The 57,671-nt window shown below is 74.7% G+C and carries 15 protein-coding genes and 2 pseudogenes (2 of these 17 running past the window's edge); 6 read left to right on the top strand and 11 right to left on the bottom strand.

Features of this window, described 5'->3' with window-relative positions:
* The 3 genes from A3CE_RS0100345 to A3CE_RS0100335 all read left to right on the top strand — a co-directional run.
* On the top strand, positions 1 to 782 hold the 3' portion of the coding sequence (locus A3CE_RS0100345) for a Kelch repeat-containing protein (protein WP_245589404.1). 409 nt of this gene lie to the left of the window's left edge; the window shows 782 of its 1,191 coding nt (coding positions 410-1,191); its start codon lies off the left edge, out of view; the stop codon is at positions 780 to 782.
* Between the two features lie 109 nt (positions 783 to 891).
* Entirely contained in the window at positions 892 to 1,872 is a 981-nt protein-coding gene (locus tag A3CE_RS0100340) for a malate dehydrogenase (protein WP_020638066.1), read from the top strand.
* A gap of 330 nt (positions 1,873 to 2,202) precedes the next feature.
* Positions 2,203 to 2,799, top strand: coding sequence for a ClpP family protease (locus tag A3CE_RS0100335; protein WP_043790577.1), 597 nt, complete (start codon positions 2,203 to 2,205; stop codon positions 2,797 to 2,799).
* A gap of 98 nt (positions 2,800 to 2,897) precedes the next feature.
* On the opposite strand, the gene A3CE_RS49665 is transcribed toward A3CE_RS0100335, so the two are convergent.
* The 4 genes from A3CE_RS49665 to A3CE_RS0100315 form a co-directional block, all read right to left on the bottom strand.
* A complete protein-coding gene (locus tag A3CE_RS49665; protein ID WP_020638064.1) occupies positions 2,898 to 4,952 on the bottom strand; it encodes a M3 family metallopeptidase in 2,055 nt (684 codons plus the stop codon).
* Positions 4,953 to 5,044: 92 nt separating this feature from the next.
* Positions 5,045 to 5,752: a histidine phosphatase family protein gene (locus A3CE_RS0100325; protein ID WP_026468014.1), complete on the bottom strand. Its 708-nt coding sequence runs from the start codon at positions 5,750 to 5,752 to the stop codon at positions 5,045 to 5,047.
* A 51-nt stretch (positions 5,753 to 5,803) separates the two neighbouring features.
* Complete coding sequence (locus A3CE_RS0100320; RefSeq protein WP_020638062.1) at positions 5,804 to 6,646, bottom strand: undecaprenyl-diphosphate phosphatase; 843 nt, start codon at positions 6,644 to 6,646, stop codon at positions 5,804 to 5,806.
* A gap of 1 nt (position 6,647) precedes the next feature.
* Complete coding sequence (locus A3CE_RS0100315; RefSeq protein WP_020638061.1) at positions 6,648 to 7,685, bottom strand: LLM class F420-dependent oxidoreductase; 1,038 nt, start codon at positions 7,683 to 7,685, stop codon at positions 6,648 to 6,650.
* 86 nt (positions 7,686 to 7,771) lie between these two features.
* Here A3CE_RS0100315 and A3CE_RS0100310 point away from each other — a divergent pair, with 86 nt between their 5' ends.
* From A3CE_RS0100310 to A3CE_RS0100300, 3 genes are all read left to right on the top strand, one after another.
* Positions 7,772 to 8,740 (top strand): aldo/keto reductase, encoded by a 969-nt coding sequence (locus A3CE_RS0100310; RefSeq protein ID WP_020638060.1) that lies wholly within the window; start codon positions 7,772 to 7,774, stop codon positions 8,738 to 8,740.
* A gap of 98 nt (positions 8,741 to 8,838) precedes the next feature.
* Complete coding sequence (locus tag A3CE_RS0100305; protein WP_020638059.1) at positions 8,839 to 9,852, top strand: YncE family protein; 1,014 nt, start codon at positions 8,839 to 8,841, stop codon at positions 9,850 to 9,852.
* On the top strand, positions 9,849 to 10,073 hold the full coding sequence (locus A3CE_RS0100300; RefSeq protein WP_020638058.1) for a DUF5703 family protein: 225 nt from the start codon (positions 9,849 to 9,851) through the stop codon (positions 10,071 to 10,073). Before A3CE_RS0100305 ends, A3CE_RS0100300 begins: the two co-directional genes overlap by 4 nt.
* A 104-nt stretch (positions 10,074 to 10,177) precedes the next feature.
* On the opposite strand, the gene A3CE_RS0100295 is transcribed toward A3CE_RS0100300, so the two are convergent.
* The 7 genes and pseudogenes from A3CE_RS0100295 to A3CE_RS57735 form a co-directional block, all read right to left on the bottom strand.
* Positions 10,178 to 10,915, bottom strand: a complete 738-nt coding sequence (locus A3CE_RS0100295) for an SRPBCC family protein (RefSeq protein WP_020638057.1) — start codon at positions 10,913 to 10,915, stop codon at positions 10,178 to 10,180.
* Positions 10,905 to 11,504, bottom strand: coding sequence for an ArsR/SmtB family transcription factor (locus tag A3CE_RS0100290; protein WP_020638056.1), 600 nt, complete (start codon positions 11,502 to 11,504; stop codon positions 10,905 to 10,907). Before A3CE_RS0100290 ends, A3CE_RS0100295 begins: the two co-directional genes overlap by 11 nt.
* 31 nt (positions 11,505 to 11,535) lie before the next feature.
* Positions 11,536 to 12,429 carry an alpha/beta fold hydrolase gene (locus A3CE_RS0100285; protein ID WP_020638055.1) on the bottom strand — a complete coding sequence of 298 codons (894 nt, stop codon included), beginning with the start codon at positions 12,427 to 12,429 and terminating at the stop codon, positions 11,536 to 11,538.
* Positions 12,429 to 13,751: a M20/M25/M40 family metallo-hydrolase gene (locus A3CE_RS0100280; protein ID WP_020638054.1), complete on the bottom strand. Its 1,323-nt coding sequence runs from the start codon at positions 13,749 to 13,751 to the stop codon at positions 12,429 to 12,431. The genes A3CE_RS0100285 and A3CE_RS0100280 overlap by 1 nt, the downstream gene beginning before the upstream one ends.
* Before the next feature lie 93 nt (positions 13,752 to 13,844).
* A pseudogene (locus tag A3CE_RS58260) lies at positions 13,845 to 14,018 on the bottom strand (tyrosine-type recombinase/integrase); the annotation flags it as partial.
* A gap of 87 nt (positions 14,019 to 14,105) precedes the next feature.
* The gene (locus A3CE_RS59180; protein WP_020638053.1) at positions 14,106 to 49,109 is read right to left on the bottom strand and encodes a type I polyketide synthase; all 35,004 of its coding nucleotides are present in this window, start codon (positions 49,107 to 49,109) and stop codon (positions 14,106 to 14,108) included.
* Positions 49,110 to 49,322: 213 nt separating this feature from the next.
* Positions 49,323 to 57,671, bottom strand: a pseudogene (locus tag A3CE_RS57735) (SDR family NAD(P)-dependent oxidoreductase) (its annotated part continues 18,024 nt past the right edge of the window); the annotation flags it as partial.

Raw genomic sequence — 57,671 nt, 5'->3', positions numbered from 1 at the left:
CCACCCTCCTGCCCGACGGCCGGGTCCTCGTCGCCGGCGGATCCACCGACCAGCCACCGCACTTCGCCGACGTCGAAACCACCACAGCCGAGATCTACGACCCCGCCACCGGCACCTGGGCACAGGCCGCGCCGATGATCCACGCCCGCGCCTCGTTCCCCGCGGTCCGCACCCCGGACGGCCACGTCATGGCGATCGGCGGCAGCATCGACACCGGCAGCGACGTCGCCGGGATCACCTTCTGCGAGACCTACGACCCCACCGCCGGCACCTGGACACCCGCCGACCCCATCGGCACCCCGGCGCAAGGCAGCAACAGCGGTCTCGCGCGCGTCCACGCCCAAGCCGTCACCCTCGACGACGGCTCGATCCTGCTCACCGGCGGCCACCAGGGCGGACCGCTCCTCTGGACCTTCTCCCCCTTCAGCCTCAGCGAAGCCGAACGGTTCGACCCGGCCACGAAACGCTGGGCGCCCGTCACCCCGATGGGTATCGGCCGTGACCAGCACCGCCTGATCACACTCGACTCCGGCAAGGTCATCGCCATCGGCGGCCTCGAATACGGCGGCTACGACACCGGCTACCAGCACGCCGAGGTCTACGACCCCACCACCGGCCAATGGGGCCCGAGGACCGGCCTGTCCGCGCCCCGCGTGCGGTTCGGCGCCGTCAAGCTCGCCGACGGCCGGGTCCTCATCGCCGGCGGCGCCGCCCAGCTCGGCGGGGCCAGCCCCACCGGAAACGACGTCCTCGTCACCAGCACCGACGTGTTCACCCCCTGACCGTTTCGAGGCGTCACCGCGAGAGTGACTGGACGCACCCGAACAGCGACGCCCAGGAGGGATAGGCTCCAAGTCACTAGCCAAAGTCGTCTCAAGCTGGAGTACCGCAATGACCCAAGCCCCTGTCAACGTGACCGTCACCGGCGCCGCCGGCCAGATCGGCTACGCGCTGCTCTTCCGCATCGCGTCCGGTCAGCTCCTCGGCCAGGACGTCCCGGTGAAGCTGCGGCTCCTCGAGATCCCGCAGGCGGTCAAGGCGGCCGAGGGCACCGCCATGGAACTCGAGGACGGCGCGTTCCCGCTCCTGGCGGGCACCGACATCTTCGACGACCCCAAGCAGGCCTTCGAAGGCACCAACATCGCCCTCCTCGTCGGCGCCCGCCCCCGCAGCAAGGGCATGGAGCGTGGCGACCTCCTCGAAGCCAACGGCGGCATCTTCAAGCCCCAGGGCGAAGCCATCAACGCCGGCGCCGCCGACGACATCAAGGTCCTCGTGGTCGGCAACCCGGCCAACACCAACGCCCTCATCGCCCGCTCGCACGCCCCCGACGTGCCCGCCGACCGCTTCACCGCGATGACCCGCCTCGACCACAACCGCGCCCTCGCCCAGCTCTCCAAGAAGCTCGGCGTACCGGTGACCGAGCTCAAGAAGCTCGCCATCTGGGGCAACCACTCCGCCACCCAGTACCCCTCGGTCCAGCACGCCGAAGTCTCCGGCAAGAGCGTCGACGTCGACCAGGCCTGGTTGGAGAACGACTTCATCCCGACCGTCGCCAAGCGCGGCGCGGCCATCATCGAAGCCCGCGGCCTCTCCTCGGCCGCCTCGGCCGCCTCGGCCGCCATCGACCACGTCTTCACCTGGGTCAACGGCACCCCGGCCGGCGACTGGACCTCCGCGGCGGTCGCCTCCGACGGCTCCTACGGCGTCCCCGAAGGCCTCATCTCGTCCTTCCCGGTCACCGCCGAGAACGGCCAGTACAAGATCGTCCAGGGCCTGGAGATCGACGACTTCTCCCGCGCCCGCATCGACGCCTCGGTCGCCGAGCTCGTCGAAGAGCGCGACACCGTGCAGAAGCTCGGCCTCATCTGAGCCACACCCCCGCGAAAAGGGGCCGCCATCACCTCGTGATGGCGGCCCCTTTTCGCATACCGGACGCGCCCGCGGCAAAGCCTCGGCGCTCAGACCGCCCGGCAGCCCCCAGGGCCCCGGCGAAGTCACGCCCGGTTCGTAGGTCGGCGGCTCACTGGAGGTCTTGAATGAGTCATTCAGGACCTCCGAAGACCTGAATGGGTCATTCAAGACACCGCAGCAGCTGCCGCACGGCCGGCTTTCGCACCGTCCGCATCGCCCGCAGCGAACACCGCACGCTCACAGCGAAACTCCCGCCCGCCGCCGATCACCGGCCCTACCGTCGGGCCCATGACCCTTCTCGCCGTACCCGAAATGCAGGCACCCGGCCAGTCATCCGAAGACTCGGTCTACCAACAGCTCCTGCGCGACCGCATCGTCTTCCTCGGCACGGAGGTCAACGACGAAGTGGCGAACCGGCTCATCGCCCAGCTGCTCCTGCTCGCCGCCGACGACCCGGCGAAGGACATCACCTTCTACATCAACTCCCCCGGCGGCTCGGTGACCGCCGGACTGGCGATCTACGACACCATGCAGCTGATCAAGCCGGACGTCTCCACGTGGGGCCTCGGGTTCGTCGCGTCCATGGGCCAGTTCCTGCTCTCCTCGGGCACCCCCGGAAAGCGCTACCTGCTGCCGAACACGCGGATCGTCATGCACCAGCCGTCCGCCGGGATCAGCGGCGCCGCCACCGACATCGCCATCCAGGCCGAGGTGTTCGGGAAGATGAAGCGCCGGATCGCCGAGATCACCGCGAGCCAGACCGGCCAGAGCGTCGACCGCATCACCACCGACGCCGACCGGGACCGCTGGTTCGACGCCGATGAAGCACTTTCCTACGGCTTCATCGACCACATCGTCACCGGCGAGCGAGCCGCAACGGCCTGACTCCCCGTGTCTGTGCGGTTTTTGAGAGCGGTGCCGACTACTGCGGGGCAATTTTCCCGAAAATTGCCCCGCAGTATAGGTCGTTATACAGCTGAGAGTCAGACTCCGGTGAGGCCGCGGCGGTCGAGAAGGGGTTCGATCTCGGGGTCGCGGCCGCGGAAGGCGCGGAAGGCGTCCATGGGGTCGATGCTGCCTCCCCGGCCGAGGAGGGTGCGGCGGAAGTGGTCGCCGTTCTCGCGGGTCAGGCCGCCGCTCTCCCGGAACCATTGGACGGTGTCGGCGTCGAGGACTTCGCTCCAGATGTAGGAATAGTAGCCGGCGCTGTAGCCGCCGCTGAAGATGTGGGCGAAGTACGTCGTGCGGTAGCGCGGTGGGATCGCCTCGACGGCTACGCCGGCTTTCACGAGCGCTTCCGCCTCGAACCGTTGTACCTCCCCCACCTGGTCGTCGACGCCGAGGCCGTGCCAGGCCTGGTCGAGCAGGGAGGCCGCGAGGTACTCGGTGGTGGCGAAGCCTTGCCCGTACTGCTGGGCGGCGAGGAGCTTCTCGACCTGTTCCGCGGGCAGTGCCTCACCGGTCTCGTGGTGTTTGGCGTAATGGGCCAGTACTTCGGGCCACAGCATCCACATCTCGTTGACCTGCGAGGGGTATTCGACGAAGTCGCGGGGCACGTTGGTGCCGGAGAAGGTCGGGTAGCGGACCGAGGAGACGAGCGCGTGGAGGGCGTGGCCGAACTCGTGGAACGCGGTGACGACCTCGTCGAAGGTGAGCAGGGTCGGCTCCCCCGCCGGCGGCTTGTTCACGTTGAGGACGTTGACCACGACCGTCTTGCGACCGAGCAGATCGGACTGGTCGACGAAGGTGTTCATCCAGGCGCCGCCGCGCTTGGAGTCGCGGGTGTAGAGGTCGAGCAGGTAGAGGCCGAGTGGGCTGCCGTCGGCGTCGAAGACCTCGAAGGTCCGGACCTCCGGGTGGTACTTCGGCAGGTCGTCCCGTTCGGTGAAGGTCAGGCCGTACAGCTTCGTCGCAGCGAAGAAGACGCCGTCGGCGTACACGCGATCGGCTTCGAAGTACGGGCGCAGCGCCTCGGTGTCGACGTCGAAGCGTTCGCGGCGGACCTGCGCGGCGTAGTACGCCCAGTCGGAGGGCCGCAGCGTCGCGCCCGGCTCGTCGGCTTCCAGCAGCTGCTGGAGTTCGGCGGCTTCGGCGCGAGCGTTCGCGACGGCGGCCGGCGCCAAGCGCTCCAGCAGCCCGGCGGCGGCTTCGGCGGTGTTCGCCGTCTCGTCCGCGATGACGTACGCCGCGTGGTTCGGGTAGCCGAGCAACGCGGCCCGTTCCGCGCGCAGGCGCACGATCTCGGCGACGAGAGCGTTGTTGTCGGCGGCGTTGCCGCGGTTGCCGCGGGCCATCGACGCGGTGTGGATCCGCGCGCGGACCTCGCGGTTCCGCAGTGTTTCCAGCGGCGACGCCTGGCTGGTCGGCAGGGTCAGGGTGAGCACGTACTTGCCGTCTTCGCCCCGGGCGGACGCGGTTTCGGCCGCGGTGGCGATCGCCCCGTCGCCGAAGCCGTCCAGCTCGGCGCGGTCGGCGATCACGACGGCCAGCTCGTTGGTGTCCTTGAGCAGGTTCTGCTGGAACTTCGTCTGCAGCGTGGAGAGCTGTTCGTTCAGCTCGCGCAGGCGGGCCTGCTCGGCCTCGCCGAGCGCGGCGCCGGCGCGGCTGAAGTCGGTGTGCCGCCGTTCCAGCAGCCGCAGCGACTCCTCGTCGAGCCCGAGCTCGCCGCGGCGCGCGTGGAGGGCGTCGATCCGGGCGAACAGCTTGGGGTCGAGGTGGATGGCGTCGTGGTGGGCGGCCAGCTTCGGCGCGAACTCCGCCTGGATGTCCTGGATCTCGTCGGTGCTGTTCGAACCGGACAGGTTGTAGAACACGCTCGCCACCCGGCCCAGCAGCTCGCCGGCGCGCTCGAGGGCCACGATGGTGTTCTCGAACGTCGGCTCGGCGTCCTGCGTCGCGATCCGCGCGATCTCCGCGGCGTGCTCGGCCAGTCCCGCTTCGAACGCGGGCCGGTAGTGCTCGTCGGAAATCCGGTCGAAGGGCGGCAGGGCGTAAGGCAGCTCGCTGGGTGCGGCGAACGGGTTGTCCGGCGAAATCATCGGGCAGGCTCCTGGTCGGGGGAACAACTCGGTCCCGCCACCCTACGGGTTCCCCCGGTACCGGTGTCAGCGCTTAAGGGAGGTGGCGCACCTCACCGGCCGGTGGTACCGCCGACGATCGCGTCGCTGCTTCCGGCGGTCTTCTTGCCGCGTTTCGGCTTGGGCTCCGGCGGGACGATGCCGCCGAGGTCACCGCCGTGGTCGTTGACCCGCATGACGAACGGCCGCGTCTCGGTGTAGCGCACGACCGAGATGGACGCCGGGTCGACGACGATCCGCTGGAAGGCGTCGAGGTGCTGGCCGAGCGCGTCGGCCAGGATGGACTTGATCACGTCGCCGTGGCTGCACAGCAGCCAGACTGCGTGGTCGCCGTGTTCGGCGGCGATCCGCCGGTCGTGGGCGCGGACGGCGGCCACCGAGCGCGCCTGCATCTGGGCGAGACCCTCGCCACCCGGGAACACCGCGGCCGACGCGTGCGCCTGCACGACGCGCCAGAGCGGTTCCTTCGCCAGGTGCTTGAGCTCCTTGCCCGTCCAGTCCCCGTAGTCCACTTCGGACAACCCGGGCTCGACGACCTTGCCGAGGCCGCGGGCCTCGGCCAGCGGGCCGACCGTCTGCTTGCACCGCAGCATGGGCGACACGACGAGACTCGCCAGCGGCACGCCGTCGAGCCGCGCGACGAGCTTCTCCGCCTGGGCGCGGCCGGTGTCGTCGAGGCTGACCTTCGGGGACCGCCCGGCCAGGACGCCGGTGCCGTTGGCCGTCGACTTGCCGTGCCTCAGCAGAATGACCGTACTCACGGTCCCCACCCTACGTGGGGACCGATCACGCGGTCCCCACGCGGGGCGGCGTCAGTGCCCGACCGGGCCCGCGTTCGGGTCCAGGGCGCCGGCGAAGATCAGCACGTACAGCAGCACGCCGAGGGCGAGCCGGTAGACCACGAACGGCACGAAGCTGCGCTTCTTGATGTAGGCCATCAGCCAGGCGATGACGGCGTAGCCGACGCCGAAGGCGACCAGGGTGGCCAGGATCGTCGGGCCCCACTGGGCCGTCTGGCCGTCCTTGCCGATGTCGGTGAGCTTGTACACACCCGATCCGAACACCGCCGGCAGCGCCAGCAGGAACGAGTACTCCGCCGCTTCGGCACGCGTGTAGCCGAGCAGCAGGCCCGCGCTCGTGGTGCCGCCGGAGCGGGACACGCCCGGGATCAGCGCCAGCGCCTGCGCGAAGCCGAACCCGAGCCCGTGCGGCACGGTCAGGTCGTCCAGCGTCCGCTCCTGCTTCCCGATCCGGTCGGCGAGCAGCAGGATCAGGCCGAACACGATGAGCACGCCCGCGGTGATCCGCAGGTCGCGGAACGCGCTGTCGATCTGGTCCTGCAGCAGCAGCCCGAGCACCACGATCGGCAGCGACCCGATGACGATCAGCCAGCCCAGCCGCGCGTCCGGGTCGCGGCGCCACTCCGGCTTGTACACCGAGAAGAACCAGGCCCGCAGGATCTTCCCGATCTTCGGCCCGAAGTAGATGATCACCGCCAGCTCGGTGCCGATCTGGGTGACCGCGGTGAACGCCGCGCCCGGGTCGTCCCAGCCGGCCAGCGCCGCGACGATCCGCAGGTGCGCGCTCGACGAGATCGGCAGGAACTCGGTCAGGCCCTGGACCAGGCCGAGCACCAGTGCTTCGAACCACCCCACGTCAGGCCACCCCCGCCAGCTCGAGCGCCTCGACGGCGATGCGCAGCGCCCCGGCGGGCTCCGGCGTGTACGGCGACACCGACAGGGTCGTCACGCCGGATTCGGCGTATTCCTTCATCTTCTCCGCGATCCGTTCCTTCGGACCCAGCAGCGACGTCGCGTCGAGGAACTCCGGCGGCACCGCCGCCATCGCTCCGGCCCGGTCGCCGGCCAGGTATTTCTCTTGCACTTCGGCGGCTTCGGCCGCGAATCCCATCCGGCACGCCAGCCGGTTGTAGAAGTTCTTCTCCTTGCTCCCCATCCCGCCGAGGTACAGCGCCGCGTAGCCGCGCACGGCGTCCGCGCAGGTCCGCCAGTCGTCCCCGGGCACCAGCGGCACGGACGGCACGACGTCGAAGCCCTCCAGCGTGCGGCCCGCCCGCTCGGCGCCGGCCCGGACGTGGGCCAGCTGCTCCCCCGCGTGGGCCGGCGAGAAGAACACCGGCAGCCAGCCGTCGGCGATCTCCCCGGCCAGCTCCAGGTTCTTCGGGCCGATCGCGGCCAGGTAGAGCGGGATGTGCTTGCGGGCCGGGCGGACGGTCAGCCGCAGCGCCTTGCCCGGGCCGTCCGGCAGCGGCAGCGTGAAGTGCTCGCCCTCGAACTTCAGCCGCTCCCGCCGTAGCGCCGTCCGCACGATCGCGGCGTACTCGCGGGTGCGGCCCACCGGCGAGGTGAACCGCACGCCGTGCCAGCCCTCCGACACCTGCGGGCCGGACACGCCGAGGCCGAGCCGGAACCGGCCGCCCGACAGCGTGTCGAGGGTCGCGGCCGTCATCGCGGTCATCGCCGGCGTGCGGGCCGGGATCTGCAGCACGGCGGCACCGACATCGATCCGGGACGTCTGCGCCGCGATCCACGTGAGCACGGTGACCGCGTCCGAGCCGTAGGCCTCCGCCGCCCACACGACCGCGTACCCCAGGTCCTCCGCTTGTTTCGCCAGGGCCAGGTTCGCGGGGTCGTTCCCCGCTCCCCAGTAGCCGACATTCAGTCCGAGTCGCACGGGGCCAGACCCTAACGGGGGCCTTGATCGCGACACGACTCACCTTGGTCTCCTCCGGACGGGCCAGCCCACTAGGCTCGGCGGTCGTGGAAAAGCGACTGCTCGGCCGCTCGGGGCTCCGCGTTTCGCGGATGGCGCTCGGCACCATGACCTGGGGTGGCGACACCGACGCGGAGGAAGCGGCCAGCCAGCTGGTCGCCTTCGTCGACGCCGGCGGCACCCTGGTGGACACGGCCGACATCTACGGCGACGGCGAGAGCGAGCGGGTGCTCGGCTCGCTGCTCGGTGACCTGGTGCCCCGCGACGACGTCGTCCTCGCGACGAAGGCGGTCGCCCGCCGCGACGACGGCCCCTTCGGCGGCGGCGCCTCGCGCGGCGCGCTGCTCACCGCGCTCGACGGCTCGCTCAAGCGGCTCGGCACCGACCACATCGACCTGTGGCAGCTGCACGCCTGGGACGACTGCGTGCCGCTCGCCGAGACGCTGTCCGCCCTCGAGTACGCCGTGACCAGCGGCAAGGTCCGCTATGTCGGCGTCTCCAACTACGCGGGCTGGCAGCTGGCGACGGCCGCCGCCGACGCTTCCGCGCTCGCGCCGATCGTCTCCACCCAGGTCGAGTACTCACTGCTCGAGCGGGGCGTGGACCGCGAGGTCGTGCCCGCCGCCGAGCACCACGGCATCGGGCTGCTGCCCTGGGCCCCGCTCGGCCGCGGCGTGCTGACCGGCAAGTACCGCACCGGCACCCCCGCCGACTCGCGCGGGGCGAACAGCGCCTACGCCGGCTACGTCGAGCACCACCGCACCGACCGGGCCGCCCGGATCGTGCAGGCGGTCGCGACCGCGGCCGACGGGCTGGGCACGTCGCCGCTCGCGGTCGCCCTGGCCTGGGTCCGCGACCGGCCCGGTGTCGTCGCCCCGGTCGTCGGCGCGCGGGACACCGGCCAGCTCACCGGCTCGCTGACCGCGGAAGAGATCACCCTCCCGCCCGCGATCCGGTCGGCGCTCGACGACGTCAGCGCGATCGAGGTCGGCTACCCCGAGCGCTGGCCGCGATGAGCGCGAGGTGTCTGTTCGGTGACACGCACGTGACGGCGCGGGGATCAAGGAGCATGCTGGTGAACACCGCCCGCCGAGGGACACCTGGAGGCCGCAACGTGCGTCGGTTCGCCGCCGTGTCGTGGATCGCGATCCCGCTCGCCGGTGTCCTGGCGCTCTCGGGCTGCTCGTCGGTGAAGACGGGCGGCGACGAACTGCAGATCGTCGCGAACCCGGCCGCCGCACGCCCGGCCGTCTCCCCCGCCGTGACCGTGAAACCCGCGGGTCAGGTGCTCGCCACCGGCTCGGTGTCGGCCGTCGCCGTCGACGAGAAGACCTCGACCCTCGTCGTGGCGGTTTCTCAGCCGCCGTCGTTGCGGCTGTACGACCTCAACGCGCTCGCGTCAGCCCCGGTGAATATGCCGTTATACGGCAAGGTCTCCCGGTTGACCGTGACGCCGGGGCGGGTGGAGATCGCGGAGCCGGATCAGGGTGTGGTGCAGCAGCTGACGTTGCCGGACCGGAAGCTCACCGAAACGAAGACGGGCGGGGAGCCGGCGGCGAGCCTGGCCTTCGGCGCCGATCGCCTGGTCGCGATGGGGGCGGGGAAGGACATCCAGGTGCTGCCGCCCGGCGGGGCGGCACGGACGATCGCCGGGCAGCTCTACAGCGCGGACGACGTGCTCGACACCGGGGACGGCGTGGTGGTGCTGGACCGGCTGCGGACGGCGGTGTTCTCGGTCGACGTCGCGGCCGGAAAGGTCAACGAGGGCCTGCGGGCCGGCGATGGCGCGGCGAACGCCGTGACGGACTCCTACGGGCGGGTGCTGGTGACGGACGTGCGGGCGGGTGCGCTGATCGCGTTCTCGGCTTCGCCGCTCATCATGCGCCAGCGTTATCCGGTGCCCGGTGGGGCATACGGGATCGCTTACGACGCGAAGCGGAGCCTGGCCTGGGTGACGCTGACGGAACGCAACGAAGTGGCCGGGTTCGACGTCCGCGGTGGCGAGCCCGTCGAGAAGTACCGGTTCCCCACCGTGCGCCAGCCGGACTCGGTCGGGGTGGACGAGAAGAGCGGCCGGGTGATCGTCGGCTCGGCCGCCGGAGAAGGGACCCAGGTGATCCAGCCATGACGACGGTCAGCGAGGCGGTGGTCGAAGGGGATTGGGAGTATCGCCGCCTGCACCTCCCTCCGGGCGTGTCCCGGCGTGCGGCGGCGATCCAGCTCTCCATCCACGCGGAGTTCGCGGGCTGGGAACTGCGCACCGTGCGGCTTTACGCCGACGGCACGCGCCGGATCTGGCTGCGGCGCAAGAAGACGGCCGAAAGTCTGCCCGGCGCGCTACCGACCTAGCCACGCGGACGGGCCGAGCGTGTGCCGTCCGATGCGCCGCGTGCCGTCTACACGACGCCGTCGAGCTCGGTGCGCAGGCCGATCGCCTTGACCAGCAGGTGCTGTCAACCGAACACGTGGTTCAGCCAGTCGCTCCAGGTCTTCTCTTCGGTCTCGGCGTCCGCGCCGGGCGCGAAGATGGTGTGGCACACGACCATCGCGCCGTGGAAGCCGCGCAGGAACCGGAACATCGCGTCCGCGGTCCGCACGCCGACCGTTTGGTCGTTCACCGCGTAGACGACGCCCGCCTGCCCACCGGGCTCGATCCGCACCCGGTCGCCCTCGGCGGGACGCGCGGACAGGCCGAGCGCCGCAGCGAGCCGCGTCCAGGCCTCGTCCCAGTCCGCCACCGGCGGCCCGAACGCCGTGACCGGCACCGCCGTGCGCCCCGCGAAGTGCGTCAGGTACTCGACGAGGGTGCGGAAGAACAGCTGACCACCCGCGACCATCGCCTCGAACTCGTCCTCCCAGTCGTCACCGGGCAGGAAGCCACTGGTGACACACCGGAGCACCGAACTGCCGCCGCCGCGGCCTTCGATGAGGAACTCGTAGGCGATCTTCCGCCCGTCCGGCTCCGGCTCACCGCCGTAGCCGAGCTTCTCGAGCGGTTCCCAGTCCCGGATCCGGTGCTCCGGCCGGTACCCGCCGAAGGCGCCGCGGACCACGCCGCCGGTGCCGCCGTCGACCTCGTTGCGGCCCATGAACCACGAGTCGATGCCGGGCCCGGTGGCGATGGCCGCCCACACCTGTTCCGGCGTCGCGTCGACCTCGGCGGTGTCGGTCAGCTCGAACTCATACCCCACGGTCGGACTCCTCCGGGACACTCGGGTGGACGGCGACGATCACCCGGTGCGGGCGGCCCTTCTCGGCGCTTTCGTCGTGGTACTTGGCGACCAGCGTGGTGACGGCGGTCGCGAGCTCCTCGGCGAACGCCGCACGGTCGGCGGCGGAGGCGAACCGGACCTCGCCGTCGAGCGCGAAGGTCGCGACGCGCTGCTTGGCCTTCGCGGCGCCGGTGATGAGCACGCCGACGTCACGCACGAGCCGCCCGGCCACGGCGAGCAGCCAGCGGGCCGAGAGCCGGTCGGGCGCCTCGGCCGGATCCGGCTGCACCGCGGCCAGCGCCGCCGGCGAGATGACGTACGACGCCGCCGTCGCTCGCATCATCCGCTCGGTGACGTTGCCCTTGCGCCGCTCTTCGACCAGCTCCACCAGGCCGTGGTGCTCCAGCGTCCGCAGGTGGTAGTTGACCTTCTGCCGCGGCAGCCCCACCCGCGCGGCGAGCATGGTCGCCGACGCCGGTTCGGCCAGTTCGGCCAGCAGCCGGGCACGCACGGGGTCCAGCGACACTTCGGCCGCCGCCGCGTCTTCGATCACCGCCACGGAGAACATGCGCCCAGCTTGGTACCGAAAAGAGAAATTGTCAAGAAGTCTCGTCTTGTCGGTAACTCGCGTTGACCAGGGCGACCACCCGCGGCAGCACCTGCCCCGCGGCTTCCAGCGGCACGACGTGCCCGACCCCGGGCAGCACCACGGCGGTCCCGCCGGCCAGCCCGCCCGCCCACTGTTCGACGTCGGACGCCCGCACGATCCGGTCCCGCTCCCCCACGATCGCCGTCACCGGCAGGCCGCTGACCTGCGCCAGCGCCGCGTCGCGCGCGTACGCGTCCAGGGCCGGGCGGAACATCGAGACGGTGTGCGGCCAGTTGCCGCGGATCATCTTCACCGTCAGCTCGACCAGTTCCGGGTCCGGGTCGTCGCCGAAGAGCCACCAGCGCAGGCCCGCGCTGACCGCCCGGCTGGTGCGCTCGCGCACGACCCCGAAGAGCTTCGAGCCGAGCACAGCTTCGAGGTCGGCGGCCAGTTTCCCCAGCGCGTTCGGCCAGGCGGCCGACACCTCGGTGGCCAGCGTCCCCGACGACGTCGCCAGCAGCACCAGGCCCGACACCCGCGCGGCGAACAGCTCCGGATGCTGCTGGGATAGCGACATGATCGCCAGGCCGCCCATGTCGTGCCCGACCAGCACCACCCGGCCTTCCGGGACTTCGCGCGAAAGCAGCTCGGCGAGGTCGTCGCCGAGCCGGGCCACCGTCGCCGTCCCGCGCCGCGCCCGCCCGGATCCGCCGTGGCCGCGCTGGTCGTAGGTCAGCACGGCCACCGGCCCGTCGGCCGCGTCCGGCACCAGCGGCGCGATCCGGCCCCAGCTGCGCTGGTCGAGCGCGTAGCCGTGGACGAACACCACCGTCACCGGCGCTGCCGGGTCGCCCCTGCGCACCACCTGCAGGGACGTACCGTCGGCGAGCGCGAAAGCGGACATCAGGACGTGCGCAGGAACCGGTCCAGCACGCGGGTGCCGAACTTCAGCGCCTCGACCGGGACCCGCTCGTCGACGCCGTGGAACAGCGCCGAGAAGTCGAGGTCCGCGGGCAGCTTGAGCGGCGCGAAGCCGAAGTTGCGGATGCCGAGCTCCTGGAACGACTTGGCGTCGGTTCCGCCGGAGAGCATGTACGGCAGCGTCTTCGCGCCCGGGTCCTCGGCCAGCACCGCGGCGGTCATCGCGTCCACGAGCGCGCCGTCGAACGTCGTCTCGACGGGCGGGAGCTCCATCCACTCCTTCTCGATGTCCGGGCCGAGCAGTTCGTCGAGCTCGCGGTCGAAGGCCTCGAGCCGGCCCGGCAGGATGCGGCAGTCGACGGCGGCCTCGGCGACCGACGGGATGACGTTCGACTTGTACCCGGCGGTGAGCATGGTCGGGTTGGCCGTGTCGCGCAGGGTCGCGCCGATCATCCGGGAGATGTTGCCCAGCTTGGCGACCGAGCCCTCCAGGTCGTCCTCGGGGAAGTCCCACCCGGTGATCTCGGTGACGCCGGCGAGGAACTCCTTCACGGAGTCGGTGAGCACCAGCGGGAAGCGGTGGTTGCCGAGCTTCGCGACGGCCTCGGCCAGCTTGGTGACCGCGTTGTCGCGGTGGATCATCGAACCGTGCCCGGCGGTGCCGCGCACGCGCAGCTTCATCCAGCGGATGCCCTTCTCCGCCGTCTCGATGAGGTAGGCGCGGACGTCGTCCTTGAGCGTGATGGAGAAGCCGCCGACCTCGCTGATCGCCTCGGTGACGCCCTCGAACAGCTCGGGGCGGTTCTCGACCAGCCACTGGGCGCCGTACTTGCCGCCGGCTTCTTCGTCGGCGAGGAAGGCGAAGACCAGGTCGCGCGGCGGGACGACGTTGTTCAGCTTGTAGTGCCGGGCCAGCGCGAGCGCCATCCCGCACATGTCCTTCATGTCGACCGCGCCGCGGCCCCAGACGTAGTCGTCCTGGATCGCGCCGGAGAAGGGGTGGACCGACCACTCGGAGGCGTCGGCGGGCACGGCGTCGAGGTGCCCGTGGATGAGCAGCGCGCCCCGTGACCGGTCGGCGCCTTCGAGCCGCACGATGACGTTGTGCCGGTTCTTCCCACCCGACTCGACGTAGGTGATCTCGTAGCCGGCGTCGGTCAGCTTCTCCGCCACGTACTCCGCCGCCACCCGCTCGCCGACCAGCGTGTCGGGATCGCCGGTGTTGGTCGTGTCGATGCGGATGAGCTCGCTGGTCAGCGTCACGGCCTCGGCCGCGGCGGCTTCGATCAGGTTCGGTTCGGTCACCGGCCATTCCTATCACCCGGATGGCCGGGTCCGCTGGCTGCGCGCCTGCTGAGACGGTCGCGGGCCCCGGTGGAGACGTCGACCCACGACGGCGCGCATCCGGAAGTTCGACCGCCGCCGGGGATGCCCCTCCGGGGTGCACGGCACGAACGGCTCCCGGTGACTGTCCATCAGCTCCTCGTACAAGACGGCGATCCCGGGCGGCAGCGCCACGAACCGAGTCCCGGCAGGGGTTTTGGTCCGCCCCTTCTTCGGCCGGGAGTTCCCGGTCGATGAGCATCGTACGGCCGTCACGGGGACAAACGGCAGGTCAGCGAACCAAGGTCGAGTTGTGGCACGGTACAGGGCGAATCGTCACCGCGAAAGCCAGCGGCACACCACCTCCGCGGTCTCCGCGGCGAAGCGCGAGCTCATCGTGAAATGGTCTCCACCCACCTCCGCCACTTCGTGCGGCAGCGGCCAGGTAGTCGCCCACTCGGCCCGGGTCAGGTCCGCCTCGCCGGGTTGTGGAGCGACCGCCTTCGCCGGGCGGAGCACCAGCGTACGCGTCGCCACCTCGGCCGGCCGCCACTCACGCAGCAGTTCCGTGTACGCCGACGCCGCCGTGATCGACGGGTCGTCGTAGCGGGCCGCAGGCGTCCGGGCAGCTCCGGAAACCAGAGCTCGTGCCAGCCGCCGGGACAGCGAATCCGGCAGGTAGCTGTCCAGCAGGACGACACCCAGCGGCGCCGTCCCACGCTGTTCCAGGCGTGCCGTGATCGTGTGGGCGAGGAGCCCTCCCGCCGAAATACCGAGCAGGGCGAACGGCTTCCCGGCCGCTTCCTCGACGACGGCGGCCGCCAGCACGTCGGCCAGCGCCGTCAGGGAGGGGGCGAGCCGCTCGCCCGGCTGGTAGCCCGGCGGCACGACCACCGACACCGGGCCGGGCAGGTGCCGGCCCAGCTCGGCGAAGTTCAGCACGTGGTCGAACGCCGTCACCGGCGGCACGCCGATCACGTGCACGCCGTCCCCGTCGCGCAGCCGGACCACCCGCGCGGTCTCGCCGCCTTCGAACCGCTCGCGCAGGGCGGCCGCGCCGAGACCGAAGTGGTGCAGTTCGTCGTTCAGGCCGCGTTCGGCCAGGGCTCGGTAGACCGAACCCAAGGTGCCCTCCGGTGCAGTCTCGGCTTCGAGCCGCGGAGCGAGGTGGCGTGCGACCGCCACCGGGGTGGCGTGGTCGTAGACGAGGGCGGCAGTGAGACTCAGCCCGGTGCCGGCCGCGAGCCGGTCGCGCAGGCCCACCGCGGTCAGCGAGTCCAGACCCAGCTCCCGGAACGGCCGGTCGGCGGGTACCGCGGTCGCGTCCGGGTGGCCCAGTTCCGCCGCCGTCTCGGCCCGGACGAGCCCGGTCAGCGCCTCGATGCGCTCCGGGAACGCAAGCTTCCCCAGCCTCGCCGACCAAGAGCCCGCCACGTCGGGCGATGTCCGGGCACCGGCCGCGGGAACTCGGTCCAGCAACGCGCTCGGCCGGGCCGCGGTGAAGATCGACGCGAACCGCGGCCAGTCGATGTCGGCCACCACCGCCGTGGTCCGCTGTTCGCGAAGCGCCGCACGCAGCGCGTGCAACGCCGCGCCGGGCTCCATCATCCGGACCGCGCGCTGCCGGAGGTGCTCGCGCGCGTCCTGCTCGGTGGTCATGCCGTCCGCCGCCCAGGCGCCCCACGCGATCGACAGCGCCGCCCGGCCCCGGGCCCGCCGGATCTCGGCGAGCGCGTCGAGGTGGCTGTTCGCCGCCGCGTACGCGCCTTGGCTGGCCGCACCCCACGTCGCGGCGACCGACGAGAACAGCACGAACGCGTCCAGCGGCCGGTCACCGAGCAGCTCGTCCAGGTGACGCGCGCCGTCGACCTTGCCCGCCAGCACCTCCGCCAGCGCATCGGGCGTGCAGCCGTCGATCGTCGTGGCTCCGCCCGAGACACCCGCGGCGTGCACGACGGCGTCCGGTGGGTACTCCGAAATCAGTTCGGCCACGGTCGGGCGATCGGCCAGGTCGCCGGCGACGAGGGTCACCCGCACCCCGGACGCCTCGATCTGCGCAGCCAGTTCGGTCGCGCCGGGTGCGTCCTCGCCGCGGCGGCTGACCAGCACCAGGTGTTCGGCGCCGGCACCGGCCAGCCACCGCGCGACGTGCCCGCCGACCCCACCGGTACCCCCGGTCACCAAGACCGTGCCCCGGGGTGTCCACTCCGGACCGATGGGCACGCGGTCGGCCGGGACGAGCCGGCGGCCGTACGCCCCGGACGTGCGGACGGCGACCTGGTCCTCGGGACCGGCCAGCACCGCGAGCAGCAGGCGGACCCCTGCGTCGTCGAGGTCGGCCGGCACGTCGACCAGGCCACCCCAGCGGTCCGGGTGCTCCAGCGCCGCCGTCCGGCCGAGGCCCCACACCTGCGCGGCGGCCGCGTCGGACGGCACGTCGGCGCCGCCGGTGCCGACCGCACCCGAGGTCATCACCCACACGCGGGGGCCGTCCTGCGCCAGCAGCGGCTGCAGCACCGGCAGGGCACTCGCGGCGTCGGTGGCGCGCACGAGGACGACGTCGGGGCTTTCGGCCTCGCCGAGGACGGCCGCGAGGTCGTCGTCGCCGATGACCCGGACCTTCGGCCGGCGCGAGGGAAGGTCCGGCAGCGGCACCCACTCGACCTGGTAGCGCCAGTCGTGGAGGCCGCTGTCGCCGGACTCGGGCAGCAGCCAGTAGTGCTCACGCGCGAAGACCGTCGGCGGCAGTGGCACGAGCGGGGCGTCCGGCACGACCGGCGCCCAGTCGACGTCCACGCCCCGGACGAACAGCTCGGCGAGAGCGGTGAGCACGGTTTCGCGCTCCGGGTGGTCGCGGCGGGTGAGCGCGAAGGCGGGCACCGCCGCCTCGCGCCGGATCGCCGCGGCGAGCGCGCCGTCCGGGCCGGCTTCGACGATCACCGTGCCCCGGCCGAGCAGCGTGCGGGCGACGTCGGCGAACCGGACGGGGCTGCGCACCTGGCGAACCCAGTGCTCTGAAGAGTCCACTTCGGACACTTCACCGGTGACGCCGGACACCAGCGGGATGGCCGGTGGCGCGTAGGTGACGGTCGCGGCGACTTCGGCGAACTCCATGAGCACCGGTTCGACGAGCCCGGAGTGGAACGCGCGGTCGACGTTCAGCGTACTCGTCCGGACTCCGAGGGCCGTCGCGGCCGCGTGTACGGCTTGTGCTTCACCCGAAAGGACAACGGCTTCCGGGCCGTTCACCGCCGCCAGCCAGACCCCGTCGCCGAGCACCGGCTGGACGTCCGCTTCGGACGCCGCGACGGCGACCATCGCCCCGCCCTCCGGCAGAGCCCGCAGGAGCCGCCCCCGCGCGGCGACGAGCTTCGCGGCGTCCGCCAAGGAGAACACGCCGGCGACGTGCGCCGCGGTCAGCTCGCCGAGTGAGTGCCCGGCCACCACCCCCGGCCGGACGCCGAACGACGCCAGCAGCCGGACGAGCGCGACTTCGAGCGCGAACAACGCCGCCTGGGTGTAATCGGTGCGGTGAATCAGCTCGGTACCCAGCACCTCGGCGAGCGGGCGGTCGAGGTGGCGGTCCAGCTCCGCGCGGACCTCGTCGAACGCCGCCGCGTAGGCCGGGAACGCCTCGTACAGCTGCTGTCCCATACCGGGCCGTTGCGCACCCTGGCCGGTGAAGACGAACGCGACCTCCGGTGCGCGGGCGGCCGCGATCCCCCGCGGGCCGGCCGAAGCGGCCATGCGTTCGGCCGCCTCCTCCGGGGTGGCGGCGAACACGACCGCGCGGTGCTCCCGGCGTGCCCGCGTCCGCAGCAGCGACGTGGCCGCGGACGCGACCGGCAGGGCGGCGCGGGCGAGCCGCTGCGCCTGCTCGTCCAGTGCCTGCGCGGTACGGGCGGTCACCACCAGGGGCACTGGTTCCGTCATCGGGGGCTCGGGTCGCTCGAGCACGGCCCCCTGCTCGAGCACGACGTGGGCGTTCGTGCCGCTGACCCCGAAGGCGGAGACCCCGGCCCGGCGTGGCCGGTCTGCGTCCGGCCAGGGACGGGCTTCGGTGAGCAGGCGCACCGCGCCGGTTTCCCACTCGACGCGGGTCGAGGGCCGGTCCGCGTGCAGGGTCTTCGGCAGCACGCCGTGCCGCATCGCCAGCACCATCTTGACGACGCCGGCGACGCCGGCCGCGGACTGCGTGTGCCCGACGTTCGACTTCAGCGAGCCCAGCCACAGCGGCGCGTCGCGCTCGGCGCCGTAGGTCGCGAGCAGCGCGTGCGCCTCGATCGGGTCGCCGAGCGTCGTCCCGGTGCCGTGCGCTTCCACGGCGTCCACTTCGGACGGTCTGAGGCCGGCGTCGGCCAGTGCCCGGCGGATGACCGCCTGCTGGGCCGGCCCGTTCGGGGCGGTGAGGCCGTTGGACGCGCCGTCGGAGTTGACCGCCGTGCCGCGCACCACGGCGAGGATCTCCCGGCCGTCGCGCAGCGCGGCCGAGCGGCGCTGCAGCACGAGCACCCCGACCCCCTCGCCCCAGCCCGTGCCGTCGGCGTCGTCGGAAAAGGACTTGCACCGGCCGTCGGCCGCGAGCCCCCGCTGCCGCGAGAACTCGACGAACGCGGCGGGAGTCGCCATCACCGTGGCGCCACCGGCCAGTGCCATCGAGCATTCTCCCGACCGCAGCGCGCGGGTCGCCAGGTGCAGCGCCACCAGCGACGACGAGCACGCCGTGTCGAGCGTGACGGACGGGCCGCGAAGCCCGAGCGTGTAGGACACCCGACCGGACAGCACGCTCGACGACGAGCCGGTCAGCGCGTAGCCGGCGAGGTCGTCGGACGCCTGCGCGGCACCGTAGCCGAGCACAGCGCCACCGAAGTAGACACCGACGTCTTCCCCACGCAGCGAAGCCGGGTCGACGCCGGAGCTTTCCAGCGCTTCCCAGGACGTCTGCAACAGGAGCCGCTGCTGCGGATCCATGGCCAGGGCTTCGCGGGGCGAGATCCCGAAGAAGCCGGGGTCGAAGAACGCGGCGTCGCGCAGGAACGCGCCGGCGCGGCTGTAGGTCTTGCCGGGCGTACCGGGCACCGGGTCGTACAGCGCCTCGACGTCCCAGCCGCGGTCGGCGGGGAACTCGCCGACCGCGTCGGTGCCCGCGGAAAGCAGCTCCCACAGCGCTTCCGGGCCGTCGACCCCGCCGGGCAGGCGCACGCCCATGCCGACGATGACGATCGGGTCGGCCGCGGCCGCGGCCACCGTGGTCGTGACCGGCCCGGTGGCGGCGCCGAAGAGCTCGTCGTGCAGGTGGCCCGCGAGCGCCGCGGGGTCCGGGTGGTCGAACACGACAGTCACCGGCAAGGCGAGCCCGGTCGTGGTGGACAGCCGGGTGCGCAGCTCCATCGCGGTGAGCGAGTCGAAGCCGGCGTCGCGGAACGCGCGGGCGGCCGGGAGCTCGTCCGGCTCACCGAGCACGGCCGCGGCCCGGGCCTGGACGAGCCGGGTCAGCTCGCCGATCCGGGCGGGCCGGTCGAGCTCCCGCAGCTTCGAGCGCAGGGCGTCGGCGGCCGGCTCGTCGGCCTGGGGCGCGTCCTGAACGGCTTCGGGGATGCCGTCCAGCAGGGGACTCGGCCGGGCCGCGGTGAACAGCGGCGCGAACCGGGTCCAGTCGACCGCCGCGACGACCGCGGTGGGCCGGCCGTCGCGCAGGGCGTCTTCCAGGGCCGAGAGCGCGAGGTCCGGTGCCATGGTGAGCACCGCGCGGCGGGCGAACCCGGCGCCGTCGGCCATGCCCCCGGCCCAGGCCCCCCAGGCGACCGACAGGGCGGCCTGCCCGCGGGCGTGCCGTGCCTCGGCGAGCGCGTCGAGGTGGCTGTTGGCCGCCGCGTACGCGGCCTGCCCCGCCGCGCCCCAGGTCGCGGCGGCCGAGGAGAAGAGCACGAAGGCGTCGAGCGGCCGGTCGCCCAGCAACTCGTCGAGGTGGCGGGCGCCGGTGACCTTGGCGGCCAGGACTTCTTCGAGGGCTTCGGCCGTGCAGCCGGCGATGGCCGTGACCGCACCCGGGACACCGGCGGCGTGGAACACCGCGTCCGGCGGGTGCTCCTCGAGCACGCGGGCCACGGTCGCGCGGTCGGCGACGTCCCCCGCGACGAAGGTCACGCGAGCGCCGGCCGCCTCGATCGCCGCGGCCAGCTCGTCCGTGCCGGGCGCGGCCGCCCCGCGGCGGCTGAGCAGCACCAGGTGCCCGGCCCCCGACTCGGCGAGCCGGCGCGCGACGCGCGCGCCGACTCCCCCGGTGCCGCCGGTGACGAGGACGGTGCCCGCCGGGCGCCAAGCCGGCCCGGACGGTTGCCCGGCCCGGACGAGCCGCCGCGCGTAGACGCCGTCGGCGCGCACGCTGACCTGGTCTTCACGCCCGTGGAGCGCGCTGAGGAGACGGCGGGCGGCGGTGTCGTCGAGGCCGTCGGGGAGATCCACGAAACCGCCCCAGCGGTCCGGGTGCTCCAGGGCCGCGGTGCGGGCGAGGCCGTGCACCTGGGCGGCACCGGTCCCCCCGCGCGTCAGTACCCAGACGCGGCCGCCGCCGGTGGCCAGGGCGGCCTGGATGCGGGGCAGTGCGGTGCGGGCGTCGGCCGCGCTCACGAGCACGCCGTCAGCGGCGGTCTCGGTGATCTCGGCTCCCTGGGCGCGCAGCGCTTCGGCGAGGCCGGGATCGCCGTCCACGTGCCACCGGCCGGTCCCGGCGGGCTCGGGTACCCGGATCCAATCGACGCGGTAACGCCACGACGCGGTGGTCGTCGAAGCGCGGCGGGTGTCGCGCCAGCGGGTCAGGCCGGGCACGATGGCGCGCAGGCGCTCCCGGTCTTCCTCGGCCAAGCCGGTGAACGCGGCGAGGTCTTCCTGCGCGACGGCGTCCCAGAAGCCGTCGTCGGCGACGGGCGGTACGGGCCGCAGCCAGAAGCGTTCTTCCTGGAACGCGGTGGTCGGCAGCGGGACGAGCGCGGGCCGGTCGCCGGGGAACGCGCCGGTCCAGTCGACGGCGACGCCGTGCACGAACAGCTCGGCCGCGGACCGGAGGAACCGCGGCCAGTCGGGCTGGTCGCGGCGCAGGGTCCCGGCGACCAGCGCGTCCGGTGCGCCGGCATCGTCCAGGGTCTCCCGCAGGGCCGGGCCGAGCACGGGGTGGGTGCCGGTCTCGAGGAACACGCGGTGCCCGTCGGCCGCCAGCGCCCGGACGGCGTCGGCGAACCGGACCGTGCCACGCAGGTTGCGGTACCAGTACCCCGGCACCGGCGGCTCGGTCACCCACGCTCCGTCCACTGTGGAATACCACGGGACCTCCGGCGTGGTCGTGGTGACGCCGTCGAGCGCGGCGGCCAGCTCGGCTTCGATCCCGGCGACCTGCGCGGTGTGCGAGGCGTAGTCGACGGGTATCCGCCGCACCCGGACTTCCCGTCCTCGATAGACCTTCTCCAACCGGTCGAGGGCATCGCCGGCACCGGCGAGCACCACGGCCGACGGCGCGTTCACGGCCGCGATCTCGACGTCGTCGGGCAGGTCGACGTCGTGCTCGCCCAGTGCCACCGACAGCATTCCGCCGGGACCGGCCAGCCGCTGCCCGATGATCCGGCTGCGCACCGCCACGATCCGGGCGGCGTCCTCGAGGGACAGTGCGCCCGCGACGCACGCGGCCGCGATCTCGCCCTGCGAGTGGCCGACCACCGCGTCGGGCCGCACCCCGAAGGACTCCCAGACCGCGGCGAGCGACACCATCACGGCGAACGAGACCGGCTGCACCACGTCCACGGCCTCGAGCGAGCCACCGCCACGGACCACTTCGGACAGTGACCACGCCACGTGCGGCGACAAAGCCGCTTCACACTCGGCCATCCGCGCGGCGAACACCGGGTTCGCCGCCCACAGTTCCTGGCCCATGCCGGCCCACTGCGCGCCCTGCCCCGGGAACACCCACGTCATCGGCGCGTCCGGGCCGGCGACACCGGTGACGACATCGGCGTGCTCTCCGAGGTCACGCAGGGCTTCGGCGGCGTTCTCCCCGAGGACGACGGCGCGATGTTCCCAGGTGGCGCGGGTGCGGATCAGCGACCAGGCGGTGCCGACGTGGTCGTCGACGACCTCCGCCAACCGCGCGGCCTGCTCGACGAGCCCGGCCGCGGACCGGGCGGTGACGACCAGCGGCGCGGTGCCCGCCGCCCGCTCGGGCCGGACTGCCGCCGGGCCTTCTTCGAGGACGAGGTGGGCGTTGGTGCCGGAGACCCCGAACGACGACACCCCGGCACGCCGCGGCCGGTCGCCCGCGGGCCACGGCCGGGCCCGATCGAGCAGGCACACCGCTCCGCCCGTCCAGTCCACCCGGGACGTCGGCTCGGCCGCGTGGAGGGTGCGCGGCAGGACGCCGTGCCGCATCGCGAGGATCATCTTCATGACCCCCGCGACGCCGGCCGCGGCCTGGGTGTGCCCGATGTTCGACTTGAGCGACCCGAGCCACAACGGCGTCTCGCGGCCGGTGCCGTAGGTCGCCAGCACCGCTTGGGCTTCGATGGGGTCACCGAGGGTGGTTCCGGTGCCGTGCGCTTCGACCGCGTCCACTTCGGACGGTTCAACACCCGCGTTGGCGAGGGCGCGGCGGATCACGGCCTGCTGCGCGGGCCCGTTCGGCGCGGTGAGGCCGTTGGAGGCCCCGTCCTGGTTGACCGCGGACCCCCGCACGACGGCGAGGACGTCACGTCCTTCGCGCAGCGCGTCGGAAAGCCGTTGCAGCACCACGACTCCGACCCCCTCGGCCCAGCCGGTGCCGTCCGCGTCGTCCGAAAAGGACTTGCAGCGGCCGTCCGCGGCGAGACCGCGCTGCCGGGAGAACTCGACGAACACGCCGGGCGTCGCCAGCACCGTCGCCCCGCCGGCGAGCGCCATCGAGCACTCCCCGGACCGCAGCGACTGCGCGGCCAGGTGGATCGTGACCAGCGAAGACGAGCACGCCGTGTCGACGGTGACGGCGGGCCCGCGCAGCCCGAGCACGTACGACACCCGCCCGGCCGCGACGCTCCCGGCCGCGCCGGTGCCGAGCATCCCTTCCAGTGCCGGGTCCTGCGCGCCGGTGCCGTAGTCGTGGTACATCAGGCCGGTGAAGACGCCGATCTCGCGGCCGCGCACGGAATCGGGGGCGATCCCGGCACGCTCCAGGGCCTCCCACGACGTCTGGAGCAGCAGCCGCTGCTGCGGGTCCATCGCCAGGGCTTCGCGGCGGGAGATCCCGAAGAAGCCCGGGTCGAACATCCCGGCGTCGTGCAGGAAGCCACCGGAACGGGTGTAGGACTTGCCCGGCGCGTCCGGATCGGGGTCGTAGAGCGCGTCGATGTCCCAGCCGCGGTCGGTGGGGAACCCGGAGATGGCGTCGGTTTCGCCGGTGAGCAGGTCCCAGAGGTCGTCAGGGGTGCGCACGCCGCCGGGCAGCCGCAGGCCCATGCCGACGATCGCGATCGGTTCGTCGGCCGGGGCGGCCGGTTCCGGGGTGGCGGGCGCGGTCTCGCCGGCGAGGTGCGCGGCCAGCTCGGCCGGGCTGGGGAAGTCGAAGACGGCGGTCGCGGGCAGGGTGACGCCGGTGGCGGCGGCGAGCCGGTTGCGCAGCTCGACGGCGGTGAGCGAGTCGAACCCGGCTTCCCGGAACGGCCGCGTCGCGCTGATCGTGGTCCCCGCGCCGAGCACGGCGGCCGCCTCCCGGCGCACCAGCGCGAGGAGCCCGGCGGGATCGGTGGTGGTCACCCGCTTCGCCGCCGTTCGGCGCACCGGCCCGGCGAGGTCGGAGAGCAGGGCGGGAAGGTGCCCGGTCTTGGCGTGTTCCCGCAGCGCCACGACGTCGAAGGCGGCGGGCACGACCACCGGCCGGTCCGCGGCGAGCGCGGCGTCGAACAGCCGGACCCCGTGCTCGGGGTCGAGGGCACGGATGCCCGCACGGGCCAGGCGAGCGGAATCCGACGACGAGCCGAGCCCGTCCCCGGCCCAGAGCCCCCAGGCGAGGGACTGCGCGGGCAGTCCGGCGGCCCGCCGGCGGACGGCGAGGGCGTCGAGGGCGGCGTTGGCCGCGGCGTAGTTGCCTTGCCCGGCACCGCCGAGCACGCCGGAGAGGGAGGAGAAGAGCACGAAGGCGGCGAGATCGTGCCCGCGGGTCAGCTCGTCGAGGTGCCCGGCGGCGTCGGCCTTCGGGCGGAAGACGGTGGCCAGCCGCCCGGCGTCCAGCGCGGTGACGACGCCGTCGTCGAGCACCCCGGCGGCGTGGATCACGGCCGTCAGCGGGGCGTCGGCGGGAACCCGCGCGAGGAGTTCGGCGACGTGCGCGCGGTCCCCGACGTCCCCGGCGACGACGTCGACCCGGGCGCCGAGCGCCCGCAGGTCGGCGCGGAGTTCGGCCGCGCCCGGCGCGGCTTCGCCCCGGCGCGAGGCAAGGAGGAGGTGACGGACGCCGTGCCGGGCGACGAGGTGCCGCGCGACGAGCGCGCCCAGGCCGCCGGTGCCGCCGGTGATCAAGACGGTGCCGTCCCGGTCGAGCGGCCGCGGGCCGGTCTCCGCCGGTCCGGTGCGGACGAGCCTCGGGACCCACGGCTGCCCATCGCGGAGCAGGCACTGGTCCTCGACCGGCTCCCGCCACCGGTCACCCGGCGCCGGCTCGTCGCCGAGGTCCACCAACGTCAACCGGCCCGGGTGCTCCGCCTGGGCCGAGCGCACCAAGCCCCACACCGCGGCCGCGGCCGGGTCGAGGTCGCCGTCGCCGACCGCGTGGCGGGTCAGCACCACCAGACGGGTGCGGCGCGGGTCGGCGAGGAACGCCTGCAGGACTTCGAGCGCGCCGGCCACCGACCGCGCCGGCGAGAACAGCACTGGCGTGCCGGGGTCGACCTCGGCCAGGTCCGCCGGGCCGGTCACCACAACCGCCGGTACCGGGTCCGCTGTGGACGGTGGTGCGGGCTGCCAGTCCACTGTGTACAAAACGTCCGACGGCACCGGGACCGCCAAGGGCCGGGTGATCAGCGAACCCACCGAAAGCAGTGGTGCCCCGGCCGGGTCGGTGAGGTCGAGCGCCGTTCCGCCGGTGCCGTCCGGGCGGAGGCGGACCCGCGCGGCCGTCGCGCCCTCGGCGTGGACCACGACGTCCCGCCACGCGAACGGCACCTCCGCCGCGTCGGCGGTGAGGGCGGCGACGTGCAGGGCCGCGTCGAACAGCGCCGGGTGGATCGGGTAGCCGGCGCTGTCCGCGTCTTCGGGCAGCGCGATCTCGGCGTACAGCTCGTCACCGTGCCGCCAAGCCGCGGTCAGGCCCCGGAAGAGCGGGCCGTAGCCGTACCCGCGCTCGGCCAGTGCGGGGTAGCAGTCCGTCACGTCCAGGGCTTCGGCACCGGCCGGGGGCCACGCGGGGAAGGCGGGCGCGGGCGGGCCGGTCTCGGCCAGGGCGCCGCTCGCGTGCCGGGTCCACGGCCCGTCGCCGGTGCGGGAGTGGATCGACACCGCGCCGCCGGGCCGGGCGGAAACGCGCAGCTGCGGCTCGGCTCCGGTGACCGCCAGGGGTGCCTCGATGACCAGTTCCCGCACGACCGGGAGGCCGAGCCGGTCGCCGGCCTGGACGGCGAGGTCGACCAGGGCCGTGCCGGGCAGGAGCGGGACGCCGCCGACGGTGTGCTCGGTCAGCCACGGCAGCGACAGCCGGCCGGTCAGGACGACACCGCCGGTCTCCGGGTCCTCGACGGCCGCGCGCAGCACCGGGTGCCGCACGCCGTCCAGGCCGAGGCCGGCCGGGTCGGCCGCACGGCGGGTGAGCCAGAAGCGCTCCCGGCGGAACGCCGTCACCGGCAGCGGCACGACGACCCGCTGCTCCGGCGGGAAGAGCGGCGTCCAGTCGACGTCGGCGCCGTGGACGAAGGCTTCCGCGAGCCCCGAGAGGAAGGTCGTGACTTCGTCGCGGCCGCGACGGGCGAGCGCGACCACCGCCGGGCCGTCGGAGACCGCGGCTACCGCAGGGGCCAGGACGGCGTCCGGTCCCACTTCGAGCACGCCCGCGACCGAGCGGTCGAGCAGGGCCGTCACGGCGTCGCCGAACCGCACGGTCCGGCGGACCTGGCCGACCCAGTACTCCGGTGTCCCGACGGCGGTCCCGGGCACCAGCGGCAGCGCCGGTTCGCGGTACTCGACGCGGGCGGCCACCTCGGCGAACTCCGCGAGCATCGGCTCGACCAGTCCCGAGTGGAACGCCTGCCGGGCCGGCAGCTCCCGCGTCCGCACCCCGAGCGAGCCCGCCAGCTCGCGGACGGCCGGGGCTTCGCCGGACAGGACGACCGACGACGGGCCGTTCACCGCCGCCAGCCAGACGCCGTCGGGGAGCTCGATGTCCGCTTCGGCCGCCTCGACCGCGATCATCAGCCCGGGCGGCAGGTCTCGCATCAAGCGCCCGCGGTGCACGACCAGCAGCACCGCGTCCGGGAGCGAGAACACCCCGGCCACGAACGCGGCCGTGAGCTCCCCGAGCGAATGCCCGGCCACCGCGCGCGGCCGCAGCCCGAACGACTCCAGCAGCCGGACCACCGCGACCTCGAAGGCGAACAGGCCGGCCTGCGTGTACTGCGTGTCGTGCACCAGCTCCGAGGCGATCGCCTCCCGCAGCGGCACGTCGAGGTGGCGGTCGAACTCGGCACAGACCTCGTCGAACGCCGCCGCGAACACCGGGAACCGCGCCGCCAGCTCCCGGCCCATCCCCGGCCGCTGCGCGCCTTGCCCGCTGAAGACCAGCGCGACGCCGTGCCGCGCCGGGTCCGCCTCCCCGCGGATCGCGGTTCCGGCCCGCAGTGCTTCGGCCGCGTCCGTTCCGCGGCCGGCGAGCACCACCGCGCGGTGCTCCCACAGTGCCCGCGACCGCAGCGACGACCAGGCGAACGCACCCAGCCCAGGCGCCCGATCGAGCGCCGCGGCCAGGCGCACGGTCTGCTCGGTGAGGCCGTCGGCCGAGCGGGCCGACACCACGACCGGCACCACCGTGTCGCTCTCGGCGATGACGACGTCGACCGGGACGCCCTCTTCGAGCACGAGGTGCGCGTTGGTCCCGCTGACGCCGAACGACGAGACCCCCGCGCGCCGCGGCCGGTCCCCCGCCGGCCACTCGCGGGCTTCGGTGAGCAGCCGGACGGATCCGGCCGTCCAGTCGACCCGGGTCGAGGGCCGGTCCGCGTGCAGGGTCGGCGGCAGCACGCCGTGCCGCATCGCGAGCACCATCTTCATCACGCCCGCGACCCCGGACGCCGCCTGGGCGTGCCCGATGTTGGACTTGAGCGACCCGAGCCACAACGGCGTCTCGCGGCCGGCGCCGTAGGTCGCCAGCAGGGCTTGCGCCTCGATCGGGTCGCCGAGGCGGGTTCCGGTGCCGTGCGCTTCGACGGCGTCCACTTCGGATGGTGCGACGCCCGCGTTGGCCAGCGCCTGCCGGATCACCGCCTGCTGGGCCGGGCCGCTCGGGGCGGTGAGGCCGTTCGAGGCGCCGTCCTGGTTGACCGCCGTGCCTCGCACGACGGCGAGGACTTCACGGCCGTCGCGCAATGCGTCGGAGAGGCGCTGCAGCACCACCACTCCGGCGCCTTCGCCCCAGCCCGTGCCGTCCGCTTCATCCGAAAAGGACTTGCAGCGGCCGTCGGCCGAAAGCCCGCGCTGCCGCGAGAACTCGACGAACACCCCCGGGGTCGCCATCACCGTCACGCCGCCGGCCAGCGCCATCGAGCACTCGCCCGACCGCAGCGACTGCGCGGCCAGGTGGATCGCGACCAGCGACGACGAACAGGCGGTGTCCACGGTGACGGCCGGTCCGTGCACGCCGAGCACGTACGACACCCGGCCGGCCGCGACGCTGCCCGCCGAACCCGCGCCCAGCATGCCTTCCAGGCCCTCGTCGGCGGTCGCGTAGTCGTGGTACATCAGGCCGGTGAAGACGCCGAGCCGGTGCCCGCGCAGCGAGTCCGGTGCGATGCCCGCGCGTTCGAGCGCCTCCCAAGACGTCTGCAGCAGCAGTCGCTGTTGCGGGTCCATGGCCAGCGCTTCGCGGCGGGAGATCCCGAAGAAGCCGGGGTCGAACAGACCCGCGTCGTGCAGGAAGCCACCGGAGCGGGTGTAGGACTTGCCGGGCGCGTCCGGGTCGGGATCGTAGAGCGCGTCGACGTCCCACCCGCGGTCCACCGGGAACGGCGTCACCGCATCGACTCCCCCGGCCACCAGGTCCCACAGCGCTTCCGGGCTGTCCACCCCGCCGGGCAGCCGCAGGCCCATGCCGACGATCGCGATCGGGTCGTCCACCGGCGCCGCGGCCACGGGCTCTTCGGGCGTGTCCGCCGCGCCGCGCAGGAACCCGGCCAGCAGCAGCGGGGTCGGGTGGTCGAAGACGACGGCCGGCGGCAGTTCGAGGCCGGTCGCGGCGGCCAGCCGGTTGCGCAGCTCCACCGCGGCCAGGGAATCCATGCCCAGGTCCCGGAACGCCCGGCCGGGGGCGACCGACCCGCCCCCGAGCACCACCGACGCCTCCGCGCACACCAGCTCGACCAGGTCTTCGCGCGCGCTTTCCGGCGCGGCGGCCTTGGCCGCGCCCGCGAGCGACCGCAGCACCGGCGGTACCGTTCCGGCTTCCCGGACGGCGGCCACGTCGAACACCATCGGCACCAGCACCGGCCGCGCCGCACCGAGTGCCGCATCGAACAACGCCATCCCGGTCCCGGCGTCGAGGGTGCCGAAGCCGAGCCGAGCCAGCCGCGCGGTGTCGGCGCCCGCGTTCAGCCCGCGCTCTCCGCGCCACAGACCCCATGCCAGCGACACCGCCGGGTGTCCGGCGGCGCGCCGCCGGACGGCGACACCGTCGAGGAACCCGTTGGCCGCCGCGTAGTTGCCCTGCCCCGCCCCACCGAGGACGCCGGCGACCGAGGAGAACAGCACGAAGAAAGCCAGGTCCGCGTCGCGGGTCAGCTCGTCGAGGTGCGCGGCGGCCTCGGCCTTGGGCCGGAAGACGGTGTCCACCCGGGCCTCGTCGAGCGCGGTGACCACGCCGTCGTCGAGGACCCCGGCGGCGTGGACGACCCCGGTCAGGGGCGCGTCGGCGGGCACCCGGGCCAGCAGCGCGGCGACCTGCGCGCGGTCGGCGGTGTCGCAGGCGACGACGTCCACCCGTGCGCCGAGACCACCCAGTTCGGCCGCCAGTGCACCGGCGCCCTCGGCCGCCGGTCCGCGCCGGGAGGCGAGCAGGAACCCGCGCACGCCGTGGACCCGCGCCAGGTGACGGGCGACGACGGCGCCGAGCATGCCGGTGCCGCCGGTGATGAGGACCGTGCCGGGTTCGGAGACCACCGCCGCTTCGGCGGGCTCCCGCACCAGCCGCGGCACCTCGATCCGGCCGTCGCGGACCGCCAGTTCGGTCTCCCCGCGGGCGACGGCCGCGTCGAGGTGCCCGCCGTGGACGTCACCGGCGGCGAGCACGATCCGGCCGGGGTGCTCGGCCTGGGCACTGCGCACGAGTCCGCCGACCGCGGCGGCCACCGGGTCGTCGAGGCCGGTGACGACGGCGAGCCGCTTCCCGGTGCCGAGGAAGGCCTGGAGGACGGCCAACGTGGTCGTCACGGCGGAGCGGGCCTGCGCGGCGGACTCGCCGGGCGCGACCCGCAGCACCACCCACGGCGTCCCCGCGGGTACCCCGTCGAGACCGGCGGCATCGGTGATCGTCCACATCGGACTCTCCGGCGCCACGTCGAGGTCCGGTGTGGTCCAGTCGACCGCGAACATCCGGTTGGCCGCGGTGGGGATCGAGCGGCTGAGCAGCGTGCCCACGGACAGCACCGGTGCCCCCGCGGCGTCGGCCAGGTCCACCGCGACCCCGTCCGCCGCCGGCCGGATCCGCACCCGCGCCGCCGGGGCGGCCGAGTGGACGGCGACGTCCTGCCACGCGAACGGCAGGGCGACGGTGTCACCGGCGTCGAGGGCCAGGACGTGCAGGGCGGCGTCGAACAGCGCCGGGTGCACCACGAAGCCGTCGGCAGGATCGGCCGTGACCTCGGCGAACAGCTCGTCGCCGCGCCGCCACGCCGCGGTCACGCCGCGGAACGCCGGGCCGTAGGCGTACCCGCGGGCGGCGAGGAGGTCGTAGAAGCCGTCCAGGTCGAGGCGTTCGGCGCCGGCGGGCGGCCACTCCGGCAGCTCGGCCGCCGTCGGTTCGCCCGCGGTGAGGAAGCCGGTCGCGTGCTGGGTCCACTCGCTCTCCCCTTCGCGGCGGGAGTGCACGGTCACCGGACGGCGTCCGTCCTGCTCCGGCCCCGCGACGACGTGCAGCTGCCGGACGGCGTCCAGCGGCAGCGGGGCGGCCAGGACCAGCTCCCGAAGCAGGGGGGTACCGGCCTGGGCGCCGGCCCGCAGGGCCAGCTCGACCAGTGCCGTGCCCGGCACGACGGCCTTGCCCGCGACGACGTGATCGGCCAGCCACGGGACGGCGGCGCGGGACAGCCGCCCGGTCAGTACCACGGCGCCGGACACCGGGTCCTCGACCACCGCGCCCAGCAGCGGGTGCCCCACCGGCCGCAGCCCGGCGGCCGCGACGTCCGCGGGCGCGGTCTGCGCGAGCCAGTAGTGCCGGTCCTGGAACGCCGTCGTCGGGACGGGCACGACCCGCCTCGCGCCGTCCGGGAACAGCGGCGTCCAGTCGACGTCGACGCCCCGCACGAACAGTTCCGCGAGCGCGGCCAGGGCTGTGGCGGGCTCCGGTCGCTCGCGGCGGCTCAGCGCGACCGCGGCCAGCGGCGGCTCGACCAAGGCGGTCAGCGCCGCGTCCGGGCCGACCTCGAGGACGGCGGCCACGGACTGCGCGGCCACGGTGCGGAGGGCGTCGCCGAAGCGCACGGGCCGCCGGATCTGCTCGACCCAGTACCCGGGTGTGCACAGCTCCGCCCCGGCCAGGCCACCGGAGACAGTGGACACCACGGGCACGGCCGGCTCGTGGTACGCCACCGCGGCCGCGATCTCCGCGAACTCGGCGAGGACCGGTTCGACCAGTCCGGAGTGGAACGCGTGCTCGACGGCCAGCTCGGTCGTCCGGAAACCGCGCCTCGCCAACGTTTTCGCGGCCGCGCGAACCGCACCGGACTCCCCCGAGAGCACCACGGACCGCGGGCCGTTGACCGCCGCGAGCCAGACCCCGTCGCCCAGCAGCGGAGTGACGTCGGCTTCGGCGGCCGTGACGGCCACCATCCGCCCGCCCGGCGGCAGGGACCGCATCAGGCGGCCCCGGGCGGCGACCAGCAGCGCCGCATCCGCCACCGAGAACACCCCGGCCACGTGGGCGGCCGTCAGTTCGCCGAGGGAATGCCCGGCGACCACGCGCGGCCGCACGCCGAACGACGCCAGCAGCCGCACCATCGCCACCTCGGCCGCGAACAGGCCGGCCTGCGTGTAGTCGGTCCGGTGGATCAGCTCGGTGCCGAGCACCTCGGCCAGCGGCCGCTCGAGGTGGCGGTCGAGTTCGGCGCGGACCTCGTCGAACGCCCCGGCGTACGCGGGGAACGTCTCGTACAGCTCCTGTCCCATGCCCGGCCGCTGCGCGCCTTGGCCGGTGAACAGGAAACCCACGCCGCTGGTGGCGGGGTCCACCGCACCACGCGTGACGCTCGCGAAGTCACGCAGCCGGGTGAGTGCGTCGTCGCGGTCGCCGGCGAGCACCACCGCGCGGTGCTCCCAGAGCGCGCGGGTGGTCAGCAGCGACCAGGCGGCCGCGCCGAGGTCGTCGTCGAGGCCGGTGGCGAGGCGGGTGACCTGCGCGGCCAGTGCGTCGGCCGAGCGGGCCGAGACCACGAGGGGCACGACCGGCCCGGCGTCGCCGGGCGGGGTGCCCGGCCGGTCGGGGGCCTGTTCGAGGACGGCGTGGGCGTTGGTGCCGGAGATGCCGAACGCCGACACCCCGGCCCGGCGCGGGTGGCCGTGCTCGGGCCACGGGCGGGCGTCGGTGAGCAGCCGGACCGCGCCGGACGACCAGTCCACGCGCGACGACGGCGTGGTCGCGTGCAGGGTCCGGGGCAGCCGGGCGTGCCGCAGGGCCAGCGCCACCTTGATCACCCCGGTGACGCCGGCCGCGGCCTGGGTGTGGCCGAAGTTCGACTTCACCGAGCCGAGCCACAGCGGCCGTTCGGGTGCGCGGTCGCGGCCGTACGTGGCGAGCAGCGCCTGGGCCTCGATCGGGTCGCCGAGCACCGTGCCGGTGCCGTGCGCCTCGACGGCGTCCACTTCGGACGCTTCGACCCCGGCCGCGGCGAGCGCCCGCCGGATCACCGCCTGCTGGGCCGGCCCGTTCGGCGCGGTGAGCCCGTTGGACGCGCCGTCGGAGTTGACGGCGGTGCCGCGCACGACCGCGAGCACTTCCCGGCCGTCGCGGACGGCGTCGGAAAGACGCTGCAAAACCAGCATTCCGGCGCCTTCACCCCAGCCCGTGCCGTCGGCATCGTCCGAAAAGGACTTGCAGCGGCCGTCCGCGGCGAGGCCGCGCTGGCGGGCGAATTCGGCGAACGCGGCCGGGGTGGCCATCACCGTGGCGCCACCCGCGAGCGCCGTCGAGCACTCGCCCGCGCGCAGGGCCTGCACCGCGAGGTGCAGCGCGACCAGCGACGACGAGCACGCGGTGTCCACGGTCACCGACGGTCCCTGCACGCCGAGCACGTAGGACACCCGGCCGGACACGACGCTCGCCGACGACCCGGTCAGCCCGTACCCCGCGACAGCGGCGGCCGCGTCGGGCCGGGTGCCGTACTCCTGGGCCATGGCACCGACGAACACGCCGACTTCCCGGCCGCGCACCGAGGTCGGCGCGATGCCCGCGCGTTCCAGGGCTTCCCAGGACGTCTGGAGCACGAGCCGCTGCTGCGGGTCCATGGCCAGGGCTTCGCGGCGGGAGATCCCGAAGAAGCCGGCATCGAACCGGGCCGCGTCGTGCAGGAAGCCGCCGACGCGGGCGGTGTCGCCGAGGTCGCCGGTCACCCAGCCGCGATCGTCCGGGAACGCGGACATCGCGTCGACGCCGTCGGACAGGGCCGTCCACAGCTCGTCCGGGCCGGTGATGCCGCCGGGCAGCCGGAGCCCGATGCCGACGATCGCGATGGGTTCGCCGGACGCCGTGGTCGTGGTGGCCGGCCGGGCTTCGGCGGTGGCGCCGAGCAGTTCGGTGTGCAGGTGGGCGGCCAGCGCGGCCGGGCTGGGGTGGTCGAACACGGCCGTGGCGGGCAGGGCGACGCCGGTCGCGGTGACCAGGCGGTTGCGCAGCTCGACGGCGGTCAGCGAGTCGAAACCGACGTCGCGGAACGCCCGGGTGGCGTCGAGCCCGGCTCCGCCGATCACGGCGGCGGCTTCGGCGCGGACCAGGTCGGTGAGGGTGCTCAGCCGCGCGGCCGGGTCGAGGCGGGCGAGCCGGTTCTGGAGCGGACCGGTGTCGTGGCCGGTGCGGGCGGCCCGCCGGACCGGGGTGGCCGGGGCCCGCAGGAGCGGCGGGACGTCGTCGCGCACCGCCGTGAAGTCGGCGGCCATCGGGACGAGCGCCGGCCGGCCGGTGGCGAGCGCGCGGTCGAACAACGCGAGCCCGTGGTCCGGTTCGAGGGCGCCGAAGCCGGAGCGGGCGAGCCGCGCGGTGCCGGCTCGCATCCCGGTGTCGCCGGACCACGGTCCCCACGCCAGCGCGACCGCTCCCGGGCGACGGGCGGCGAGCGCGTCGAGGCAGGCGTTCGCGGCCGCGTAGTTCGCCTGTCCCGCGGCCCCGAAGACGCCCGCGATGGAGGAGAAGACCACGAACAGCGCGGGATCGGCGTCGCGGGTCAGCTCGTCGAGGTGGATCGCACCGTCGACCTTCGCGGTGAAGACCCGGTCGAGGCGTTCCTCGTCCAAAGAGGACAGCACGCCGTCGTCGAGGACGCCGGCGGCGTGCACCACCCCGGTGAGGGAGGCGACGGAGTCCACAACGGACTTCACCGCCGCGCGATCGCCGGTGTCGCAGGCGACCACGCGGACTTCCGCGCCGAGGTCCCGCAGTTCGCCGGCGGTCTCGGTGTCCTCGCCCCGCCGGGAAGCCAGCACCAGGCTCCGCACGCCGTGCTCGGTGACCAGGTGCCGGGCGACCAGCGAGCCCAGCATCCCGGTGCCGCCGGTGATCAGCACCGTGCCGCCGGGATCGAGGGCGCGCGGCAGGGTCAGGACGTTCTTGCCCACGTGCTTGCCCTGGGCCATGAACCGGAAGACTTCGGGGGCGCGGCGGATGTCCCACGGCGTCGTCGGAATCGGCTGCAGGGTACCGGTTTCGACCAGGTCGAGGATCTCGCGCAGCATCGCGCCGAGCCGTTCGGGACCGGCTTCGGGCAGGTCGAACGCCCGGTAGTGCTCGACGCCGGTCCGGAGGTCGGTCTTGCCCATCTCCAGGAACCGGCCGCCCTCGGCCAGCAACCCCAGCGAGGCGTCCACGAACTCACCCGCGAGGGAGTTGAGCACCACGTCCACCTCGCCGAACGCGTCCGCGAAACCGAGGGTCCGGGAATTCGCGATGTGATCCTCGGCGACACCCATCTCCCGCAAGAGGTGCTGCTTGCCCGGGCTCGCGGTCGCGTACACCTCGGCGCCGAGGTGGTGGGCGATCCGGACCGCCGCCATCCCGACGCCACCCGCGGCGGCGTGGATCAGCACGCGCTCGCCGGGCCGCACCCGGGCCAGGTCGACCAGGCCGTACCAGGCGGTCAGGAACACGACCGGCAGCGACGCCGCCCGCTCGAACGACCAGCCGGCGGGGATGGGCGCGAGGGTGCGCGCGTCCGCGACCACGAGGGGGCCGAAGCCCTGCGGCACCATGCCGAAGACCCGGTCGCCGACGGCGAAGCCGGTCACCTCGGCTCCGGTTTCCAGGACCACGCCGGCGGCTTCCCCGCCCATCCCGGCCGCGCCGACGTCGACGCCGAGCCCGGCCAGGACGTCGCGGAAGTTGAGCCCGGCGGCACGGACGCCGATCCGGACCCGGCCCGGTTCGAGCGGCGCCTCGGCGTGGGGCGCGGGCACGAACGCGAGGTCGTCGAAGGTGCCGCCGCCGGTCGAGGTGAGGACCCACGGCCCGGCGGGCGGGACGAGCGGCGGCTCGGGACGGGTGAGCCGCGGCACCCGCAGCCGGCCGTCGCTGACGCGGGCCTCGGTTTCGCCGGCCCCGACCAGCGCCGAGACGACCTCGTCGGTCACTTCGCCGTCGACCAGCAGGAACCGGCCGGGATGCTCGATCTGCGCGGACCGGACGAGGCCCCGGACGGCGGCGGCGACCGGGTCGTCCGCCGCGCCGGACGGCACGACCACCAGGCGCCCGGCCGGGTCGGCCAGGGCGTCTTGCAGGGCGCGCAGCACCCGGCCGGTGGCGGCCCGCACCCGCGCCGGTTCGTCCCCCGGCCCGGCGGGATCGGCGGGCAGCTCCGTCCAGCCGACGGACGGTCCGGCTACCGGGTCGAGTTCAGTCCAGGTGACGGTGAACAGCGCGTCGTCGATCGGTGCCGGCCGCGGTCCCGGCACGGGCCGGGTGCGCAACGATCCGACGGTCGCGACCGGGGCGCCGGTGGCGTCGGCGAGGTCGAGGGCCAGTCCGTCGCCGGACGAGCGGAGGCGCACGCGCAGCGCGGACGCACCGGTGGCGTGCACGGTGACGCCGGTCCACGAGAAGGGCAGGGCGAGGGTGTCCGCGTCGACCGCGGCCGGGTGGAGCGCGGCGTCGAACAGGGCCGGGTGAAGGGCGAACGCCGACGCGTCCAGCCCGGACGGCAGCTCGACCTCCGCGAACAGTTCGGCCTCACCGCGCCACATCGCGGTGACGCCGCGGAAGGCCGGGCCGTAGGCGTAGCCGCGTTCGGCGAGGACGTCGTAGAAGTCCTCGACCGGAACGGGGTCCGCGGCCGGGGGCCAGGCGTCCAGGGGGCGGCCGGGTGCGCCGGCCGCGGTGAGGACGCCGGCCGCATGCCGGGTCCAGCCGCCGGGACCGGACACCGGGCAGGAGCGGATCGCGACCGGCCGCCCGCCGTCCTCCTCGGCGCCGACGGCCACTTGCACCCGCACCGCCCGGTCCAGCCACAGCGGCGCTTCGATGACCAGCTCCCGCACTGCCGGCGCACCGACGTGGTCGCCGGCCCGCACGGCCAGGTCGAGCAGCGCGGTGCCGGGCAGCAGCGCCGCACCGCCGACTTCGTGGTCGGCTAGCCACGCCGGTGCGCCCGGCGAGATCCGTCCGGTGAGGACGATGCCGCCGGTCGCGGGGTCTTCGACGGCCGCGCTCAGCACCGGGTGCCGGACGGGCAGCTGGCCGAAGCCCGCCGCGTCGCCCGGGCCGCCGGCCGCGAGCCAGTAGAGCTCCTCCTGGAACGCCGTCGTCGGGACCGGCACGATCCGCCGCGCGGCGGCCGGGAACAGCGGCGTCCAGTCGACGTCGGTGCCTCGTTCGAACAGTCGTCCCAGTGCGGCGAGGACCGCCTCGCGCTCGGGCCGGTCGCGCCGGGTCAAGGCAATGCCGCCGTCCGGCAGCATTGCGGTGAGCACCCCGTCGGGCCCGGCTTCCAGGATCGCCGCGACCCCCTGCCTGGTGATCGTCCGGGCGGCGTCGGCGAACCGGACGGGCCGGCGGACCTGGTCCACCCAGTACGCCGTGGTCAGCAGCTCGTCCCCGGCGAGCGCACCGGACACTGTGGACACGAGCGGCAGCGCCGGTTCGCGGTACTCGACGCGGGCGGCCACCTCGGCGAACTCCGCCAGCATCGGCTCGACCAGTCCGGAGTGGAACGCCTGCCGCGCCGGCAGTTCCCGCGTCCGCACCGGCAGCGACGCGGAAACCGCGCGAACCGCCGCGGCCTCGCCGGACACCACGATCGACGCCGGACCGTTGACCGCCGCGAGCCAGACACCTTCGGGCAGCTCGAGGTCTTCGCCCGCTTCCACCGCGACCATCAGGCCTTCGGGCAGCTCCTGCATCAGCCGCCCGCGGTGTGCGACCAGCATCGCCGCGTCCGGCAACGAGAACACCCCGGCGACGTAGGCGGCCGTCAGCTCCCCCAGCGAGTGCCCGGCCACCACGCGCGGGCGGACGCCGAACGACGCCAGCAACCGGACGGCCGCGACCTCGAACGCGAACAATCCCGCCTGCGTGTAGACCGTCTCGTGCACCCGGTCCGACGCGATCGCCTCCCGCAGCGGCACGTCCAGGTGGCGATCGAACTCGGCGCAGACCTCGTCGAACGCCGCCGCGAACACCGGGAACCCGGCCGCCAGCTCCAGCCCCATCCCCGGGCGTTGGGCGCCTTGCCCGGTGAACACGAACGCGACCCCGCTCCCCGGCGCGACCGGCGAGGGACGCGCTTCGCGGAGGGCAGCGGCCGCCGAGGCGGGGTCGGCGGCGAACACGACCGCCCGGTGTTCCCAGGCGGCGCGGGCCTGGAGCTGCGTCCACGCGACGCGGCCGAGGTCGGCGTCAGCGTCCAAGAAGGACGCGAGCCGCTCGGCTTGGGCGTCGAACCCGGCCGGGGTCCGCGCGGACACGACGACCGGCACCGGTGCGGTCAGCCCGGCCGGGCCGGTTTCGGCAGCGGGCGGCCCTTGCTCCAGGACGACGTGCGCGTTGGTCCCGCTCACCCCGAACGACGACACCCCCGCCCGCCGCGGCCGGTCCGTCCGCGGCCAGTCCTCGGCCTCGGCGAGCAGCCGGACCCCGGCCGCCCAGTCGACCCGGGACGAGGGCGTGCCGGCGTGCAGGGACTGCGGCGCGACGCCGTGGCGCATCGCCTCGATCACCTTGATCACCCCGGCCACCCCGGCCGCGGCCTGCGCGTGGCCGAGGTTGGACTTCAGCGAGCCCAGCAGCAGGGGGCGCGCCGGGTCGCGCTCGGGTCCGTAGACCGCTTGCAGGGCCTGGACTTCGATCGGGTCGCCGAGGGTCGTTCCGGTGCCGTGACCTTCGATCACGTCCACTTCGGACGGCTCGAGGCCGGCGTCGGCCAGTGCCTGGCGGAGCACGGCCTGCTGGGCGGGCCCGTTCGGCGCGGTGAGGCCGTTGGACGCGCCGTCGGAGTTCACCGCCGTCCCGCGCACGACGGCCAAGACCTCCCGGCCTTCGCGGACGGCGTCGGACAGCCGCTGCAGCACGAGGACGCCGACGCCTTCGCTCCAGCCGGTGCCGTCGGCGGTGTCCGAAAAGGACTTGCAGCGGCCGTCGGGGGAAAGGCCGCGCTGGCGCGAGAACTCGACGAACATCCCCGGCGTCGCCATCACGGACGCGCCGGCGGCGAGGGCCAGGGAGCACTCGCCCGAGCGCAGGGACTGCGCGGCCAGGTGCAGCGCCACCAGCGACGACGAGCACGCCGTGTCCACGGTCACCGACGGGCCTTGCGTGCCCAGCACGTAGGCGACCCGGCCGGACAGCACGCTCGACGACGAGCCGGTGAGCACGTACCCCTCGACGTCGGGGTTCGCCGAGTGGGCGCCGTAGTGCTGCGCGGACGCGCCGACGAACACCCCGGCGCGCTGCCCGCGCAGCGACGTCGGCGCGATCCCGGCGCGTTCGAGGGCTTCCCAGGACGTCTGCAGCAGGAGCCGTTGCTGCGGGTCCATGGCGAGCGCTTCGCGCGGGGTGATGCCGAAGAACGCGGCGTCGAACCGGCCGGCGTCGTGGAGGAACCCGCCCGAGCGGGTGGTCGCGGTGCCGGGGTGGTCGGGGTCGGGGTGGTAGAGGGCGTCGAGGTCCCAGCCGCGGCCGGCGGGGAAGCCGGTGATGGCGTCGACGCCGGCGCGGACCAGCTCCCACAGGCCTTCGGGGGTGTCGACGCCGCCAGGCAGGCGCACGCCCATCCCGACGACCACGACCGGGTCGCCGGTGGTTGCCGTCCGTACCGGCTCGGGCGTGGTGGCGGGTTCGCCGAACAGGTGGGCGGCGAGCGAGCGCGGGTTCGGGTGGTCGAAGACAGCGGTGGCGGGCAGCGCGGTGCCGGTCGCGGCGGTGAGCCGGTTGCGCAGTTCGACGGCGGTCAGGGAGTCGAAGCCGACATCGCGGAACGCCTGAGCGGCGCCGATCGTGTGCTTGTCGCCGCCGAGGACGGCGGCGGCTTCGGCGCGGACCAGTTCGACCAGCGCGTCGAGGTCGCCGCCGGGCCGGACGGCCGCGACCGCGGCGGCCCGCGCCGGACGCCGGGCGGGCGTGGCGAGATCACGCAGGATCGGCGGGACGTCGCGCAGCGCGCGGACGTCGACGGCCATCGGCACCAGCGCCGGACGCGGCGAGCCGAGCGCGCGGTCGAACAGCGCGAGCCCGCGGGCGGGGTCGAGCGCACCGAACCCGGCGCGGGCGAGCCGCGCGGTGTCGGCCTGGGCGTTCATGCCGGTTTCGCCCGCCCAGAGACCCCACGCCAGGGAGAGGGCACCCGGCCGGCGGGCGGCGAGCGCGTCGAGGAAGGCGTTCGCGGCCGCGTAGTTCGCCTGCCCGGCGGCGCCGAGCACCCCGGCGACCGACGAGAAGACGGCGAACAGCGCGAGGTCGGCGTCGCGGGTCAGCTCGTCGAGATGGATCGCACCGTCGACCTTCGGCGCGAAGACCCGGTCGAGGTGGTCTGCGTCCAAAGAGGACAGTGTGCCGTCGTCGAGGACACCGGCCGCGTGCACGACACCGGTCAACGATCCCGCGGCGTCCACCAGCGAGCGCACGGCTTCGCGATCGCTGGTGTCACAGGCGACCACCCGGACGTCCGCACCGAGTTCCCGGAGTTCACGGGCGGTCTCGGTGTCCTCACCCCGGCGAGACGCGAGCACCAGGTTGCGCGCGCCGTGTTCGGTGACCAGGTGCCGGGCGAGCAGCGAGCCCAGCATCCCGGTGCCGCCGGTGATCAGCACCGTGCCCTGCGGGTCGAGGGCACGCGGCAGGGTCAGGACGTTCTTGCCCACGTGCTTGCCCTGCGCCATCACCCGGAACACTTCGGGCGCCCGGCGGACGTCCCACGTCGTGACCGGGATCGGCCGCAGGTCGCCGGTCCCGAACCGGCCGAGGACCTCGCGCAGCAGTTCACCGATCCGGACCGGGCCGGCTTCGGGCAGGTCGAACGCCCGGTAGCCGTCGACGCCGGTCCGGAGGTCGGTCTTGCCCATCTCCAGGAACCGGCCGCCCTCGGCCAGCAACCCCAGCGAGGCGTCCACGAACTCACCCGCGAGGGAGTTGAGCACCACGTCCACCTCGCCGAACGCGTCCGCGAAACCGAGGGTCCGGGAATTCGCGATGTGATCCTCGGCGACACCCATCTCCCGCAAGAGGTGCTGCTTGCCCGGGCTCGCGGTCGCATACACCTCGGCACCGAGGTGCCGGGCGACCTGAACCGCGGCCATGCCGACACCGCCGGCCGCGGCGTGGACCAGCACCCGCTCGCCGGGTCGCACAGCGGCCAGGTCGACCAGCGCGTACCACGCGGTCATGAACGCCACCGGCACCGACGCCGCCCGCTCGAACGACCAGCCGGCCGGAATCCGGGCGAGCGTGCGCGCGTCCGCGATGACCTGCGGGGCGAAGCTGCCGGGCACCATGCCGAGCACCCGGTCGCCGACGGCCGGTTCCCGCACGCCGGGCCCGACCTCGGAGACCACCCCGGCGCATTCGCCGCCCATCCCGGCCGCGCCGACGTCGACCGCGAGCCCGGACAGCACGTCCCGGAAGTTCACCCCGGCCGCGCGCACCGCGACGCGCACCTGCCCGGCCGTCAGTGGTTCCGCTGTGGACGGGACGAACGCGAGGTCGTCGAACGTCCCGCCCGACGTCCCCAGCGTCCACGCGTCCCCGGCGGGGAGCTCGAGACCTTCGATGGTGTGGCGGACGAGCCGGGGCACCCACGCCCGGCCGTCCCGCACCGCGCACTGGTCCTCCCCCGTGGCGGCCAGCGTCGCGAGCAGGCCGGCCGGGAGTTCGCCGTCGACCAGGACAAGGCGGCCCGGGTTCTCGGTCTGCGCGCTGCGCACGAGGCCCCACACCGCCGCGGCGGCCGGGTCCGGCGGGCCGTCGAGGTCGACCGCACCGGTCGTGACGACGACCAGCCGCTTGTCCGCCGGTGCCCCGGCCAGGAACTCCTGGACCGCGGTCAGGACACGGCCGGTCAGCTCGCGCACGCGGCGGGTTTCGTCGCCTGCCACGGCGTCGAGGCGGAGAAGTGTCCACTCGGGAGGGTTGGCGCCGCTGTTCAGGGGCAGGGTTTTCCAGCGCAGGCGGAAGAGGGCGTCGTCCGCCGGGCGGGCGAGCGCGGCCCGCGGGACCGGCCGGGTGGTCAGCGAACCGACCGACAGCACCGGCCGGCCGGCGGCGTCGGTGAGGTCGACCGCGAGCCCGCCACCGGTGGGCCGCAGCCACGCGCGCACCGCGGTGGCGCCGGTGGCGTGCACGGCGACGTCCGTCCAGGCGAAGGGCAGGGAGACCGCGTCGCCCGCGTCCAGGATGGCCGGGTGCAGAGCGGCGTCGAACAGCGCCGGGTGGACGGCGAACCCACCGGCGTCCGCGCCCTCGGGCAACACGACCTCGGCGAACAGTTCGTCGCCGCGCCGCCAAGCCGCGGTCACGCCCTGGAACGCGGGCCCGTAGCCGTAACCGCGGCCGGCGAGGACGTCGTAGAAGCCGCCGGTCCCCAGTGGCTCGGCGCCGGCCGGGGGCCATTCGACCGGCGTGGTCACCGCCGGTGCGGCCGCGGTCAAGGTGCCGGTGGCGTGGCGGGTCCACTCCCCACCGTCCACTTGGGAATAGACGTCGACCGTGCCATCGCCGTCGGCGCTCACCTGGACGGTGACGGGCGCGTCGGTCAGGCGCAGCGGGGCTTCCACGACCAGTTCGCCCACGACGGGCCGGCCCAGGCGGTCACCGGCCTGCACGGCCAGCTCGACCAGCGCCGTGCCGGGGACGACGACGGTGCCTTCGATCGCGTGGTCGGCCAGCCACGGGTGGGTGTCGCGGGCGATCCGCCCGGTCAGCACGACCCCGCCGGTGGCGGCGTTCGCGACTTCGGCGCCGAGCAGCGGGTGCGCGACGGACCGGACGCCGGTGCCGGCCGGCCCGGTGGTCAGCCAGAAGTGCCGCTCCTGGAACGCCGTCGTCGGCACCGGCACGATCGGGAGCCCGGCGGGGAACAACGGCGTCCAGTCGACCGGGACGCCGTGGGCGAAGAGGGTGGCCAGTGCGGTGCGCGCGGTCTCGGCCTCCGGCCGGTCGCGGCGGGTCAGCGCGACGGCGGGCGGCGCGTCCGGGAAGTCCCCGACGGCGGCGGTCAGCGCCGCATCCGGGCCCGCTTCCAGGATCGCCGCGACCGACGCGTCCAGCACGGTGGCGACGGCGTCGGCGAACCGCACCGGGCGGCGCACCTGCTCGACCCAGTACTCCGGCGTGCACAGCTCTTCCCCGGCGAGCGCACCGGTCACCGTGGACACCAGCGGCACGACCGGCTCGCGGAACTCGACGCGGCGGACGACTTCGGCGTACTCGGCGAGCATCGGCTCGACGAGTCCGGAGTGGAACGCGTGGCTCACCGTGAGCGCGGTCGTCTTGACCGGCAGCCGCGCGGCGGCCGCGTGCACGGCGGCTGCCTCGCCGGACAGCACGACCGACCGGGGCCCGTTCACCGCCGCGAGCCAGACGCCGTCGCCGAGCACCGCTTCGACGTCCGCTTCGGACGCGGCGACCGCGACCATCGCGCCGCCCGGTGGCAGCTCCTGCATCAACCGGCCCCGCGCGGCGACGAGCATCGCCGCGTCGGCCAGCGAGAACACCCCGGCGACGTGCGCCGCGGTCAGCTCCCCCAGCGAATGCCCGGCCACCAGGCGCGGCCGCACCCCGAGCGACGCGGCCAGCCGCGCCATCGCGACTTCGACGGCGAACAGCCCGGCCTGCGTGTACCGCGTTTCGTGCACCAGATCCGAGGCGATCGCGTCGCGCAACGGCCGGTCCAGGTGCGCGTCGAAGGCGGCGCACGCCTCGTCGAACGCCGCCGCGAACACCGGGAACTCCGCCGCCAGCCCGAAGCCCATCTCCGGCCGCTGCGCACCCTGGCCGGTGAAGAGGACCGCGACACCGTCCCGTGCGGGATCGACCACGCCCCGGATCGCGCCGGTGTGCAGGCCGTCCGCGGCCTCCGCGGCGGACGCGGCCAGGACGACGGCCCGGTGGTCCCCCAGCGCGCGGGCCCGCAGCAAGGACCACGCCGAGGTGGCGAGGGTCTCCTGGCCGCCGAGGTGGCCGGCGACCCGCTCGGCCTGCGCGGCCAGGCCGGCGGCAGAACGGGCCGACACGACCACCGGCACCACACCGGCGTCGGCGACCGGCGCGGGTTCCGGTGCGGCGGGCGGCTCTTCGAGCACCACGTGCGCGTTGGTCCCGCTCACGCCGAACGACGACACACCCGCCCGGCGCGGCCGGTCCCCGCGCGGCCACTCCTCGGCCTCGGTGAGCAGCCGGACCGCGCCGGCACTCCAGTCCACCCGGGACGATGGTGCGGTGACGTGCAGCGTGCGCGGCAGCACGCCGTGCCGCAGTGCCATGAGCACCTTCACGATCCCGGCGACCCCGGCCGCGGCCTGCGCGTGGCCGATGTTCGACTTCAGCGAGCCGAGCCGCAACGGCGTCTCGCGGTCTTGGCCGTAGACCGCTTGGAGCGCGTGGACTTCGATCGGGTCGCCGAGGGTGGTGCCGGTGCCGTGAGCCTCGACGACGTCCACTTCGGACGGGATGACACCGGCGTTGGCCAGTGCTTGCCGGAGCACCGCCTGCTGGGCGGGGCCGTTCGGTGCGGTCAGTCCGTTGGAGGCGCCGTCGGAGTTGACCGCACTGCCCTTGACGACGGCCAGGATCTCGCGGCCGCCGCGGAGTGCGTCGGAAAGCCGTTGCAGCACCAGGACCCCGACGCCTTCGCCCCAGCTGGTGCCGTCGGCGTCGTCCGAAAAGGACTTGCACCGGCCGTCCGCGGCGAGCCCGCCCTGCCGGGCGAACTCGGTGAAGGCGGCCGGGGTGGCCATCACCGCCGCCCCGCCGGCGAGGGCGAGCGACGACTCGCCCGAGCGCAGCGACTGCGCGGCCAGGTGCACCGCGACCAGCGAGGACGAGCAGGCGGTGTCCACGGTGACGGCGGGTCCGCGCGTGCCGAGGACGTAGGCCACCCGGCCGGAGATGATGCCGGCCGAGGCGCCGGTCATGGCGAACCCGGCGGTTTCGTCGGCGAAGCCGGGGCCGCGCATGCCGTAGCCGAGGGCCGAGGCGCCGAAGAACACCCCGGCGTCCTGGCCGCGCAGCGACGTCGGGGCGATCCCGGCGCGTTCGAGAGCTTCCCAGGACGTCTGGAGCAGGAGGCGCTGCTGCGGATCCATCGCGAGGGCTTCGCGGGGCGAGATGCCGAAGAACGCCGGGTCGAACCGGCCGGCACCGGCGAGGAAGCCGCCGAGGGGGGCGATGCCGCCAAGGGCCGTCGTGTCCCAGCCGCGGTCGGCGGGGAACGGCGAGAGGGCGTCGACCCCGCCGTCGACGACGTCCCAGAGCGCCTCGGGACTCTCGACGCCACCCGGCAGCCGCAGCCCGACCCCGACGATGACGATCGGGTCGTCGGTGGTCGTGGTGGCTGTCGCGGCGCCGGTGGTGGGCGCGCCGCCGAGTTCGGCGTGCAGGTGCTCGGCGAGGGCACGCGGGTCCGGGTGGTCGAAGACGACGGTGGACGGCAGGGACGTACCGGTGCGGTCGGCGAGCTTGTTGCGCAGTTCGAGGGCGGTGAGGGAGTCGAACCCGGCGTCGCGGAACGCCTGCGTGGCGGCGACGGCGCCGCCGAGGACGGCAGCGGCTTCTTCGCGCACGAGGCTGGTGAGCTGGTCGACGTCGGCGTGCCGGTTCGCCTGCGCGGCGACGCGCCGGACCGGCCCGACGAGCTCGGCCAGCAACGGCGGAACACCCTGGTCCTGGGCGCGTTCGCGCAGGACGGGCAGGTCGAGGGCCATCGGGACGAGCACGGACGTCGCCGAGGTCAGCGCGGTGCGCAGGAGGCGCAGGCCGTGGTCGCGGTCGAGGGCGCCGAACCCGGCGCGGGCCATGCGGGCGGCGTCGGCGGCGCCGGAGATGCGGCCGTCTCCGGCCCACAGCCCCCACGCGAGGGAGATCGCGGTGTCGCCGGCGGCCCGGCGCCGGGCGGCGAGGCCGTCGAGGAAGGCGTTGGCGGCGGCGTAGTTGGCCTGGCCGGCCCCGCCGAGGACACCGGCGGCGGAGGAGAAGAGCACGAACGCGGCGAGCCGCGCCCCGCGGGTCAGCTCGTCGAGATGCGCGGCCGAGTCGGCTTTGGCCCGCAGCACCACGTCGAGCCGGGTGGGGTCGAGGTCGCCGAGGAGGCCGTCGTCGATGACGCCGGCGGTGTGCACGACCGCGGTGAGCGGGGCGGTTTCCGGCACCCGCGCGAGAAGAGCGCGAACCTGGTCGCGATCCGCGGTGTCACAGGCGACGATGTCGGTTTCCGCGCCGGCGGCCGCCAAGCGAGCCACCAGTCCGGCGGCGCCTTCGGCGGCCGGGCCGCGGCGGGAGGCGAGCAAGAGGTGGCGCACGCCGAGGTCGCGCGCGAGGAACTCCGCGACCGCCGAGCCGAGCATGCCGGTGCCACCGGTGACGAGAACGGTGCCCTCCGGGTCGAGCCGGCGGTCTTCGGGCTCGGGCGCCGCGCGAACGAGGCGGGGAACCAGCAGTTCTCCCCCGGAGATCCGGCACTGCTCTTCACCGGCCGCGACGAGTGCTTCGGGCCGTTCGGCGGTGTCGACGTCGGCGAGGAAGTAGCGGCCCGGGTGCTCGGTCTGCGCGGAGCGGACCAGTCCCCAGACGGCCGTCGCGACGGGATCGGGGTCGGGGCCGTGGGCGTTGCGGGTCACGACGAGCAGGCGGTCGGCCGTTTGCAGGGCCGCGAGGGTCTCGGCGAGCACGGTGCGCAGGTCGCCGGTACCGGGTTCGAAGATCGCCGGGGGCGCCGCGGTGCCGGGTTCGGCCGGCCGCCATTCGACGGCGAAGAGGGAGTCGGCGGTGGTCTCGGCGAGCGGAACCGGCGCGGTCGTCACGGACCCGGCGGAGAGGATCAGGGCGCCGGCGGAGTCCCGCAAGGTCAGGGACCGGCCGTCGTATCGGACTCGGGCGGCGCGGGCACCGGTGGCGTGCAGCACGACATCGGTCCATTCCGCGGCCGGCCCGCCCAGCGGCGCGAGTGCGGCGGCGAGCAGCGCGGGGTGCAGCGAGAAGGTCTCCGGATCGACGCCGGTCGGGAGGGCGGCTTCAGGACCGGTTTCCCCGGTTCGGGGCTCGGTGCCGGCCGGCTTCGCCGCGGCCAGTGTGCCGGTGGCGCACCGCACCCAGGTGCCCCCGGCCGGGCGGGTGTGGATCTCCAGTTCGCGTCGGCCCGAGTGCTCCGGGCCGGCGACCACGCGCACCGGCACCCGGGTTCCCGGCGCGAGGGCCAGGCGGCGTTCCGCCGTCAGCCGGCGGACCACCGGAGTTCCGGCTCGGTCACCGGCCTGGAACGCCAGCTCCAGCCACGTCGACGAGTCCGCCTCCGCCGTCAGGCGACCGGTCAGGGTGAGTGCGCCCGTTGCCGGGTCCTCCAGGGCCGCGGCCAGGATCGGGTGCGTCACCTCGTCCAGGCCGAGTCCGGTCGCGTCGGCCGGCTTGCCCGGGGTCAGCCAGTACCGTTCCTGCTGGAACGCCGTCGTCGGCAAGGTGACCCGGCCGGTCACCGGCGGTAGCGCCGGTTCCCACGACACGGCCACGCCCCGGGTGAAGGCCTCCGCCAGCCCCGCGCGGAACGCCGCCACCTCGGGCCGTCCGCGACGGCCGAACGGCACCACGTCCGGTGCCGTCGCCGTGAGCGCCGCGTCGGGACCCACCTCCAGCAGCACCGACGCCGGCAGCGCGGCCAGTGCGTCGGCGAAGCGCACCGTCGAGCGGATCTGGTCCACCCAGTACTGCGCCGACCGGATCTCCGGGCCAGCCACCGCACCGGACACAGTGGACACCAGCGGCAGCGCGGGTTCCCGGTAGGTCACCCGGGCGGCGACCCGGGCGAACGGCGCCAGCACCGGCTCCACCAGTCCCGAGTGGAACGCGTGCGCCACCGGCAGCCGTTTCGTGCGGTACGGCAGCCGCGCCACCGCCGCGTCGATCGCCGATGCGGAACCGGACAGCACCACCGACTCGGGCCCGTTGACCGCGGCCAGCCAGACGCCGTCGCCGAGCACCGGCGCCACGTCCGCCTCGGACGCCGGCACCGCGACCATCACCCCGGGCGGCAGCTCGGCCATCAGCCGTCCGCGCGCCGCGACCAGCATCGCCGCGTCTTCGAGCGAGAACACCCCCGCCACGTACGCCGCCGTCAGCTCGCCGAGGGAATGCCCGGCGACCGTGCGCGGTCGCAGCCCGAAGGACGCCAGCAGCCGGTGCAGGGCGACCTCGAACGCGAACAACCCCGCCTGCGCATACCCCGTGTCGTGCACCAGCTCCGAGCCGAGCGCCGAACGCAGCGGCTGGTCCAGGTGTGCGTCGAAGGCGGCGCACACCTCGTCGAACGCCGCCGCGAACACGGGGAACTCCGCGGCCAGTTCGAAGCCCATCTCCGGTCGCTGAGCACCCTGGCCGGTGAAGAGGAACGCCGGCTCCGCCGGTCCGGCCTCGCGACCGCGGACGTCCCGCAGCGCCGCGATCGCCGCCGCGCGGTCCGCCGCCCAGACGACCGCCCGGTGCTCCCACCGCGCCCGCGTGCGCACCAGCGCCGCCGCCGACGCACCCAGGTCCGCCCCGGTTTCCAGGAAGTCCGCGAGCCGCGCCGCCTGCTCGGTCAGCCCCGCGGCCGAGCGAGCGGACACCACCAGCGGCACGACACCGCTGGTCGGCGCCGGCTCGGGCTCGGGCTCGTCCGCGACCTGCTCGACGACGACGTGCGCGTTCGTCCCCGACACCCCGAACGACGACACCCCCGCCCGCCGCGGCCGGCCGGTCTCCGGCCACGGCCGCGCCTCGGTCAGCAGCCGGACGCCGTTCCAGTCCACCCGGGACGACGGCTCGGTGACGTGCAGGGTGCGCGGCAGCACGCCGTGGCGCATCGCGAGGATCATCTTGATCACGCCGGCCACCCCGGCCGCCGCCTGGGTGTGGCCGACGTTCGACTTCAGCGAACCCAGCCACAGCGGGGTTTCCCGGCCCGCACCGTACGTCGCCAGCAGCGCCTGCACCTCGATCGGGTCGCCGAGGGTCGTGCCCGTCCCGTGCCCCTCGACGGCGTCCACTTCGGACGGTGTCAGCCCGGCACTGCCCAGGGCCTGCCGGATGACTTCCTGCTGAGCCGGGCCGTTCGGGGCGGTCAGGCCGTTCGACGCGCCGTCGGCGTTGACCGCGCTCCCGCGCACCACGGCCAGGACCGGACGGCCTTCGCGGCGAGCATCGGAAAGCCGTTGCAGCGCCAGCACTCCGACCCCCTCACCCCAGCCCGTGCCATCGGCGGTGTCCGAATAGGACTTGCAGCGGCCGTCCGCGGACAGGCCGCGCTGGCGGGAGAACTCGACGAAGATGCTCGGCGTCTCCATCACCGTAGCCCCGCCGGCGAGGGCGAGCGAGCACTCCCCGGCCCGCAGCGACTGGGCGGCCAGGTGCAGCGCGACCAGCGAAGACGAACACGCGGTGTCCAGCGTGACAGCCGGACCGCGCAGCCCGAGCACGTAGGCGACCCGCCCGGAGAGCACGCTGGACGACGACCCGGTCAGCGCGTAGCCGTCCGCGCCCGCGGACTCGCGCAGCTGAGCGCCGTACCCCTGCGCGGCCGCGCCGAAGAACACGCCGGTCCGGCTGCCCGGCAGCGTCGACGGGTCGATGCCCGCGCGCTCGAGCGCCTCCCACGAGGTCTGCAGCAGCAGCCGCTGCTGGGGATCCATCGCCAGGGCTTCCCGCGGCGAGATGCCGAAGAAGCCGGGGTCGAACAGTGTCGCGTCGTGCAGGAAGCAGCCGGAGCGGGTGTAGGTCTTGCCGGACGCGTCCGGGTCGGGGTCGTAGACGGCGTCGACGTCCCAGCCGCGGTCGGCCGGGAAGTCCGTGACGGCGTCGACCTCGCCGGCGACGAGGTCCCAGAGCGCGTCCGGGCTGGTGACACCGCCCGGCAGCCGGACGCCGATGCCGACCACGGCGATCGGCTCGGCCGTCCCGGCCCGCAGGTCGGCGAGCTCGGCGCGGGTCTGGCGCAGCTCGGCCACGGTCCGCTTGATGTAGTCGAGCACCTTGTCGTCAACGTCCACGGCGCACCTTCGGGTTCACGGCCGACCGAGCTCTCGGTCGAGGAAGTCGAACAGGCCGTCGGCGGTGACGGCATCGAGGTCGTCGTTGACCTGCTTCGGGGCGGCGCTCGCGTCGAGGAACCGCCGCAGTTTCGCGGCGGTCCGCTCGTCCAGCGCGGCCGGGTCGAGCGAGTCGAGCAGCTCGTCCAAAGTGGACGCCGGGATCGTCAGGACGCCGGCGAGGTGCTCGGCCAGCGCCCGCGCGGTCGGGTGGTCGAACACGACGGTCGCCGGCAGCGCCGTACCGGTCGCCGCGGCGAGCCGGCGGCGCAGCTCGACCGCGGTCAGCGAGTCGAACCCCGCGTCCCGGAACGGCCGCGCCGGCCCGGGGTCGGTGCCCAGCACGGCGGTGGCCTCGGCGCGGACCAGCTCGGTGAGCGCGGTGCGCCGGCCCTCGCCGTCGAGCGGGCGCAGGCGGTTGCGCAACGCGTCGGCGGCTCCGTGGTCTTCCGGCTCGGTCTCGGCGCCGAACAACCCGGCCAGCAGCGGGCTCGGTCGCGCCGCGGTGAACAGCGCCCCGAACCGCGGCCAGTCCATCGCGGTGACGACGGCGCTGGGGCGGCCCGTCGCGGAGGCCGCGCGCAGCGCGGAAAGCGCGGTATCGGGGTCCATCGTGGACAGTGCCTGCCGGTCGAGGTGCTGCCGTGCCTCGGCGGTGAGCGCGCCGGTGGCCCAGGTGCCCCACGCGACCGACAGCGCCGTACGGCCACGGGAACGGCGGTGTTCGGCGAAGGCGTCGAGGAACCCCGCCCCCGCGGCGAACGCCCCGCGCCGGGCCGCGCCCCAGACCCCCGCGGTGGCGGAGAACAGCACGAACGCGTCGAGCGGCCGGTCGCCCAGGAGCTCGTCGAGGTGCACCGCGCCGGTCACCCGGGCGTCGGTCAGGTCGGCGGGGGTCAGCTCGGTCACGCCGGCCGGTCCGCCGGACGCGCCGACGGCGTGGACGACCGCGTCCGGCGGGTGCTGTTCGAGCACGCGGGCGAGCGCCGCGTGGTCGGTGACGTCGCAGGCGACCGCCGTGACCCGGCACCCGGGCCGGCCGGGCACCACCGGGGCGCCGCGGCCGAGCAGCACGACGTGGCCGGCGCCGGCGTCGGCGAGCCAGCGGGTCAGGTACGGGGCCAGCGTGCCGCCCCCGCCGGTGACGAGCACGGTTCCCCGGGGGATCCAGCCCTCGCCGGCGGCCGCGGTGTCGTCGGGCACCAGGCGGCGGGCGAAGACGCCGTTCGCGCGCAAGCTGACCTGGTCCTCGGCGCCGGTGAGCACGGCGGGCAGCAGGTCGGCGGCGTCCGGGCCATCGAGGCCGGCCAGGCCGCCCCAGCGCGTGGGGTGCTCGAGCGCGGCGGTGCGGCCCAGCGCCCAGACCTGGGCCACCGCCGGCTCCGCGACCCCGCGCGTGACCACCCACACGGGAGTGGGTGCCGCGGCGGTCAAGGCGGCTTGCACCGCGGGCAGGGCGGTGGCCGCGTCGGCCGCTCCGGTGACGAGGACCAGACCGTCGAGCGGGCCGGCCCCGTCGATGCGGCGGGTGGTCGCTTCGCGGTCGTCCTCCCAGGTCAGCGGGACCACTTCGGCGCCCCGGGCGCGCAGTGCCGCGGCGACGCCGAGGTCGTCCCCGGCCGCGGCGACCAGCCAGCGGCGGCCCGCGATCCGCGCCCCCGCCGCGGGCACCGGCTCCCATTCGACGCGGTAGCGCGAGGACGGCGTCTCCGGCGCCGGGGGCTCGAGCCAGTACCGGCGTTCCTGGAACGCCGTGGTCGGGACCGGCACGATCGGCAGCCCGGCGGGGAACCGCGGGCTCCAGTCGACGTCGGCGCCCCGGGCGAACAGTTCGGCCAGCGAGGCGAGGAACGTGGCCGGCTCGGGCCGGTCCCGGCGGGTGATCGCGAACGCGGGCACGGGGTCGGGCACCATCGCGGCCAGCACCGCGCCGGGACCGACCTCCAGCACCGCCGCCACGTCGTGGGCGGTGATCGCGGTCAGCGCGTCGGCGAAGCGCACCGGCCGCCGCACCTGGTCGACCCAGTACTCCCCGCGCGTCACCTCGCCGGCGAGCACCGGCAGCTCCGGCTCCCGGTACGTCACCTTCGTCGTGACCTGCGCGAACTCGGCCAGCATCGGCTCGACCAAGCCGGAGTGGAAGGCGTGGCGCGCCGGCAACGCCGTGGTCCGCCCGGGCAGCGACGCGGCTGCCCGCTGCACGGCGTCCGCCTCGCCGGAGAGGACCACCGACCGAGGTCCGTTGACCGCGGCCAGCCAGACGCCCTCGCCGAGCAGCGGCTCGACGTCCGCTTCGGACGCTTCGACCGCGACCATCGCGCCCCCCGGGGACAACGCCCCCATCAGGCGCCCGCGGTGGGCGACCAGCATCGCCGCGTCTTCGAGGGAGAAGACTCCTGCCACGTACGCCGCCGTGAGCTCCCCGAGCGAATGCCCGGCGACCACGCGCGGCCGCACCCCGAAGGAGGCCAGCAGCCGCACCGCCGCGACCTCGAAGGCGAACAACGCGGCCTGGGTGTACGCCGTCTCGTGCACCAGCTCGGAGCCGATCGCCGAGCGCAGCGGCCGGTCCAGGTGCCGGTCCAGTTCCGCGCACACCTCGTCGAACGCCGCCGCGAACACGCGGAACTCCGCAGCCAGCCCGAATCCCATTTCCGGCCGCTGAGCGCCTTGACCGGTGAAGACGAAGGCCACCCCGGCACGCGTCGGATCCGCTTCTCCGCGGATCGGGCTCAGCCGCAGCGACTCGGCCGCCTGCCCGGCCCTTCCGGCGAGGACCACCGCGCGGTGGTCCCCCAGCGCCCGCGACCGCAGCAGCGACCACGCGGGCGCGGCCAAGGTCTCCTGCCCGGCGAGGAAGTTCGCCACGCGGTCGACCTGCGCGACGAGGCCCGCGGCCGAGCGCGCCGACACGACGACCGGCAGCACGCCCGGATCCGGTACCGGTTCGGCCATCCCGGCGGCGGGTGGCTCCTCCAGCACCAGGTGGGCGTTCGTGCCGCTCACCCCGAACGACGACACCCCGGCGCGGCGCGGGTGCTCGCCCACCGGCCACGGTTCGGGCTCGGTGAGCAGCCGCACGTTCCCGGCGGTCCAGTCCACCCGGGACGACGGTGTGGTCACGTGCAGGGTGCGCGGCAGCTCGCCGTGCCGCATCGCCATGATCATCTTGACGACGCCGGCGACCCCGGCCGCCGCCTGGGGGTGCCCGATGTTCGACTTCAGCGAACCGAGCCGCAGCGGGGTGTCCCGGCCGGCGCCGTAGGTGGCCAGCACGGCCTGCGCTTCGATCGGGTCGCCGAGTGCGGTGCCGGTGCCGTGCGCCTCCACCACGTCCACTTCGGACGGTGCGAGCCCGGCGTTGGCCAGCGCCTGCCGGATGACCGCCTGCTGCGCCGGCCCGCTCGGGGCGGTCAGGCCGTTCGACGCGCCGTCGGAGTTCACCGCCGTCCCGCGCACGACGGCCAGGACCTCGCGGCCGTCACGGCGCGCGGCGGAAAGCCGTTGCAGCACCAGGACTCCCGCGCCTTCCGCCCAGGACGTGCCGTCGGCGTCGTCGGAGAAGGACTTGCAGCGGCCGTCCCCGGCGAGGCCGCCCTGGCGGGCGAACTCGGTGAACGCGGCCGGCGTGGTCATGACGGTCACGCCGCCGGCCAGCGCGAGGCCGCACTCGCCGGTCCGCAGGGACTGCGCGGCCAGGTGGATCGCGACCAGCGACGACGAGCACGCGGTGTCCACGGTGACGGCCGGCCCGCGCAGGCCGAGCACGTAGGACAGCCGGCCGGACAGCACACTGGACGACGCCCCGGTCAGCCCGAAGCCGTCCGGGTCCGAGCCCGTGCCGTAGGGCTGCGCGGAGGCACCCACGAACACGCCGACCGGCTCGTCCCGCAGGGCCGTCGGGGCGATCCCGGCTCGTTCCAGTGCCTCCCACGCGGTGCGCAGGACGAGCCGCTGCTGCGGGTCCATGGCCATGGCCTCACGAGGTGAGATGCCGAAGAACTCGGGGTCGAACAGGGCCGCGTCGTGCACGAACCCACCGGCGCCGGTCCCGGTCCAGCCGCGGTCGGCGGGGAACGCCGAGATCGCGTCGACCCCGCCGGACACCAGGTCCCACAGCGCTTCCGGGCTGTCGACGTCACCCGGCAGGCGCAGCCCGACGCCGACCACGACGATCGGGTCGTCGCCGTCCGCGGCTGCCGCGATCACCGGCTCGGCCGTGGTGCCGCCGGTGAGTCCGGATCGCAGGTGGGTGGCGAGGGCGATCGGGTCCGGGTGGTCGAAGACGGTCGTCGCGGGCAGCGCGAGCCCGGTCCGGGCGGTCAGGGCGTCGCGGAGTTCGATCGCCGTGAGCGAGTCGAACCCGGCGTCGCGGAACGCCTGCCGCGGCGCGACTTCCGCCCCGCCGAGCACGGTCCGCGCCGCGGAGCGGACGAGTTCGGTGAGTCCGGCCAGGTCGGTCGTCGTGGTCCGCGGCCGGTGCTCGGTGGCCGGTTCGGCGAAGGCGCTCAGCAGCGGGCTCGGCCGGCCGGCGGTGAAGACCGGCACGAACCGGCGCCAGTCGACCGGGGCGACGACCGCGGCCGGTTCGCCGTCGCGCAGGACCAGGTCCAACGCGGTCAAGGCGTGCTCGGGCCGCATCGTGGCGACGGCTCCACGCGCGAACCGGGCCCGGGCGCCGTCTTCGGCGCCCATCCCTTCGCCGTCCCAGGGACCCCAGGCGATCGAAACCGCGGTGCGCCCGCGGGCCCGCCGGTTCACCGCGAGCGCGTCGAGCGTGCAGTTGGCCGCCGCGTAGGCGCCCTGGCCGGCCGCGCCCCAGGTGGCGGCGACCGAGGAGAACAGGACGAACGCGTCCAGCGGACGGTCCCCGAGCAGCTCGTCCAGCAGCAGCGCGCCTTCGGCCTTGGCCCCGAGCACCCGCTCGAGCGCGGCCGGGTCGAGGTCCTGGACGGCGACCGCGCCGCCCGAGACCCCGGCCGCGTGCACGACGGCGTCCGGCGGGTAGCCGGCCAGCACCGCGGCGAGCGCGGCCCGGTCGGTCACGTCGGCGGCGACGGCGGTGATCCGCTCGTGCTCGACGGCCGGAGCGCCCCGCCGGCTCACGAGCACGACGCGATCGGCGCCGCGGTCCACCAGCCATCGGGCCAGGTGGGCGCCCAGGCCGCCGGTCCCGCCGGTGACCAGGACCGTGCCGCGCGGAGTCCACGCTGAACCGTCCACAGTGGAGTCGCGGCGGATCAGGCGGCGGCCGAAGGCGCCCTGCGTCCGCACGGCGACCTGGTCCTCCTCACCACCGAGGACCGCGATCGCGCGCTCGACGGCGGTGTCGTCGGCGCCGGCAGCGTCGGCGGGAAGGTCGACCAGCCCGCCCCAGCGGCCGGGGTGTTCGAGCGCGGCGGTCCGGCCGAGGCCCCACACCTGCGCGGCCCGGGGGTCGGCGCGCTCTCCGTCGACGGACACCGCCTCCCGGGTGACGACCCAGATCCGGCCGGCGGCCGGGTCGGCGAGCAGCTCCCGCAGCCGGGACAGGAGGTGCTCGACCCGGCCGTCGGACACGATCAGGACGTGGTCGGCAGCGTCCTCCGCAGCGTGGAGTGCGGCGAACGTGCCGTCGTCGTCGAGCACTCGCCACCTGACGGGCCGGGCCGTCTGCTCCGGCAGCCGTTCCCAGACGACCTGGTGGCGCCAGTCCGCCACGGCCGTCTCCGCCTGGCGTTCGCGGTGCCAGCGCGCGAGGTCCGGTAGCGCCGCGGCCAGCGAATCGGGAGCCCCGGCGGGCAGCTCCTCCCGGGCGACCGCCGCCCAGAAGGCGGCGTCCCCGGCCGCCGGCTCCGGGTGGAGCCAGAAGTGCTGCTCCCGGAACACCGTGGTGGGCAGCGGAACGAGGTGCCGGGTGGCGGCCGGGAAGAACGGGGTCCAGTCGACGTCGGCGCCCCGGGTGAACAGGGTGGCGAGCGCGGCCAGCAGCGTGCCGCGTTCGGGCCGGTCGCGTCGGGTGAGCGCGACCGCGGCGGCGCTGTCGGCCCTGGCCCGCAGCAGCGCGGTCAGGACCCCACCCGGGCCCAGCTCGACGACGGTGCCGGGGGCGCCGCTCAGCAGCGTCCCGGCGGCGTCGGCGAACCGGACCGGACGGCGGATCTGCGTCACCCAGTACTCGGCCGTCGTCACCTCGGGACCGGCGAGCTCCCCGGTGACCGTCGAGACCAGCGGCAGCACCGGCTCGTGGAACTCCACCCGCGCGGCTTCGGCGGCGAACTCGGCGAGCACCGGCTCCACCAGGTCCGAGTGGAAGGCGTGCCGCACCGGCAGCGCCGACGTCTCGACCCCGCGCGCGGCAAGCTCCCCGGCTGCCGCCGCCAGCGCGGCTTCGGTGCCCGACAGGACGACCGAAGCGGGCCCGTTGACCGCGGCGAGCCAGACGCCTTCGCCGAGCAGCGGTTCGATGTCCGCCTCGGCCGCCGTCACGGCCAGCATGGCGCCGCCGGGCGCCAGCGCCTGCATCAGCCGGCCCCGGGCGGCGACCAGCCGGGCCGCGTCCGGGAGCGTCAGGACACCGGCCACGTGCGCGGCCGACAGCTCACCGAGCGAGTGCCCCGCCACGACGCTCGGCCGGACTCCGAACGACGCCAGCAGCCGGCTCATCGCGACCTCGACGGCGAACAAGCCCGCCTGCGCGTAGGCCGTTTCGTGCACCGCGTCCGAGGTGATCACTTCGGCCAGCGGCCGGTCGAGGTGGCGGTCCAGCTCGGCGCAGACTTCGTCGAACGCCTCGGCGTAGGCGGGGAACTGCGCGTACAGCTCCATCCCCATGCCCGGCCGTTGCGCGCCCTGCCCCGCGAAGACGAAGGCCGTGCCGTTCGCTTCGGCCGGTCCCGCGCTCCGCACGGCCCGCAGTGCCTCGACAGCCTCGTCGCGGTCGCCGGTCGTCACGACCGCGCGGTGTTCCCACACCGCCCGCGTCCGCACGAGCGACCAGCCGGCCTCGGGCAGCGCGGCCCCCTCAGCCAGCGCGGACGCGAGCCGCCCGGCCTGTCCGGCCAGCGCCTCGGCCGACCGGGCCGAAACCACCAGCGGCACGACGACGTCCGGTGCCGGTTCGCGGTCCGCGGCCGGGGGCGGCTCTTCGAGCACGAGGTGCGCGTTGGTGCCGGAGACGCCGAACGACGAGACCCCGGCGCGACGCGGGTGTTCCCCCGCGGGCCAGTCCTGGGGTTCGGACAGCAGCCGGACCGCGCCGGCCGTCCAGTCCACTCGCGACGACGGCGTCTCGGCGTGCAGGGTGCGCGGCAGGACGCCGTGGCGCATCGCCAGCACCATCTTGACCACCCCGGCCACGCCGGCCGCGGCTTGGGCGTGCCCGATGTTGGACTTCAGCGATCCCAGCCACAACGGCGTTTCCCGATCGGCCCCGTACACCGCCTGCACGGCCTGGACCTCGATCGGGTCGCCGAGCACGGTCCCGGTGCCGTGCGCTTCGACTACGTCCACTTCGGACGGTCGCAGGCCGGCCGTCGCGAGGGCGCGGCGGAGCACGGCTTGCTGAGCCGGGCCGTGGGGAGCGGTCAGCCCGTTCGAAGCGCCGTCCTGGTTGACCGCCGTGCCACGCACCACCGCAAGCACCTCGCGGCCTTCGCGCACCGCGTCGGAAAGCCGTTGCAGTACCAGTACACCCGCTCCTTCGGCCCAGCCGGTGCCGTCCGCGTCGTCGGCGAACGCGCGGCAACGGCCGTCGGCGGAGAGACCGCCTTGCCGGGCGAACTCGACGAACGCCGCCGGGGTCGCCATCACCGTCACGCCGCCGGCCAGCGCCGTCGAGCACTCGCCGGACCGCAGCGACTGCGCGGCGAGGTGGATGGCCACCAGCGACGACGAGCACGCCGTGTCGACGGTGACGGCGGGGCCGGTCGCGCCGAGCACGTAGGAGACCCGGCCCGAGAGCACGCTCGACGACGAGCCGGTGAGCGCGAACCCGGCCGTCTCCGCCGGCGCTTCGTGGACGCGGGTGCCGTAGTCCTGGGCCATGGCGCCGAGGAACACCCCGACGTCCGTGCCCCGGACCGAGGTCGGCGCGATGCCCGCGCGTTCCAGGGCCTCCCACGCGGTCCGCAGCACCACGCGCTGCTGCGGGTCCATGGCGAGGGCTTCCCGCGGCGAGATGCCGAAGAACGCCGCGTCGAACTGCCCGGCGTCGGCCAGGAAACCGCCGGCCCCGGCGACGCCGGTCCAGCCACGGTCGGCGGGGAACGGCGTGATCGCGTCGACGCCGTCGGAAAGCAGGCGCCACAACGCTTCCGGGCTGTCCACGCCGCCGGGCAGCCGGACGCCGGCGCCGACGATCGCGATCGGCTCGCCGGCTGCCGCGGCGGTGACCGGCGCGGGTGCGGCCACCGTGCCGACCAGCGCATCCCGCAGGTGCGCGGCGAGCGCGGCCGGGGTCGGGTGGTCGAACACGGCGGTCGCGGGCAGGGACACGCCGGTGGCCGCGGTGAGCCGGTTGCGCAGCTCGACCGCGGTCAGCGA

Source organism: Amycolatopsis balhimycina FH 1894 (assembly GCF_000384295.1).
GTDB classification, from domain to species: Bacteria; Actinomycetota; Actinomycetes; order Mycobacteriales; family Pseudonocardiaceae; genus Amycolatopsis; species Amycolatopsis balhimycina.
This window is presented reverse-complemented; position numbering and strand designations above follow the sequence as displayed.

What these genes read in the sequence shown, in the direction of transcription:
- A3CE_RS0100340 (WP_020638066.1), top strand. Translation starts at nt 892, where the DNA reads ATGACCCAAGCCCCTGTCAACGTGACCGTCACCGGCGCCGCCGGCCAG.
- A3CE_RS0100335 (WP_043790577.1), top strand. Translation starts at nt 2,203, where the DNA reads ATGACCCTTCTCGCCGTACCCGAAATGCAGGCACCCGGCCAGTCATCC.
- A3CE_RS49665 (WP_020638064.1), bottom strand. Translation starts at nt 4,952, where the DNA reads ATGATTTCGCCGGACAACCCGTTCGCCGCACCCAGCGAGCTGCCTTAC.
- A3CE_RS0100300 (WP_020638058.1), top strand. Translation starts at nt 9,849, where the DNA reads ATGACGACGGTCAGCGAGGCGGTGGTCGAAGGGGATTGGGAGTATCGC.
- A3CE_RS0100290 (WP_020638056.1), bottom strand. Translation starts at nt 11,504, where the DNA reads ATGTTCTCCGTGGCGGTGATCGAAGACGCGGCGGCGGCCGAAGTGTCG.
- A3CE_RS0100285 (WP_020638055.1), bottom strand. Translation starts at nt 12,429, where the DNA reads ATGTCCGCTTTCGCGCTCGCCGACGGTACGTCCCTGCAGGTGGTGCGC.